At 71.6% G+C, this 56,436-nt stretch carries 53 protein-coding genes (2 of these 53 running past the window's edge); 20 read left to right on the top strand and 33 right to left on the bottom strand.

Annotation, left to right across the window (positions count from 1 at the left end):
• A protein-coding gene (locus tag B0I32_RS44030; protein ID WP_106249817.1) for an MFS transporter crosses the window boundary here: on the top strand, positions 1-723 show its 3' portion. 627 nt of this gene lie to the left of the window's left edge; the window shows 723 of its 1,350 coding nt (coding positions 628-1,350); the start codon falls outside the window, past its left edge; it ends in the stop codon at positions 721-723.
• On the opposite strand, the gene B0I32_RS44025 is transcribed toward B0I32_RS44030, so the two are convergent.
• Positions 686-1,060, bottom strand: coding sequence for a nitroreductase family deazaflavin-dependent oxidoreductase (locus tag B0I32_RS44025; RefSeq protein WP_106249815.1), 375 nt, complete (start codon positions 1,058-1,060; stop codon positions 686-688). The two genes, B0I32_RS44030 and B0I32_RS44025, sit on opposite strands and share 38 nt — an antisense overlap.
• A 122-nt stretch (positions 1,061-1,182) precedes the next feature.
• On the opposite strand from B0I32_RS44025, the gene B0I32_RS44020 reads away from it, so the two are divergent.
• On the top strand, positions 1,183-1,830 hold the full coding sequence (locus tag B0I32_RS44020) for a TetR/AcrR family transcriptional regulator (protein WP_106249814.1): 648 nt from the start codon (positions 1,183-1,185) through the stop codon (positions 1,828-1,830).
• Positions 1,831-1,840: 10 nt separating this feature from the next.
• Here B0I32_RS44020 and B0I32_RS44015 read toward each other — a convergent pair whose 3' ends face one another.
• The 3 genes from B0I32_RS44015 to B0I32_RS44005 all read right to left on the bottom strand — a co-directional run bounded on the left by B0I32_RS44015 (position 1,841) and on the right by B0I32_RS44005 (position 3,582).
• Positions 1,841-2,347, bottom strand: coding sequence for an STAS domain-containing protein (locus B0I32_RS44015; RefSeq protein WP_146178528.1), 507 nt, complete (start codon positions 2,345-2,347; stop codon positions 1,841-1,843).
• A gap of 223 nt (positions 2,348-2,570) precedes the next feature.
• Entirely contained in the window at positions 2,571-2,867 is a 297-nt protein-coding gene (locus B0I32_RS44010) for a hypothetical protein (protein WP_106249811.1), read from the bottom strand.
• 127 nt (positions 2,868-2,994) lie between these two features.
• A complete protein-coding gene (locus B0I32_RS44005; RefSeq protein ID WP_245956424.1) occupies positions 2,995-3,582 on the bottom strand; it encodes a GNAT family N-acetyltransferase in 588 nt (195 codons plus the stop codon).
• Between the two features lie 236 nt (positions 3,583-3,818).
• On the opposite strand from B0I32_RS44005, the gene B0I32_RS44000 reads away from it, so the two are divergent.
• From B0I32_RS44000 to B0I32_RS43975, 6 genes are all read left to right on the top strand, one after another.
• Positions 3,819-4,451, top strand: a complete 633-nt coding sequence (locus tag B0I32_RS44000; protein WP_106249809.1) for a cysteine hydrolase family protein — start codon at positions 3,819-3,821, stop codon at positions 4,449-4,451.
• 188 nt (positions 4,452-4,639) lie between these two features.
• Complete coding sequence (locus B0I32_RS43995) at positions 4,640-6,439, top strand: ABC transporter ATP-binding protein (protein ID WP_245956429.1); 1,800 nt, start codon at positions 4,640-4,642, stop codon at positions 6,437-6,439.
• Between the two features lie 103 nt (positions 6,440-6,542).
• Positions 6,543-7,004 carry a hypothetical protein gene (locus B0I32_RS43990; RefSeq protein WP_219912316.1) on the top strand — a complete coding sequence of 154 codons (462 nt, stop codon included), beginning with the start codon at positions 6,543-6,545 and terminating at the stop codon, positions 7,002-7,004.
• Positions 7,005-7,075: 71 nt separating this feature from the next.
• Positions 7,076-7,540, top strand: a complete 465-nt coding sequence (locus B0I32_RS43985) for a MarR family winged helix-turn-helix transcriptional regulator (protein ID WP_106249806.1) — start codon at positions 7,076-7,078, stop codon at positions 7,538-7,540.
• 96 nt (positions 7,541-7,636) lie between these two features.
• Positions 7,637-8,542, top strand: coding sequence for an LLM class flavin-dependent oxidoreductase (locus B0I32_RS43980; protein WP_106249805.1), 906 nt, complete (start codon positions 7,637-7,639; stop codon positions 8,540-8,542).
• A 133-nt stretch (positions 8,543-8,675) separates the two neighbouring features.
• Positions 8,676-8,939, top strand: a complete 264-nt coding sequence (locus B0I32_RS43975; protein ID WP_106249803.1) for a hypothetical protein — start codon at positions 8,676-8,678, stop codon at positions 8,937-8,939.
• Positions 8,940-9,292: 353 nt separating this feature from the next.
• Here B0I32_RS43975 and B0I32_RS43970 read toward each other — a convergent pair whose 3' ends face one another.
• The 6 genes from B0I32_RS43970 to B0I32_RS43945 all read right to left on the bottom strand — a co-directional run bounded on the left by B0I32_RS43970 (position 9,293) and on the right by B0I32_RS43945 (position 18,877).
• Complete coding sequence (locus B0I32_RS43970; RefSeq protein WP_245956422.1) at positions 9,293-11,788, bottom strand: beta-galactosidase; 2,496 nt, start codon at positions 11,786-11,788, stop codon at positions 9,293-9,295.
• 51 nt (positions 11,789-11,839) lie between these two features.
• Complete coding sequence (locus B0I32_RS43965) at positions 11,840-13,135, bottom strand: MFS transporter (RefSeq protein WP_106249800.1); 1,296 nt, start codon at positions 13,133-13,135, stop codon at positions 11,840-11,842.
• 424 nt (positions 13,136-13,559) lie between these two features.
• Positions 13,560-15,758 carry a serine/threonine-protein kinase gene (locus B0I32_RS43960; RefSeq protein WP_106249798.1) on the bottom strand — a complete coding sequence of 733 codons (2,199 nt, stop codon included), beginning with the start codon at positions 15,756-15,758 and terminating at the stop codon, positions 13,560-13,562.
• Between the two features lie 91 nt (positions 15,759-15,849).
• The gene (locus B0I32_RS43955; protein ID WP_106249797.1) at positions 15,850-17,247 is read right to left on the bottom strand and encodes an MDR family MFS transporter; all 1,398 of its coding nucleotides are present in this window, start codon (positions 17,245-17,247) and stop codon (positions 15,850-15,852) included.
• A 4-nt stretch (positions 17,248-17,251) separates the two neighbouring features.
• Positions 17,252-18,271, bottom strand: coding sequence for an NAD(P)/FAD-dependent oxidoreductase (locus B0I32_RS43950; RefSeq protein WP_106249867.1), 1,020 nt, complete (start codon positions 18,269-18,271; stop codon positions 17,252-17,254).
• Positions 18,272-18,370: 99 nt separating this feature from the next.
• Positions 18,371-18,877, bottom strand: coding sequence for a peptidase inhibitor family I36 protein (locus B0I32_RS43945; RefSeq protein WP_106249795.1), 507 nt, complete (start codon positions 18,875-18,877; stop codon positions 18,371-18,373).
• A gap of 197 nt (positions 18,878-19,074) precedes the next feature.
• Here B0I32_RS43945 and B0I32_RS43940 point away from each other — a divergent pair, with 197 nt between their 5' ends.
• Entirely contained in the window at positions 19,075-19,551 is a 477-nt protein-coding gene (locus tag B0I32_RS43940) for a hypothetical protein (RefSeq protein WP_106249793.1), read from the top strand.
• A 9-nt stretch (positions 19,552-19,560) separates the two neighbouring features.
• On the opposite strand, the gene B0I32_RS43935 is transcribed toward B0I32_RS43940, so the two are convergent.
• From B0I32_RS43935 to B0I32_RS43885, 12 genes are all read right to left on the bottom strand, one after another.
• On the bottom strand, positions 19,561-21,345 hold the full coding sequence (locus B0I32_RS43935; RefSeq protein WP_106249792.1) for a hypothetical protein: 1,785 nt from the start codon (positions 21,343-21,345) through the stop codon (positions 19,561-19,563).
• Between the two features lie 194 nt (positions 21,346-21,539).
• Entirely contained in the window at positions 21,540-21,851 is a 312-nt protein-coding gene (locus B0I32_RS43930) for a hypothetical protein (RefSeq protein WP_106249790.1), read from the bottom strand.
• A gap of 164 nt (positions 21,852-22,015) precedes the next feature.
• Positions 22,016-23,218 (bottom strand): erythromycin esterase family protein, encoded by a 1,203-nt coding sequence (locus tag B0I32_RS43925; RefSeq protein WP_106249789.1) that lies wholly within the window; start codon positions 23,216-23,218, stop codon positions 22,016-22,018.
• A gap of 84 nt (positions 23,219-23,302) precedes the next feature.
• The gene (locus B0I32_RS43920; protein ID WP_245956420.1) at positions 23,303-25,228 is read right to left on the bottom strand and encodes an APC family permease; all 1,926 of its coding nucleotides are present in this window, start codon (positions 25,226-25,228) and stop codon (positions 23,303-23,305) included.
• A gap of 658 nt (positions 25,229-25,886) precedes the next feature.
• Positions 25,887-26,225: a hypothetical protein gene (locus B0I32_RS60465; RefSeq protein ID WP_245956414.1), complete on the bottom strand. Its 339-nt coding sequence runs from the start codon at positions 26,223-26,225 to the stop codon at positions 25,887-25,889.
• A 42-nt stretch (positions 26,226-26,267) separates the two neighbouring features.
• Positions 26,268-26,411, bottom strand: a complete 144-nt coding sequence (locus tag B0I32_RS60460; protein ID WP_245956413.1) for a DUF1707 SHOCT-like domain-containing protein — start codon at positions 26,409-26,411, stop codon at positions 26,268-26,270.
• Positions 26,408-27,211 (bottom strand): ABC transporter permease, encoded by an 804-nt coding sequence (locus B0I32_RS43910; RefSeq protein ID WP_106249787.1) that lies wholly within the window; start codon positions 27,209-27,211, stop codon positions 26,408-26,410. The genes B0I32_RS60460 and B0I32_RS43910 overlap by 4 nt, the downstream gene beginning before the upstream one ends.
• Positions 27,211-28,173, bottom strand: a complete 963-nt coding sequence (locus B0I32_RS43905; protein ID WP_106249785.1) for an ATP-binding cassette domain-containing protein — start codon at positions 28,171-28,173, stop codon at positions 27,211-27,213. The genes B0I32_RS43910 and B0I32_RS43905 overlap by 1 nt, the downstream gene beginning before the upstream one ends.
• Positions 28,174-28,190: 17 nt before the next feature.
• Complete coding sequence (locus B0I32_RS43900) at positions 28,191-29,132, bottom strand: DUF4097 family beta strand repeat-containing protein (protein ID WP_106249784.1); 942 nt, start codon at positions 29,130-29,132, stop codon at positions 28,191-28,193.
• Positions 29,132-29,671, bottom strand: a complete 540-nt coding sequence (locus B0I32_RS43895; RefSeq protein WP_106249782.1) for a toxin-antitoxin system HicB family antitoxin — start codon at positions 29,669-29,671, stop codon at positions 29,132-29,134. Before B0I32_RS43895 ends, B0I32_RS43900 begins: the two co-directional genes overlap by 1 nt.
• 123 nt (positions 29,672-29,794) lie before the next feature.
• Positions 29,795-30,940, bottom strand: a complete 1,146-nt coding sequence (locus B0I32_RS43890; RefSeq protein WP_181308416.1) for an indoleamine 2,3-dioxygenase — start codon at positions 30,938-30,940, stop codon at positions 29,795-29,797.
• A 280-nt stretch (positions 30,941-31,220) separates the two neighbouring features.
• Complete coding sequence (locus B0I32_RS43885; RefSeq protein WP_106249778.1) at positions 31,221-32,132, bottom strand: diacylglycerol/lipid kinase family protein; 912 nt, start codon at positions 32,130-32,132, stop codon at positions 31,221-31,223.
• Between the two features lie 408 nt (positions 32,133-32,540).
• Between B0I32_RS43885 and B0I32_RS43880 the strand changes: the two genes are divergently transcribed.
• Complete coding sequence (locus B0I32_RS43880) at positions 32,541-33,476, top strand: DUF2332 domain-containing protein (protein ID WP_106249776.1); 936 nt, start codon at positions 32,541-32,543, stop codon at positions 33,474-33,476.
• A gap of 161 nt (positions 33,477-33,637) precedes the next feature.
• Positions 33,638-35,467 (top strand): hypothetical protein, encoded by a 1,830-nt coding sequence (locus B0I32_RS43875; RefSeq protein WP_106249774.1) that lies wholly within the window; start codon positions 33,638-33,640, stop codon positions 35,465-35,467.
• A gap of 139 nt (positions 35,468-35,606) precedes the next feature.
• Here B0I32_RS43875 and B0I32_RS43870 read toward each other — a convergent pair whose 3' ends face one another.
• Positions 35,607-36,413 carry an SGNH/GDSL hydrolase family protein gene (locus B0I32_RS43870; RefSeq protein ID WP_181308414.1) on the bottom strand — a complete coding sequence of 269 codons (807 nt, stop codon included), beginning with the start codon at positions 36,411-36,413 and terminating at the stop codon, positions 35,607-35,609.
• A 303-nt stretch (positions 36,414-36,716) separates the two neighbouring features.
• On the opposite strand from B0I32_RS43870, the gene kdpF reads away from it, so the two are divergent.
• From kdpF to B0I32_RS43840, 5 genes are read left to right on the top strand one after another with little or no spacing between them, the layout of a single operon-like run.
• Positions 36,717-36,809: a K(+)-transporting ATPase subunit F gene (kdpF, locus tag B0I32_RS43860; protein ID WP_106249767.1), complete on the top strand. Its 93-nt coding sequence runs from the start codon at positions 36,717-36,719 to the stop codon at positions 36,807-36,809.
• Positions 36,806-38,467, top strand: a complete 1,662-nt coding sequence (gene kdpA / locus B0I32_RS43855; RefSeq protein ID WP_106249765.1) for a potassium-transporting ATPase subunit KdpA — start codon at positions 36,806-36,808, stop codon at positions 38,465-38,467. The genes kdpF and kdpA overlap by 4 nt, the downstream gene beginning before the upstream one ends.
• Position 38,468: 1 nt before the next feature.
• Positions 38,469-40,565: a potassium-transporting ATPase subunit KdpB gene (gene kdpB / locus B0I32_RS43850; protein ID WP_106249764.1), complete on the top strand. Its 2,097-nt coding sequence runs from the start codon at positions 38,469-38,471 to the stop codon at positions 40,563-40,565.
• On the top strand, positions 40,566-41,393 hold the full coding sequence (locus B0I32_RS43845; protein WP_106249762.1) for a potassium-transporting ATPase subunit C: 828 nt from the start codon (positions 40,566-40,568) through the stop codon (positions 41,391-41,393). It abuts the gene before it with no gap.
• Complete coding sequence (locus B0I32_RS43840) at positions 41,390-43,924, top strand: sensor histidine kinase (protein WP_106249760.1); 2,535 nt, start codon at positions 41,390-41,392, stop codon at positions 43,922-43,924. The genes B0I32_RS43845 and B0I32_RS43840 overlap by 4 nt, the downstream gene beginning before the upstream one ends.
• A gap of 259 nt (positions 43,925-44,183) precedes the next feature.
• Here B0I32_RS43840 and B0I32_RS43835 read toward each other — a convergent pair whose 3' ends face one another.
• The 3 genes from B0I32_RS43835 to B0I32_RS43825 all read right to left on the bottom strand — a co-directional run bounded on the left by B0I32_RS43835 (position 44,184) and on the right by B0I32_RS43825 (position 45,892).
• Positions 44,184-44,603, bottom strand: coding sequence for a VOC family protein (locus B0I32_RS43835; RefSeq protein ID WP_245956412.1), 420 nt, complete (start codon positions 44,601-44,603; stop codon positions 44,184-44,186).
• Positions 44,604-44,666: 63 nt separating this feature from the next.
• Complete coding sequence (locus B0I32_RS43830; RefSeq protein ID WP_106249759.1) at positions 44,667-45,533, bottom strand: M56 family metallopeptidase; 867 nt, start codon at positions 45,531-45,533, stop codon at positions 44,667-44,669.
• Positions 45,530-45,892 carry a BlaI/MecI/CopY family transcriptional regulator gene (locus B0I32_RS43825; protein ID WP_106249757.1) on the bottom strand — a complete coding sequence of 121 codons (363 nt, stop codon included), beginning with the start codon at positions 45,890-45,892 and terminating at the stop codon, positions 45,530-45,532. Before B0I32_RS43825 ends, B0I32_RS43830 begins: the two co-directional genes overlap by 4 nt.
• A 222-nt stretch (positions 45,893-46,114) precedes the next feature.
• On the opposite strand from B0I32_RS43825, the gene B0I32_RS43820 reads away from it, so the two are divergent.
• Positions 46,115-46,768, top strand: coding sequence for a class I SAM-dependent methyltransferase (locus B0I32_RS43820; RefSeq protein WP_106249756.1), 654 nt, complete (start codon positions 46,115-46,117; stop codon positions 46,766-46,768).
• Here B0I32_RS43820 and B0I32_RS58290 read toward each other — a convergent pair.
• Together B0I32_RS58290 and B0I32_RS43815 are read right to left on the bottom strand one after the other, a co-directional pair.
• Positions 46,752-46,910, bottom strand: a complete 159-nt coding sequence (locus B0I32_RS58290) for a hypothetical protein (protein WP_181308413.1) — start codon at positions 46,908-46,910, stop codon at positions 46,752-46,754. The genes B0I32_RS43820 and B0I32_RS58290 overlap by 17 nt on opposite strands.
• 9 nt (positions 46,911-46,919) lie before the next feature.
• A complete protein-coding gene (locus B0I32_RS43815) occupies positions 46,920-48,140 on the bottom strand; it encodes an acyltransferase family protein (RefSeq protein WP_106249754.1) in 1,221 nt (406 codons plus the stop codon).
• 341 nt (positions 48,141-48,481) lie between these two features.
• Here B0I32_RS43815 and B0I32_RS43810 point away from each other — a divergent pair, with 341 nt between their 5' ends.
• From B0I32_RS43810 to mltG, 3 genes are all read left to right on the top strand, one after another.
• On the top strand, positions 48,482-50,119 hold the full coding sequence (locus B0I32_RS43810) for an ABC-F family ATP-binding cassette domain-containing protein (protein WP_106249753.1): 1,638 nt from the start codon (positions 48,482-48,484) through the stop codon (positions 50,117-50,119).
• A gap of 75 nt (positions 50,120-50,194) precedes the next feature.
• Positions 50,195-50,707 carry a SigE family RNA polymerase sigma factor gene (locus B0I32_RS43805; protein ID WP_106249751.1) on the top strand — a complete coding sequence of 171 codons (513 nt, stop codon included), beginning with the start codon at positions 50,195-50,197 and terminating at the stop codon, positions 50,705-50,707.
• Entirely contained in the window at positions 50,704-51,606 is a 903-nt protein-coding gene (gene mltG / locus B0I32_RS43800; protein ID WP_106249750.1) for an endolytic transglycosylase MltG, read from the top strand. The genes B0I32_RS43805 and mltG overlap by 4 nt, the downstream gene beginning before the upstream one ends.
• A 33-nt stretch (positions 51,607-51,639) precedes the next feature.
• On the opposite strand, the gene B0I32_RS43795 is transcribed toward mltG, so the two are convergent.
• From B0I32_RS43795 to argG, 5 genes are all read right to left on the bottom strand, one after another.
• Positions 51,640-52,809 carry a glycosyltransferase family 4 protein gene (locus tag B0I32_RS43795; RefSeq protein WP_106249748.1) on the bottom strand — a complete coding sequence of 390 codons (1,170 nt, stop codon included), beginning with the start codon at positions 52,807-52,809 and terminating at the stop codon, positions 51,640-51,642.
• Positions 52,806-53,681, bottom strand: a complete 876-nt coding sequence (locus B0I32_RS43790; RefSeq protein ID WP_106249746.1) for a sulfotransferase family protein — start codon at positions 53,679-53,681, stop codon at positions 52,806-52,808. The genes B0I32_RS43795 and B0I32_RS43790 overlap by 4 nt, the downstream gene beginning before the upstream one ends.
• Positions 53,682-53,841: 160 nt before the next feature.
• Positions 53,842-54,252, bottom strand: coding sequence for an ATP-binding protein (locus tag B0I32_RS43785; protein WP_181308412.1), 411 nt, complete (start codon positions 54,250-54,252; stop codon positions 53,842-53,844).
• A 109-nt stretch (positions 54,253-54,361) separates the two neighbouring features.
• Positions 54,362-55,171, bottom strand: a complete 810-nt coding sequence (locus tag B0I32_RS43780; protein WP_245956411.1) for an SAM-dependent methyltransferase — start codon at positions 55,169-55,171, stop codon at positions 54,362-54,364.
• Positions 55,172-55,744: 573 nt separating this feature from the next.
• On the bottom strand, positions 55,745-56,436 hold the 3' end of the coding sequence (argG, locus tag B0I32_RS43775; RefSeq protein ID WP_106249741.1) for an argininosuccinate synthase. The gene runs 775 nt beyond the window's last position; 692 of the gene's 1,467 nt are visible here — the last part of the coding sequence; its start codon lies off the right edge, out of view; the stop codon is at positions 55,745-55,747.

Here is a 56,436-nt window from a genome sequence, read left to right as displayed (position 1 = left end):
GAGTTCGAGCGCGAGGTCGCCACCGACACCGTGGCGAAGATGCCGCTGGCCGTGCTCTTCCGCGAGCAGTGGCGGGACGTGCTGCGCGTCGTCGTCGCCGCGGTGATCGCCTCCGTGAGCACGATCTTCACCGTGCACGCCCTGTCGTACGCGGTCAACACCATGGGCCTGGAACGCACGCCGATGTTGTGGGTGGGAGTGCTGGCCAACATCGCCGCGCTGATCTCCATCCCGCTGTGGGGCAGGCTGTCGGACCGGGTGGGCCGCAAGCCGGTCCTCATCGGCGGCTCGCTGGGCAGCGCGGTGCTGATGTTCGGCTACCTGTGGTCGATCTACACCGGCGACTTCCTGCTCATCTTCGCCGTGGGCATCGCGCTGTTCGGCATCGTCTACAGCGCCGTCAACGCGGTCTGGCCGTCGTTCTACGGGGAGATGTTCACCACCCGGGTACGCCTGTCGGGCATGGCGATCGGTACCCAGATCGGCTTCGCCATCGCCGGGTTCGGGCCCACCGTGGCCACCGCCGTGGCGGGCACCGGCCCCGAGAGCTGGCTCGGCGTGTCGATCATCACGGCGGTGCTGTGCCTGGTCAACGTGGCCGCGGTCGCGACCGGGCGGGAGACGTACCGGGTGCCGACCGCCCGGCTCGGGCTGCCGCCGGAGGTCGCGGCCGGGCGGCGGGACGTCAGCCGGCGGCCAGGTCCATCCGCAGGAACTCCGTGATGCGCAGCACCCGCACCGGGCGGCGGGACTTGGTGGGCAGCGCCTCGAACGCCTCGTCCCTGCCGATGACGCGGGGAGCGGTGAGCTCCACCTCCTTGCCGTCGACCAGGAGCCGGGCGCTGCCTGCCGCCAGGATGTTGCGCACCCAGTCGGAGCGCGAGCCGTACACGAGGATGAACAGGTAGCCGCCCGTGACGGGAAAGGCGTCGAGCGGCGTGTGGAAGGTGCGGCCGGAGGCGCGGCCGACGTGCGTCAGCACGGGCGACTTCCCCTGGGCGAGCGTGAGCGGGTTGAACACCCGCTTGTTGATCTGGCCCCACCATAACGGCATCGGCATCGCGGACCCCTCTCCTCTGGCGTGCCGTGGCACGGAGGCTTACGCTTGTAAGGTGACTTACTACCGTAAGGCTCGCTTACACTTGTAAGGTTGTCAACCCGTCATCAGCTCCGGAGTTCTCCGTGTCACCAGCCCGGCCGCTCAGCAGGGACCTCGTCCTGGAGGCCGCGGTCCAGGTCGCCGATCGCGGCGGCATCGAGGCCGTGACCATGCGGCGGGTGGCGCAGGAGCTGGGCGTGGAGGCGATGTCGCTCTACCACCACGTGCCGAACAAGGACGCCATCCTCGACGGCGTCGTGGACGTGGTCTTCACCGAGATCGAGCTGCCCGCCGCCGGGTGCGCCGACTGGCGCGACGCGATCCGCGCCCGCGCCGGCTCGGCGCGCGCGGTCCTGGCGCGGCACACCTGGGCGCTCGGCCTCATGGACTCGCGGCGCAACCCGGGCCTGGCGACGCTGCGGCATCACAACGCCGTGCTCGGAGTCCTGCGCGAAGCGGGGTTCAGCCTGCCGATGGCCGCGCACGCCATCTCGCTCGTCGACAGCTACGTGGCCGGATACGTGCTGCAGGAGGCCAACCTGCCGCTGAGCACGCCCGACGAGGTCCAGGACGTGGCCGGCGACATCCTCGCCGAGCTGCCGGTGGAAGAGCTGCCGTACCTCGCGGAGATGATCGTCGATCACGCCCTGCGGCCCGGCTACGACTACGGCGACGAGTTCGGCTGGGGCCTGGACCTGATCCTCGACGGGCTCGAAGCCCGCAGGAAGTGAGCCGCGGGGCTCACGGCTCCTGTTCGGGGGGCCGGGGGGCCGACGGCCACGTTCGCGGACCTCGCGGAAGGATGATGCCGGCGGGCCTCGCCGCGGGTGCCGCGCGGTCCTTCCTGCGGTGCAGCACGCTGAGCCGGTAGTCGCGGTCGCGGGCGGCCAGCTCGGCCAGGGCCTGCTCGATGGTGGCGGCCCTGGCGAGGGCGGGAGCCCAGGCGAGCCGCTCCTTGTCGCAGACCGCGATCATCCGGCCGCTCGCCTCCTTGGCGTGCCGTTCGGCGAGCAGCAGCATGAGACAGCCGCACAGGGTCAGCTCGGTGAGCCGGCGCAGATCCAGGACGAGGTACGGCGGCAGGCGCGCGACCAGCGCCTGAACCAGCACCGGGTACACCTGCCCCACGGCCGGCCGGTCGAAGGAGCCGATCATGCTCACGACCGTCACCGGCCCGCACAACCACCGTTCGAAACGGAACGCGGCTGGTCCCGGCGAGGCCGGAGAGGTCTCGGACGATTGGCTCATGGCATCCCTGCCTCAGCGCGTGGCCATGCCGACACGCGCAGCGCGGGCGATCGAGCCGAACGCTGCCCTGACCGGCTCTCCGGCCGCTGTGGTCGACCGCTGGAGCGGTGGATCTGCTCAAGCCCGACGGTAGCAGACGCTTGCTCTGTGCAAGAAAGAATGGTGACAAGAGAGTGTTGTGACGACTCTCGATCTCAGGATCGCCGGTAGCGCCCGGCCGGAGTCACGCCGCCTTCGCCGGGTGCCGCCGCTGGTGCGGGTGGCGGCGATGCGGGCAGGACGGCGCCGCGCCGGTACGGCCGCGGGTCTTGGGGGCCTCGGCCGCGAGGACGACCGGCTGCGCGGCCGGTCGGGGCTGCTCGCCGGGTACGGCGAGCGCCGGCTCGATCCGGAGCTCGACGGGCTCCGGAGCGGGTACGTGCGGCTGGGACGGGGCCGCGGGCAGCAGCACCTCCTCCAGTCGCTGCATGAGCATCAGTCCGGCCAGGATGAGCAAGGGGAGAGCCAGGACGGCCAGCATTCCAATGAACCTTCCAACGTCACTGTGGGCCAAGTCGCTTGTTGCCGACACTGCCCGGGACTTCGTCCGCTATGCGTGCGATCGCCGATCGGGCGTGTGTGGCGGGGATGCGCGTCATCCCGCCAGTTCAGCCCTGGTGGAGCCAGGTGCGCAGCGGGTCGCGCGCGCCCGCCCGGCTGATGGGCGGTTCCTGGGTGAGCACGAAGCCGGCGGAGCGGGCCACCGCCGCGCTGGCGGCGTTGTCCTCGGCGATGCGCAGGAGCACGCGGGTGGCGGCCAGCGGGTCGTAGGCGTAGCCGGTGATCAGCTGGATGGACCGGCGGGCCAGCCCCTGCCTGCGGTGCGCGGCGCCGATGGCGTAGGCCAGCTCCACCTCGCCGGCGCCGCCGGTGGCGAACAGCAGGATCTCGCCGAGCGGCCGCAGGCCGTCGACGGTGACGGCGAGCTGGAGCGACGTCCCGGCGGCGCGACGGCGGCGGGCCTGGTCGAGGTACGTCCGGGCGGCCGCCTGGTCGAAGGGCGCGCTGAGCGGCGTCCAGCGGGCGACGTCCGGCTCGTCGAACAGCTCGGCCATCGCGGGCACGTCGTCGTCGTCCCATTCGCGCAGGACGAGTCCGAGGTCGGTCAGCTGGACGGCGCCGGGAAGGGCGAGACTGCCGGGAACGGGCATGTCAGGACGGTCGGCGTCGGGACGGTCGGCGTGGGGAGTGGTCACAGACCTGGCTTTCGTCATGCGGGGACGGGATCGTCAGCGCCGGATGGTGCGCGTGCCGCATCTGGAGTGATTATCCCATAACTCACAGAAAGGGCGCGCCGCCGCGTCCGGCCGCGCCTCTCCTGATCGCCCGTTTCGCCAGGTCATGAGGGGTGAAGGTGGGTATATCGGCAGCAGGAGCGGATCCCGTACGGGCGGATCTTCCGCTTCGTCACCCGGACCTGAGGGAGAACGTCATGACCCGCGCCTACGGCCCAGGCAGCACGGCGGTGCTGCTGGTCGACCCCTACAACGACTTCATCTCCGAGGGCGGCAAGCTCTGGCCCCGGCTGCGGCCCGTGGCGGAGGCGGTCGGGCTGGTGGACCACCTCCGCGCCGTGGTCGCCACCGCGCGCGGCGCCGGTATGCGGGTGCTGTACGTCCCGCACCGCCGCTGGCGGCCGGGCGACTACGACACCTGGGACCATCCGAACCCGACCCAGCGCGGCATCCAGGAACGGCACTCCTTCGCGTACGGCACCTGGGGCGGGGAGTTCCACCAGGACCTGCAGCCGCACCCGGAGGACATCGTCATCCACGAGCACTGGGCGCAGAGCGGCTTCGCCAACACCGACCTGGACTTCCAGCTCAAGCAGCACCACGTCACGCACGTGGTGCTCATCGGCGTGCTGGCCAACACCTGCCTGGAGTCCACCGGCCGCTTCGCCATGGAGCTCGGCTACCACGTGACGCTGGTCCGCGACGCCACCGCCGCGTTCCAGCCCGAGATGATGCACGCCGCGCACCACCTGAACGGCCCCACCTTCGCGCACGCCATCCTCACCACCGGGGAGCTCGTCACCGCGTTCGCGGGCGACACCGCCGGCTGAGCCCGCCCGCCGCCCGGCCGCTCGGGGCCTGCCGCCCGCGTGTGCGCGCGGCGGAAAATCATTGGCTGTCCGGGCACTCGCTGCGGCAGCATGGCCACGGTGGGTCGCGGCGTTCGGGAGGGCCGATGTCTCAGCTCGAATCAGGGGAGGGCGCGAAAGACGGCCCGTCCGTAAGGAAATCAGCGGTGATGCTGGTCCTGCGCCACTACGGCGGGGAGCTCCGGCGTCAGTGGCGCGTCTCGGTGCCCGCGCTGGCGCTGCCGGCGCTGGGCAACGTCTGCCTCGCCTATCTGGCGCCGCTCGCGGTGGCCGGGCTCATCGGGCATCTGGCCGCCGGCGGCGACGGCTCGATCGGGGCGCTGCTGCCGTACGTGCTCGGCTTCGGCGGCCTGCTGCTGGCCGGCGAGGTGCTGTGGCGGGTGGGCCTGCACTTCCTCAACCGCACCGACGCCCGCGGCATCGAGCGGCTCGGCGTGATCGGCATGGACGAGCTGCTGGTCAAGGACACCGCTTTCTTCCACGACAACTTCGCCGGCTCGCTGACGAAACGGGTGCTCGGCTACTCCAGCAGGTTCGAGGACTTCGTCGACACGCTGACGTTCTCGATCATGGCCAAGCTGGTGCCGCTGATCTTCGCCTCGGTGGTGCTGTGGCGGTACCACCCGCTGCTGGTCGTCGTGCTCCTCGGCCTCATCCTGCTCACCGCCTTCCTCGTCGCCCCGCTCATCCGCCGCCGCCAGGCGCTGGTGGATCAGCGCGAGGCCGCCAAGGTCCGCGTGTCGGGCCACGTCGCCGACGTGCTGTCCAACATGGACACCGTGCGCGCGTTCGCCGCCGAGGGCCGCGAGGCGAGCGAGCACCGGGAGCGGATCGCCGAGCAGCGCCGGCTGTCGCTGCGCTCATGGGACTACGGCAACCTGCGGGTCGACACCGTCGTGGCCCCGCTGGCGGTCCTCACCAGCGCCGTCGGCCTGCTGCTCGCCGTGGCGCTCCGGGGTGGCCTGGGCGTGGAGGCCATCGTGGTGACGTTCACGTACTACACGAACACGATCAACATCATGTTCGAGTTCAACCAGATCTACCGGCGGCTGGAGAGCACGCTCACCGAGGCGGCCCAGTTCACCGAGCTGCTGCTGGAGCCGCCGACCGTGGTCGACCCCGCCGACCCGCAGCCGCTGCGCCCGGCCGACGCGGCCATCCGCTTCGAGCGGGTGCGATTCGGCTACGGCGACGGCCCGCCGCTCTTCGACGGTCTCGACCTCGACATCCCCAGCGGCACCAAGATCGGGCTGGTCGGCCAGTCGGGCGGCGGCAAGAGCACCCTGACCCGGCTGCTGCTGCGCCTGATGGACATCGACGGAGGCCGGATCCTGATCGGCGGCCAGGACATCGCCCGCCTGCGTCAGGCCGACCTGCGCAGCCTGATCGCGTACGTGCCGCAGGAGCCGGCCATGTTCCACCGGTCGATCCGCGACAACATCGGCTTCGCCCGGCCGGAGGCCACCGAGGCCGAGATCCTGCGGGCGGCGCGGGCGGCGCACGTCACCGAGTTCGCCGAGTCCCTGCCCGACGGCTTCGACACCCTGGTCGGCGAGCGCGGCGTCAAGCTCTCCGGCGGCCAGCGGCAACGACTCGCCCTCGCCCGGGCCATCCTGCGCGAGGCGCCGGTCCTGCTGCTGGACGAGGCGACCAGCGCGCTCGACTCCGAGAGCGAGGTTCTGGTCCAGGAGGCGCTGTGGCACCTCATGCGCGACCGGACCGCGCTCGTCGTCGCCCACCGGCTGAGCACCGTCGTCCGGATGGACCGGCTGATCGTGCTCAACCGGGGGCGGGTCGTGGAGCAGGGCACGCACAGTGAGCTGCTGGAGGCCGACGGTCCCTACGCCCGGCTCTGGCGGCACCAGTCGGGTGGCTTCCTGATCGACGACGAGCTCGACGACCGCGCCATCACGGATGCGGCCGACACCGCCGACGCCGTGCGCGGCTGACCGGGAGTGGGTCCAGCCCCACCCGCCCGTACGTACAGGCCCATACCGGGCCGTCCGTCTCCTCCGTAGCGTCGGCAGCACCGACGAGACGGAGGAGACGGACATGAGGAACATCGGTGAGGTCACCGCGCCCGGCCTGGACGATTCCCGCACCCGGGAGGCGTTCGAGCCGGCCCGCAAGTGTGTCGTGATCTACGGGGTGATAAGCGCCGTCACCCTCGCGACGGTCGCCGCGCTGTCGGCCGGCGGGGCGGAGGTGACCGCGTTCATGTGGGTGCGGGCGGTCATCCTGCTCGCCCTCGCCCCTGTGCTGCACCGGCTGATCGTCCGTGCCGCGCGGGGCGATAGGCGCGGCTTCGAGCGGGTGCGCGCGGTGAGCGTCATCATGCCGATCGCGATCGTCGGCGTCGACCTGATCCCGGGTCTCTGCCCGGTCTGGTACGCGGTGATGCAGGGCCTGAGCGCCCTGGCCCTGGTCGCCGTCGCCTTCGTCGTCCGTGGTGCGGGAGTGCGCGCCGCCTTTCCGAGCGCTCCTGGAGCCTCGCGCCGTACGGCGGAGCGCTGACATCACGGCACCGGCCGATCCGCATTCTGCGGTGATGATAGTTCGTGCCGCGAATTCGCTATTCTGGGCCGGTGGACGAGAACGAGGGTGGCCCGATCGGGCCGGTGAGCGCGCTGGTGCGGGCCACGTTCCTGGTGAACGCCGTGTACGCGGCCTCCGCCCGTGAATACGGCCTCACTTCCCAGCAGGGGCAGCTGCTGTGCGTCCTGATGGCGCAGCCGTACGGGATGAGCGAGCTCGGCGCGGTGCTCGGCCTGGCGAAGTCGAGCCTGACCGGACTGGTCGACCGCAGCGAACGCAACGGCCTGGTCCAGCGCAGACCGGACCCGCAGGACTCCCGCGCGGTGCGGGTGGCGCTCACCCGGCGGGGCGTCAAGGTGGCCGACGGCTTCCACGCCGAGACCTGCCGCCGGGTCGAGGAGCTGATCTCTGAGTTCGGACCGGCGGAGCGCGACACGCTCGCCGCTCTGCTCGGCCGGGTCGTGGCGGAGAACAAGGTGCCCACGGTCTTCCTGGAGCCGGATCGGGCCGGCTGACTTGCAGTTCGTATCACGAATCAATATGGTTCGTGATACGAACTCAAAGTGTCGCCAGTGATCGATGGTCTACGGTCGCGCACGGGGGAGAGAACATTGTCCGCACATGACGTCGTCTTCGGTTTCGGTACGCACCCCGGCATCGACGACATACCCGGGCTGCTGCGCACGGTCCAGCAGGGCGACCGGGACGGGCTCGACCACTTCAGCCTGTCCGACCACCCCTACCTCGGCGGGCGCCTCGACGCCTACGCCACGCTCGGCTTCGTCCTCGGGAGCACGCGGCACATCGCCGGCCTCGTCAACGTCACCAACGTGCCGACCCGGCCGCCGGCCATGCTGGCCAGGACGGTGACCTCGCTGTCGGCGCTGTCGGGCGGCCGCGTCGTGCTGGGCGTGGGCGCGGGCGGGCTGTGGGACCGCATCGCCGACATGGGTGTGCCCCGGCTCTCGCCCGGTGCCGCCGTGGACGCGTTCGAGGAGGCGATCACCCTGGTCAGGCTGCTGTCGGGCGGCGGCCCGCCGGTCACCTTCGAAGGCGCCCACTACCAGGTGCGCCAGATCGAGCCCGCCCCCGTCGCCGCTCCGCCCGTGTGGACCGGGTCCGTCGGCCCCAAGTCGCTGGCCGCCACCGGCCGGGTGGCCGACGGCTGGATCCCCGGTCATGCGGCCGACTGGCTCAGCGAGCGTTACCGCACCTCCCGGCCGATCATCGACGAGGCCGCGGCGTCGGCCGGCCGCGATCCGGGCGAGATCCGTACGATCTACAACCTTCCCGGCCGCATCACCGACCGGCCGCTGCCCGCCACCCGCGACGACGACGGCCGCTGGCTCGGCGGCTCGGCCGCCCAGTGGATCGAGGAATTGACCGGAGCGGTGCTGGAGCACGGCGCGTCGGGCTTCACGCTCTTCTCCGCCGACCACGGCGCCGCCGACGACACCGTGCTGGCCCGCTGGGCCCAGGAGATCGCTCCAGCCGTACGCGAGGCGGTCACTAGTTAGAACGCCATTTTCCGGTTCGATTTGTAGATCGATGATATTCAGCCGGAAATCGATGCGCCGAGCGCGTACAAGTACATGGAGCGGAATTAACCGGCTTCCTATCGTGAGCATCAATCCACGAAAGGAAGAGGTCATGCGAAAGATCCTCGCGGGCGGCGTCCTCGCCGCTTCTTTGGCACTCTCCGGTCTTGCCACCGCAGCCCCCGCCCAGGCGAGCACCACCACCACGGCCGGGGTCACCACTGCCAGTGACAGCGCCGGCTGCAAGCACGGCTACTACTGGCACAAGCACTACTACAAGAAGTGGTACAAGAAGGGCCACTGGTGGAAGGGCCACTACCACAAGAAGGGCCACTACCACACGTACTACAAGTGGCACTGCCACAAGAAGGGCTGAAAACCGCGAATGAAAGGGCCCGCCGGCGTCTGCCGGTGGGCCCTTTTCGCTGACTCAGCGTCTCGCATGTGGTCCGATAATCCCCGCTCAGCGGCGGCGGCGCCTGCGACGCGCACTCCTGCTGGTGTCGGATTCTCCGCTGCCGCCACCCGGAATCGGGTAGGGCCGGCGTGACTGCTGCACGCTTGTCAATCCCAGATAATGTAGCAACGACATGACATTCCCCCGAATGGATCATGTGCCGATCCCTCTTACGAACCGGTACTGCTTCGTTGTCGACACCTGTGCCAACCAGCCCCCTATGACGATGCTTCCCCCCGCGGTCCCCTCCAGGCGAATTCTCGCCCAGCCTTTTACCAGCCGCGTACCTGCCCGGGGGGCGACATGGGCGGGAGCAGGGCTCGCGACAGGCGAACCAGGGTGACGGAGCGCAGGTCAAGCACGCTGCCGCCCGGGTAGGACGTGGGGCGTGCCTGGGGCGAGACGTACACGGGCGCGTCCGCGCGCAGCGGCAGCAGCCGCAGCTCCAGGCCGCCGTGCTTCCTGAGCAGGTCGCGGAACCTGCGCAGGCCGATCTCCCAGACGGGGCCGTACCAGAACTGATCGGCCACGAGGCGGCCGCCGATGTAGGCCCGGCCGACGTCGCCGACCCAGTCCAGCCGCAGCAGCACCTCGTCCGCGTCGCCGGAGTCCGCTGGGACGTTCCGCGCGAACAGCTCCTCGGGGATGGTGATCCGGTAGACGGCGGCCTGGTCGAAGTCGGCGTCGGTGGGCGCGGAAGCCCGCCCGGAGGCGGCGTCGACGACCGGCCGCCGGGCCGGGCCCGCCGGTGCGACCAGCTCCACCCCCGCCTGCGGCGTCGGCCCGGGCGGGGGAGCGGGCAGCGGCAGGAGCCCGAACACGCCGTCGGTGCTGGTGGCGAACTCGGGCGCGGGGAAGATCCGGATCAGGTCGGTCCCGCCGTAGCAGGTCAGGCGTCCGTCGTCGATGACGGCCGGCCCGTCGCTCAGCACGAGCCGATCGGCGTCCCAGAGGCGGCCACGGGTCGCGGTGAGGGCGCTCGCGGCGTCCAGCACGAGAACGGCCGCCCGGCCTCCGGAGGCGTCGCTCACCCGAACCAGGCATCCGGGCCCCGGCCGCAGCCCCGTGACCACGACCCGGTCACCTTCCCGGCGCACGGTCACAGAGCCCTCGTCACCGGTCCCGGTCCCGGTCCCGGATCCGGATCCGGTCCTGGTCGCGGTCGCGGTCGCGGGATTCTCGTCCCCGGTCATCGCCGTGGGACCCTCGATCGCGGTCACCGTCGTGGCGTCGAAGACCAGCTCGACCGGGATCCCGGCCGTCTGCGTGAACACGTGCACCGGGTCCTCGGCGTCGATCACGCACATGGGCTGCGCGGTGGCCGTCAGCAGCAGGCTCCGTCCGACCGGGCGGGCGAGCGGCCAGGCGAAGTACGCACCTGACGGCACCGTCACCGGCTCGCTCGGGACGACGAGCTCGCGGCCGTCCAGCTCGACGGCGAACCGGACGCCGTCATGAGCGGGCAGCGTCTCGACGGGCTGATGGTTGTTGACGAACAGGAAGCCCGAACGACCGTCGGAGCGCACGCACCAGCGCAGCGTCTCCCGGTCGGCGGTGTCGGCCGGCGCGCCGGGCGGCATGGTGAGCGTCATCATCGCCAGGTCGGGGCCGTCCGCAGCCAGCCACAGGTGCTGCAGCCGCAGGTGGCGGTAGGACTCGCGGAACTGGCCGTACTCGCCGAGCGGCGCCTGGAAGTCGTAGTTGATCACCGGGCAGTCGTTGGGGTAGCCGGTGGCGTGCGACTCCTGGAGGGTGGACAGCTCGCCGATCTGCTGCGAGGCGCCGTGGTACATGTAGTAGCCCTGCCACACCGACCCGCTGCCCAGCTTTACCAGCGCGAGCGCGGCGATGTCGGCCGCCGTCACGACGGGACGGCGGTGGTAGGAGGTGTACATGCCGCCGCCCAGCTCGCAGGTGGCGAACGGGTAGCGCGCCAGGTGGCTCTCGTCCGAGCCGGCCGCCTCGGTGGTGCGCAGGTCCGCGCCGATGGAGTCGTCATCGCGGCCGGGGCCGAAGAAGTAGTGGGCCCGGCTCTGGCGCGGCCAGCCGTCGTGGGCGGTGTCCCAGGCGGCCTCGGGATAGCCGCCGAACAGCGGGATCAGCTCGTCCGCGGGAAGCCGCGCGTGCCCCCAGCCGGTGGCCGTCCACAGCGGCGCGTCGATGCCCGCCGCCCTGGCCAGGCGTTTGAGCGTGAGGAGGTGCCCGGGCTGGTCGTGCAGCTCGTTCTCGATCTGCACCGCCACCACCGGGCCCCCGTCCGCCCGGGTCAGCCCGGAGAGTTGCGCGCCGATCTGCTCGAACAACGGCCGCACCAGCGCGAGGTAGCGAGGATCGTCGGTACGTGGCACGCAGTCCGCCGCGAGCACCCAGTCGGGGAAACCGCCGTTGCGCGACTCCCCGTGCCCCCACGGCCCGATCCGCACCACCATGTCGAGGCCCAGCTCGGCGCAGGTGGTCACGAAGCGCCGCAGGTGGCGGTCGCCGCTCCAGTCGAAGACGCCGCGGCGCTCCTCGTGCAGGTTCCAGAAGACGTACGCGGCGACCACGCCCACGCCGCCGGCCCGTACCTTCAGCAGCTCCTCGCGCCACTCAGCGGCGGGATAGCGGCCGTAGTGGAACTCGCCCATCACGGGGAACCACGGCCGGCCCGCCCGGCTCAGATGGCGCGAGTTCACCGTGATCGCGTCAGGCCGATCGGGCGGATCGCCGAGCCGCAGCCGCCCTTCCAGGGGCGGAGGTACGTGCCCCGGCACACTCAGACGCCGCACGGGCGCACCTCTCCTCATTCGGCAGCGAACAGGCGGAAATACTACTGAAGCTCACAGCGCGGGCTGGCGACCGAGCCGCTCGCGCCCTCCCTGGTCGCCGTCGAGGTCCGAGCCGCGCTCCCGGCCGTGGTCGCCGTCGAGGTTCGAGCCGTGTCGCCGGTCGCGCAGGGCGATGGCCGCCACCAGGGCGAACGCGCCGACGCCGGTCAGTGCGGCCGTCGCGCCCGCCGGGCCCAGGTCGAAGAGCTGGCCGATCACCAGTTCGCCGGCGAAGGAGAACATGCCGGCGCAGAACGCCAGCACCCCGTAGTACGAGCCGAACCGCTCGGCCGGGGCGTGCCGGGTGACGCGCTGGAAGATCGACGGCTGGATGAGCCCGTTCGCCACGCCGTTCAGCACTGCGGCGATCATGAGCGGCCCCGGCTGCGTACCGTCCAGCGTGGCCAGCACGAAGAACGCCGCCGCCGCGCAGCACAGACCGGCGCGCAGCACCCACGGACGTTCGCCCCGCCGGCCCGCCGCCACGAACGGCTGCGCCGCGGCGGCCACGGCGGCCAGGACGCAGAAGCAGAGCGTCGCCGCGCCGGGCGCGAAGCCGAGCAGCGGCACGGCGGTCATGATGTGGTTGGCCAGCAGCGTCGTGGGCGCGGTCAGCAGCGCGAAGAGCAGGAACGAGCGGTCGCCGAGCACCGCCCGCACCCCGGCGGCCACCCCGCTGAACGGAGCCGGTGCGGGTTCGCGCCGGCCCTTGGGCAGCAGCAGGAACAGCCCGCAGGAGATCGTCCACATGGCGGCGGCGGCCCCGGCCAGCAGCGCGAACCCGGGTCCCGCGGCGAGCAGCAGCAGCCCGACGGGCGGGCCCGCGACCGTCGCGACGTGCTGCGCGGTGACGTACGCGGCGAAGCCCCCGGCCCGGTGCGCCGGCCCGGCGCCGGCCAGCAGCGTCTGGGCCGCCGGGTTGTAGAGCGCACCGCCCACCGCGATCACGACGGCCGCGCACAGCAACGTGCTCACCTCGCCCGCCGTACCGAGCAGCGCGAAGCCCAGCGCACGCAGCAGGCACGCGATCACCCCGGTACGGCGCGCCCCGAGCCGGTCGGTGAGCACCCCGATCGGCAGCAGGAGCGCGAACTGCAGGCCGGTACGCACCCCGAGCACCAGCCCCACCGTGCCGGCCAGCAGGCCGAGATCGTGCCGGAGGTGCGCGACGAGGTGCGCCATCACCGAGAAGAAGCCCAGGCAGGAGGAGAGCTGGATCACCACCACCGTGACGACCACCCGGCGGCCGGAGACGTCCTGGACGGGCGGGGGAGAGGTGGGAGCGGTGACGGTCACGGGAGTGAGCACACCAGAGAAGGATCCGGCCGGTCCAATATCGGTACGCGCCACGACCGATACCCGAAACCGTATAGGCCGCCCATCCCCGCAGGCCGCACCCCTCTGACAGCCCCACCCGTTCCCCACCGCAGCGCCAGATGCCGGCCGCCAGCCACCGGCCGCCGGGCACCGGATGCTGAGAGCCGGACACGGGCATCAGACGCCAGACCCCCGCGCCAGACGCCGTGCGCCAGAGGCCGGGCACCGTGCGCCGGGCACCGTGCGCCGGACACCGGATGCTGTGCGCCGGATACGGGCATCAGACGCCAGCCACAGGGCGCCATGCGCCAGACGCCGGGCACCGGGTGCCGGATGTCGTGCGCCGGGAAAACCGTGTCGCCTATTTGGCGTCGTTTCGTCCCGATGGCGGGAGCGTGCCTGCCGGCGCAGCTGGTCAGGGCGTCGAGTCGGTCCAGGTGTGCGTGTCGATGGTCACGTTCGCGTCCGCGTGGCTGATCCGGTACGGCTGGGTGAAGTCGACCGGGGCCGTCTTCAGCTGGGCGCGGTCGAAGGCGACGGAGATGCTGGCCCCCGAGATCACCGGCTTGGCCGCGACCGGGCCGGTCGCCGGCGTCCATGCGGCGCTCCACGCGCCGTCGCGGCCGGTGAACGACAGCACGAAGGTCCTGCCGTCCTGCTCGATGGAGACCGCCCACCGGCTCTGGCTCTTCCCGGACGGAGCCTTCCCCGGGATGGGACCGCCGGTGACGAACGCCAGCGTGACGCCGCCCTGGCCGCCGTTCGCCGCCGCCACCAGCAGGTCCGCGTACGGGGGTGTCTCACCCGAATCCGGCCCGCCCTTCACGTCCCCGGGTACGTCCTTCACCGCCGCGCTGCGGAAGCCCGGCTCGGGGATCGAGCACGTGAGGTCGGCCCGCGTGGTCCGGTCCGGCGTGACCCGGGCCGTCGTCGAACACGTCCTGCCGGCTACGGCCGTCTGGAGCCGGTAACCGCCCCGGGGCAGCGAGAACCGGAACCCGCGGCGGTCCGCGCGCCGGCTCGCCACCCGTTTGCCCTTGCCGGTGAAGACGTCGACCTGTCCGGGCTGGTATCCGTCCTGCTCCGGGTCGCCGGAGGACGGCCCGCCGCTGTGCACGATGCCGCCGACCAGCACCCCCTCGGCCGGAGGCGGGGGAGAGGGGTCCTCGGAGGGGCCGGTCTCCGGGGTGGTCTCGACGGGAGCGGGGGTCGTCGGCCGCTCGCGGGGCTCGTCGTCGTCGTCCCGTGTGTGGGTGAGGAGGTCGGGCGACGGGTCGGTGGCGATCGGCGGGGTCGGTCCTGCCTGCGCCTGGGACGCCGGCGACTCCGGGTGGTCGGTGCCCAGCAGGTTCCAGGCCGCCGTGGCCGCGATGGCCGTGGCGACGAACCCGGCTCCCACGCTCAGCGCCCACCGCCGTACCCGCCGCCCACCGGCCGGCGCGGGGAGGGTGGCGCGGTCCGTACCCGTCCCAGAGACCGCCGCACCACCAGCCGTGGCACGCCCGCCGACCGGCGCCCGCTCACCCGAGCCGGACCGCCCCGCCATCGGCGAAGAGCCGGTCGCCGAGCGGTCCCGTCGGTCGGAAGGGGGCGTAAGGTCCTGGTGATCCCCGACGTCCGAACGGTCCGACAAATCGGGCACGTCGTCGAATGGCGGACCCGAGGCTGATCGGTCCGCGAGTGACGGACCCGAGGCCGTTCGGTCCGCGAGCCACGGGCCGACGCCCGCGCGGTCCGCGAGCGACGGGCCGGGGGCCGCGCGATCTGCGAGCGACGGGCCTGGGGCCGCGCGATCCGTGAGAGCGCGGGCCGCCGCGGCCAGGGCACCGGCGCTGGGCCAGCGATCCGCCGGATCCTTGGCCAGAGCCCGCATGACCACCTCGCCCACCGCCGCCGGCACGTGCGCGGGCAGCGGCGCCGGCGCCTCGTTCACGTGCTTGAGCGCGATCGCGACCGCGTTCTCGCCCTGGAACGGCACCTGCCCCGTCAGGCACTCGTAGGCGACCACGCCCAGCGCGTACACGTCCATCGCCGTGCTGGGCGCGGCGCCCTCGGCCTGTTCGGGAGCGCAGTAGACGACGGTGCCGAGCACGATGCCGGTGGCGGTCAGCTTGCCGTCGCCCGCCGACCGGGCGATGCCGAAGTCGGTCAGCACGACGCTGCCGTCCGGCCGGATCACCAGGTTGCCCGGTTTGACGTCCCGGTGCACCACGCCGGCGTCGTGCGCGGCCTGCAACGCCTCGGCGGTCTGCGCGACCAGGTCCATCGCCGCGCCGGCCGGGATCCGCCCGCCGCGGGACAGCAGCAGATGCAGCGGCTCCCCGTCCAGATACTGCATGACCAGGTACGGGGTGCGCCGGCCGGACAACTCGGCGATGCCGAAGTCGAACACGGCCACCACGCCGGGATGGTCGATCGTGGCCATGGACCGCGCCTCGGCATGGAACCGGGCCGCGAACTCGGGATCGTCGGCCAGCCCCGCGCGGATGGTCTTCACCGCGACGACCCGGTCGAGCAGGAGGTCGTGCGCCCGCCACACCTCGCCGTGACCGCCGCCGCCGAGCCGTGACACGAGGCGGTAGCGATTCGCCAGCACGGTATCCGGACTGATCATGTTGCTGAGCCCCCGCCCTTCGCTCTGACACAAAGTGCCCGTTCATAGAAGACGGCTCATGCGGGTCAACGGTTCGAAGATCGGCCGATTTCTACGACGGAGCGTTCGCGGCGCGGACGGCCCGCGGCAGCAGGGCGACCAGCCCGAGCAGCACGACGGCGGCCGGAACGCCCCAGGCCAGCACGTCGGGGATGGCCGCCGCGGTCGCCGCCGGGCCGGGCGCGCGCCCCTGGAGTTCGCGGGTGAGCAGGCTGCCGAAGACCGCCACGCCGAGCGACAGCCCGAGCCCGCGTACGGACACCACGGCCGAGGTGGTGGCGGCCAGGTCGGCGGGAGGGGCCGCGTTCTGCGCGACGACGACCAGGTTCTGCATGAGCAGCCCGAACCCGACGCCCAGCACCGCGATCCCCGCCGCGAACAGCGGGTAAGGGGCGCCGGGAGCGAGCCGGCCCAGCACCGCGAACCCCAGCGCCGCGATGGCCGCACCGGCCATCAGGTAGGGCCGGAACCGCCCGCTCGCGCCGATGCGGGCCCCGGCCAGGGAGGAGACCGCCATGAACGGCAGCACGTACGGGTTCAGCGCCAGCCCCGCCTGCGTCGCCCCCATGCCGTACCCGGCCTGCAGATACGTGGGCAGGTAGACGATCGAGCCGCCGAGCAGCGCGCCCAGCAGCGCGGTGGCGGGCAGGGCGGCCCGCAGGGCGGGGTGGGCGAACAGCCGGAGCGGCAGCAGCGGGTCGGCCGCCCGCCGCTCCCGCCGGACGAACAGCACCGCCAGCAGCACCAGCGCGCCCACCAGCCCGAGGATCGTGCCGGATGTCCAGGCGTAGGTGCGTCCGCCCCACTCGGTCACCAGCAGGAGGCTCACCATGGCGCCCGCGAGCAGCGCGGCCCCGGCCAGGTCGGCCCGGCCGTGCGCGCCGGGGGTGGGCAGCCGCAGCGCGTACGCGGTCAGGGCCACGGCGAGCAGGGCGAGCGGCAGATTGACGTAGAAGATCCAGCGCCAGCCCCAGGCGTCGGTGATGGCGCCACCGGCGAGCGGGCCGCCCACGCTGGCCAGCGCGAACACGCCACCGGTGAACCCCTGCACCCGGCTGCGCAGCCGTGGCGGGTACAGCTCCGACAACGCGATCGTAGGCAGCACGAACAGCCCGCCGGCGCCGACGCCCTGCAGCGTCCTGGCGGCGATCAACTCCGGCATCGACTGCGCCAGGCCGCACAGCGCCGAGCCCGCGGCGAACACGGCGACCGCCGTGATGAACACGGTGCGCCGCCCGAACCTGTCGCTGACCCGGCCGTAGAGCGCGCCGGTCGCGGTCGAGGCCAGCACGTACGAGGTGACGACCCAGCCGATCGCGTCCATGCCGCCCAGGTCGGCGGCGATGTCGGGCAGCGCGATGGCCACCACCGTCTGGTCGAGCACCGACAGCAGCATGCCGATCAGCAGCCCTGCGGTGGCGAGGGGGACGTTGCCGTTCCGGGAGGACACGGTCTCAGCCCTCCCGCCGCGCGAACGGGTCGGGCAGGCCGAAGTCCTCGCCGAGCAGGTCCTGGTCGATGGCCCCGCCGGCCAGGGTGCCGCTCGCCGCTGCGGCGATCACCGCGGCCAGCGGCACGGGAACGGTGCGCCGCCGGGCCATGTCGCCGGCCGCGTACACGCCGGGCACGCTCGTCCGGCCGAACTCGTCGATCTCCACGCACCCGTCGGCGAAGGCCGCGCAGCCCAGGCGGGCGGCCAGATCGGAGCGTTGCCGCGGCACGTTCGCGACGAACACCGCCGCCCGTTCCAGCGGCGGGCCGCCCTCGAACACGATCCGTTCCAGCCGTCCGTCCGTGCCCTCCAGCCGGGTGACGGGTTCGCACCGCACCGCCACGCCGTACGCGCTCAGGGTCTCCCGCGCGCCCTGGGCGAGCGGCTCGCCGCCGGTGCAGAGCACGACGCTCGCGGCGAACCGGCTCAGCTGCAGCGCCAGCCGTACGCGGGCGGGCCCGGCGCCGAGCACCGCGACCGGCAGGCCGGTGCACTCGTAGCCGTGGCAGTAGGGGCAGTGGAAGGCCGAACGCCCCCACAGCTCGGCCACTCCACGCGGCCCGGACAGCTCGTCCGCCAGCCCGGTGGCCAGCAGCACCCGCCGCCCCTCGACCGCCCCACCCCCGGACAACTCCACCCGAAACCCACCGCCTGCCGCGCCGGCGGCCGGAACGGCCTCCACCTCGTCAGCGGTGACCGTCCCCACGGCCTCCGAGCCGGAACCGCTCCCCACCGCCTCCACCGTGGCGACCGTCTCCGCCAGCGTCCGGATTGCCGGATATCCGGCCAGCTCCCGCCGGCCGAGCGCACGCAGCTCGTCCGGCGGGATCCCATCCCTGGTCAGAAAGTTGTGCACGGTCTCGGCCCGGGCATTTCGCCCCTCCCCGGCGTCGACCAGCAGCACGGTGCGGTGCACCCGTCCCAGCATGAGCGCCGCGGCCAGACCGGCCGGACCTCCGCCGGCGATGACGACGTCGTACATCGTTGCCTCCATGAGTTCGCACGTCCTGAACGGAGGCAAGTCTGCAAGTTAAGGTCAACATGAAGTCAAGCGACCGCACGCGGACCTATGAACGGGCGATCAGCTGGTGTAGCCGCGTGCCGCGTAGTCGTAGGCGTCGTTGTACCGGACGTACGCCTTCTTGCCCTCGAAGGGCTGGAACTGGTCGGGCTGCCACTTCTTCTTGTTCTTGAGGAAGTAGTTGTCGGACGGACACTTACCGCGAGCCCAGAACGAGGAGATCTTGTCACGCCACCATTTGGTGAACTCGTACTTCTTGCACTTGGACGCGGACGCCTTCCACTGGGCCATCGCGCCGCGCCAGTTCGAGTCCGTGTAGACGCAGTAGTACCCGGCCTTGCAGTCCTTCGCCGTGGCCGAAAGCAGCACGCTGACCGCGCCGCTCTCATAGGAGATCTCGTTGTTGCTCACCTTGGTCCCGTTCGGGAAGGCCGCCATGTACGCCTCGACCGCGGCGGAACTGCCGACGGCGGCCTGGGCCGGAATCGCGCTGGAGGCGACGACCCCGGCGGCGACGGCGACCCCGGCGATCTTCAGCGTTCTGACGAGAAGCGGATGCTGGCTCATTTCGTCTCCCTCTCCGTGTGGTCGCCCCGAAGATAGACACGCCGATGTTGAGCCCCCGTTGAGTCCCCGTTGACTCCGCCCTCGCCGGGCCGCCAGGCCATACCTCCAGGGCATGAAGGGGCGAACGGCTGGCGCCCACACCTGGGCTGGGTCAGGATTGCATCATCTGTCGGCACGGCCGTTCACGGAGGTATGGCATGCGCGCCCGATGCGTGGCCGTGGTGGCGTGCGTACTGGTCTCGGCGTCCTGCTCCGCCGGGCCCTCACTCGGCGACGCCGTGGCCGAACTGCGGAAGGACACCCGCACTCTGGAGACGGACGACGTCTTCAAGAATCCGCTCAAGAAACTGACCATCCTCGAACGCCCGGACAAGGACGTCCCTTGCGGCGAGGGACGGTTCAAACGGGTGATGCGCGCCACGGCCGACTACGAACGCGCCGCCGGTCAGACCACGGACGCTTACCTGAACCTGGCCCAGAGCCTCATGGAGGACACCCTCGCCCTGCCGCGATTCGGATACACGGTGACGTCCGACCCCGGTCAGCGGGACAAGCCGGCGGCCCGGGTCATCCGGGGGGTGAAGGACGAGGCGGGGGTGACGATGACCGTGGACGTACGGCCCGACCCCCCGACGTGGTCCATCCGCGCGGAGACCGGCTGCTTCGCCTCCTGACCATCGTCGTCAGCTCCAGATGTCGATGACGTCCCGGGACAGGGTGCTCGTGCCCAGCCGGGCGGAGTCCTCCATCTTCGCGTCGAACCTGGGATTGTCGTCCATCCACCGTTCGTACCTCGCGAGTTTGTCCCTCAGGGTCTTCTCGCGGTCGCCGTTCCAGGCCTCCCTGGTGGCCTCCGCGACGATCTCGTCGTAGGTCTTGAGCCGGCCGGTCGTGCCGCTGATCAGTTCGGGAGGTGGCGCGCTCGCCGGGAATCCCGCTTCGTACAGCATGCCCGCCAGGTCGTAGCGGTGCCGTACGACGTAGTCCAGCTGCTTGGCCTCCAGTTTCTCGGCCCGGGTCTCGAAGCTGTCGGCCCATCCGTCCAGCGCGGTGCTGATCCCGTACGCCTTGGCGACGTCCCATGCCGCGTTGACGACCCTCTCCCTGACGACGGCACCGCCCAGGCCGGCCAGCTCGCCCACCGGAAGCTTGTCGATGCCCAAGGAGAAGGTGTTCTTGACGATGTCGCGCAGGAGCTCGTCCTGCGCGTCCATCTCGCCCCGCACCTCGCTGATCGCCTTGTACTCGATCCCGCCGAAGTCGCCGAACACCTTGCTCACCGTCTCGAACTGACCGGTGTCCTGACCTCTGTCCATGCGGGCGGCGGAGACCATGGTGTCGTGGTAGAACGTGGCCATCGCGGCATCGAAATCACCGGTGGCCCGTTCGTCGGCGGCGAACGTGCGCAGGAAACGGTAGGTGTCGCCCGGGCTCAGATGGAAGGACGGCGTGACTCCGGCCACGTCGGTCCATCCCTCCGGCGCGCCGATCGTCGACGAGCGGTAGAGCGCCCGGTCGATCCGCGTCCCCGTGACCATCTCGTGGGCGTACGACTTGGCGATCGCACTCATCGAGTCGGCGGCGGTGAGCGGCAGATCCTCGCCGAAGGAGCCCATGGCGGCGATGGTGTCGAACGCGAAGGCGGCGGCTTCGGGGGAGTGCCGGCCGGGCCGCTCGTCCACGGCCTCGGACCCGTCGGCCAGCACGCGGCCGAGAGAGTCCGCGACCCGGTCGCCGTAGCCGTGCCCTTTCGCGTACTGGACGAAGAGCTTCATCTTGTCGGTCTGTGAGAGCCGCACGTCGTCGCCGCCCATGCGGGCGAACGTGTCGCGGATGACGGCTCCGTCGCCTTCGAGCAACGACAAGGCCATGGCCACGGTGTCCGGGGGAAAGCCGTAGGCGCTGACGTCGGTGACGGTCCCGGCGCGGAAATCCCCACGCGGGCCGGCCACGAACTCGTCGAGCGCCAGGGCGCGGGCGGCGGACGCGCGATAGGAGGCCGGAGCGCCGGATCCTTTGAGCAGGGCGAGGCGGTTCCAGGCGACGTCCCGTCCGGCGGGCTTGAGCAACTGGCTCCTGACTTTCGCGAAACCCGGGATGACGGTGGGTGCCGCGAGAGCCGCGCCGAGGGCCCGGCTGAACGCCGTCAGGTCCTCATTGGCGGTCGAACTGCCGGTCGCGGCGATGATCTGAGGCAGGTCGTCGCGGATGTGGGGCGGCAAGGAGGCGTAGAAGGCGGCGGCGGCCTGGGGATCCTTCTTCAGAGCCGCGATGTCGTCGGCGTACGCGTGGATCTCCGCGGCCTGATCGCGTTGCTCGTCCTTCGTCCTGGTGCTGAAGACGCCGGCCACATTCTTGGCGAGGCGGCGGGCCCGTTCGAGGTCGTCCAGGTCGTCGGGCAGCAGCAGGAAACCGGCGCTCGCGCCGTCGCCCAGCTCCTCGATCGTCTCGACGCGATAGGCCAGCATGGAAAGCTGACTCTTCCCCCAATCGGCGATGTCGCGTATTTCGCGGAATATCGTAGTGCCCATGTCGTGCCGGCGAAAGCCGGCCTCGAACTCCGCGCAGAAAGCGGTGAGTGTGTCGATTCCACTTTCCAGCGAGCGCGACATTCGTTCCATTCTCCGCGGATCAACACCGCAGAACTCGTTTACCGGAGTCGTCATGGGATCCTGCCCGCCATCTCGCGCCGGATGTTGTTCGCCTCCGCAGCGGTCACCTGGGACGGATGACGGCCCAGCTCCTCCTCCAGGGTGTTGACCACCTGCTCGGCCAGCCGGGTCAACCGGTGATGGCGAAACTCCAGGTCATGCGTCCACTTTCTGGCTGTGGGCCCCGTCCATACCTGATGGGAGTACATGTCGGCGACTGGGGCGTGGTAGGCCGTCCGTACGCGGGCGGCCTGGTCGCGAGCGCGCGTGAGAAGCTCGCGGAGCACCACGTGCCTGGGATTGGGCACCAGCGGCTCGGCCATGACGGTCTCCCTGGGCCTGACTCCAGAAAATGGTCAACGTGAACCGTAGACCGGCTAATTGCCGGCGGCAAGCGATAAGCCCGCTTGGCTATGGGAATGGCGGACGTCGCCGGTCGGCGCAATTGCGCGACCGGCACCTTCTGGCGCCGGTCGCGGGCGGTGGGTCAGGACGCCGGCAGGTCCTTGATGTAGAGGAGGCCGTCGTACGTGGGCAGGTGGGTGGGGTTCAGGGGGATGTAGCCGTAGTACGGGGATTCGCGGGGGGCCGGGGTGGCGGGGAGGGTGGTGGTGAGGTGGCGGGTGTCGATGAGGTGGCGGTCGCCGGGGAGCTGGTGGAGGAGGCCCTGCAAGGTGTCGGGAGGTGGGGCGGGGACGTCGTGGTGGCTGATGGTGCCGACATCGGTGGCCAGGAAGGCGTAGTCGTCGCCGAGGCGGGGGCTCACCAGCGCGCCGGCGCCCCACCAGTCGAACGGCTGGTCGTTCATGGTCAGCGTGCCCTTGTCGCGCTGGAGGTGGGTGTTGTGGGCGTAGACCAGGGTCGGGCCTCGTTCGGCCAGGGCGAGGAGGTTCTCGGCCATCATCGTGTCGCGCACGCTCGCCAGCCGGGCCCAGCGGGCCGGTGACGTGTCGGCCATCCCGTAGTGGTAACGCAGCAGGCCGGTGGCGGTGCGGCCGTACAGGCGGGCCCGTTCGAGCTCTTCAGGGGTTGAGGTCGCGATCAGGTGCGGCAGGGACGCGTCGAACAGCGCCACCAGGTCGTCGGCGAGCAGCCGCAGCTGCTTGGCGTCGTCGGAACGGCCTACGGACCGGGACGGTTCCCAGGCGGCGGCGGGGTCGGTCCAGCGTTCGTCGGCGCCGATCAGCTGGTCGAGGGTGCCGGACGTGCAGGGGAGCAGGGCCGGCTCGACGCGGGCGGCGAGGTAGCCGTGCAGGGCGGTGAGGACCTGCCGGGGGCTCGCGGCGGCCTCGATCTCCAGCGGGCCGTCGAAGCCGGCGAAACGCAGCTGCTCGGAGGCGGGCCTGCCGTCGTTGTACGCGCGCATCCAGCGCACGAGCTCGCGGTTGCCCGGGGACGCGCCCCATCCGTGGCTGATGCCGCGCGCCACGACCTCGTCGAGCGTGCCTGTGCCCGAGGTGACGTAGTCGTCCACGGCCAGGCCCGTCAGGCAGTCGCTCTCAAGGGCGATGATCCGGTACCCGTCCTGCTCGACGAGCTGCCGGAAGAGGTCGTTGCGTACGTCGAGCAGGAGCTCCTCTCGGTGGGTGGGTTCGCCGAGGGCGAGCAGGCGCGGCCGGGCCGGCAGGAGTCTGGCGACGGTGGCGGCTTCGACGGCATGGGCGGATTCTTCGATCAGGCCGATATCCATACCTTCAACGGTATCGTTGAACTTTCGGTGTGAACTTTGGCCGATGCTCCCGTGGTCGCGGCGTTGAAAGCTTCAAACAGGTGGTCAGCCGACGTGGACGAGCGGGCGGCGGGCGGGGTCCGGCTCGGCCTGGCGGAGCACCTCGCGGGTCAGGGGCGGCACGTCGCCGCCGCCGAAGACCAGGTAGCGCAGCAGGGCCCCGATGGGGTTGCCTTCGACGGCCCAGTGGAAGTAGACGTGCGGCGTCTTGCCGTACCTGTCGCGCAGGTGCAGCAGCAGGGCGGCGATGGAGTTGGCCACGGTGGTGCTCTGCAGGCGCAGGACGCGGAAGCCGTGCCGCTCCTCGCCGACCACGCGCAGCTCGCCGGCGAACTCCGAGGCGTCCGGGATGGTCACCTCCAGGAACAGCAGGCCCTCACTGGTACGCAGGCGATGCAGCTCCCACGCCTCGCGGGCCTTGTCCACGTACTCCTTGGCGTCGCGGGTGTGCGGCTCGTTGGCGATCAGGTAGATCTCGCCGGCCTCGTTGATGAAGCGGCGGGCGCAGTCGTCCAGGCTGATGGTGGTGACGCGCAGTTCGGTGGAACGGGTGGCGCGGGAGACGAGCGAGATGACCACGATCGCCAGGACGAACAGCAGGGCGATGACCAGGCCGTCGGGCCGTTCGATGATGTTGGCGACGGTGGCGTAGGCGAAGATCAGGCTGATGAGCCCGAAGAAGGCGGCGGCCTTGAGCCGGCGCCCGGTCCAGGCGGCCAGGGTGACGGCGACGCCGGCCGACAGGATCAGGGCCAGCACCCCGGTGGCGTACGCGCCGCCCTGGGCCTCCACCTCGGCGCCGAAGACCAGCGTGATGAGGAACGCGATGCCGGTGAAGACCAGCACCATGGGCCGGGTGGCGCGGGTCCAGTCGGGGGCCATGCCGTAGCGGGGCAGGTAACGCGGGACGATGTTGAGCAGCCCGGCCAGGGCGGAGGCCCCCGCGAACCACAGGATCGCGATGGTGGACAGGTCGTACGCGGTGCCGAACCAGTCGCCCAGGTAGAGGTGGGCCAGGTAGGCCAGGGCGCGGCCGTTGGCCGAACCGCCCTCCGCGAACTCCGCCGCCGGGATGAGCACGGTGGTGGCGACGCTGGAGGTGATCAGGAAGACGCTCATGATGACGGCGGCGGTGGTCAGCAACTTGCGCGCTCCCCTGATCCGTTCCGCGAGCTCGCCCTTGACCAGGGGCATGACCGCCACGCCCGTCTCGAACCCGGACAGGCCGAGGGCCAGCTTCGGCATCACGTACAGGGCGACGGCCACCATGGCGATCGGGCTGGAGTAGTCGGAGGCGAGCACGTCCCGCCAGCCGGCCACCTGCTCGGGCCGGGTCAGCACCCGCTGGACGGCGGTGCCCACGACGACCAGGTTGAGCAGCAGGTAGACGGCGACGAGGACGACCGCGATGGAGATGGCCTCGCTGAAGCCGGTCAGGAACACCCCGCCGAGCGCGGCGATCAGGGCCAGGGTGACCGGCACCTGCCAGCCCGCCCAGGAGTGCGGGACGAAGGGATTGTGCAGGATGTGCGCGGTCGCGTCCGCCGCCGACAGCGTGATGGTGATGACGAACGCGGTCGCCACGAACCCGAGCAGGAACAGCACCAGCAACTTGCCGCGCCAGCCGGGCAGCAGCCGTTCCAGCATCGACAGCGAGCCCAGCCCGTTGGGGCTGTCGGCGGCCACCTTCCGGTAGACCGGCAGCGCGCCCAGCAGCGTCAACGCCACCAGCAGCAGCGTCGCCACGGGGCTGAGCGCGCCGGCGGCCAGCGCGGCGATGCCCGGCTGGTAGCCGAGGGTGGAGAAGTAGTCGACGCCGGTCAGGCACATCACCTGCCACCACCGGTGCCGGTGCCCGGCGGGCTCCTCTGCGGGACGGTTCACCGGGGTCTCGGGGGTGGGCAGGCCCTTGAGCAGCCACCGCCGCAGCGGCGTGTCGGGCACGGCCGCACGCTGGTCCACCTCGGTCACCTGGGTCCTTCCGTCGTCAAGGAGACGTCCGGACGAAGACACTAGTGAGGCAAGTGCGGGTATCAGCGTGATCGTGCCGTCAATAAAACGTCAATATTCGGGCGGTGGCTGAGCCTGGATCGCGGGTGGGTCGGTTGTGAGGGTCGTGCCTGTGGGTGGGGCGGCGGTGGGGGTCGTGCCCGCGAGATGGTCGGCTGTTGGGGAGCTCACGTGTGGGTTGAGGACCTGCGGGGTGTGAGGTTGCGCCCGTGGGAGAACTGGCCGTAGGGATCGCACCCGTGGGAATTGCGCCCGTGGCCGGGTCGATTGTGGAGACGCGCCCGTAAGACGGTCGGCTATAGGGAGCTCGTCTGCGGGCGCGCGGGCTTGAGCCCCGTGGGAAGGGCCGGTCGTGGGGCGCACGTCCGTGAGCGGGTCAGCCGTGGGAATTGCGCCGGTCAGGTCGGTTGTGGGGGTCGTGCCGCGAGACGGTCGGCTGTAGAGGAGCTTGCTTACGGACGCGCGGGGCCCGCGAGATGGTCGGCTGTAGGGAAGCTCGTCTCCGGGTCTCCGGGTCTCCGGGTCTGCAGGTCTCCAGGTCTCCGGGCCCTTGCGGGTTGCGCCCGTGGGAGAAGGGCCGTGGGGGGGCGCGGCCGTGGGTAGTTCGGTTGTCCGTACGTCAGGTGCGGGCGGGGCGGATGAGGAGGCGGCCGTAGGGGAGTTCGCCGGTTACCTGGACGTGGAGTTCGCCGGGGCGGCGGCGGCCGGGTGCCTTGCAGGACACTCGGCCCCAGGCGGACTGTACGCCGTCGGTGTTCGCGCTCGCGCCGGCGGGCACGATGATCGTGGCGTGGCCGTAGGCGAGGTAGAGCGCGATGTCCACCTGCGTGTGCCGGATGACGGCCCGCGACAGGTCCAGCCGCACCCTGCCGTACGCGGACTCGATGTGCAGCCGGCGGGGGACGTTCCAGTCGCCCGACCGCTTGAGGCCGCCGCCGATCGACTGGAGTTTGACCACCTCGTCGTGGTGTGGCAGGTCGGCGGTGACGAGGTCGAGCTCCTAGAGCGAGACGGAGGTGAGCGCGCGTTCGAGCCGCCGCTCCAGCTCCTCCTGGTCGAGCCGCCCGTCGGCGTACGCCTGCTGCACCAGCTCCACCACCCTGTCGCGGTCCCCGTCGGAGACCCGTGCCGTCGCGGGGTTCACCGGCTGACGGCTCTCTTGTACAGCCGCGTGGCCAGCGGTACGAACACGGCCAGGAGCACCACCGACCACGCCAGCGACACCGGCACCGCGTGCTGGAGCGGCCACGCGGCGGGCGTGGGCAGGGCCGGGCTGGTGTTGCCGAACAGTTCGCGTGCGGCCTGGACGAGCGTGGAGACGGGGTTCCATTCGGCGATCGGCTTGAGCGGGCCCGGCAGGCGGGCGCTGTCGACGAAGGCGTTGGACAGGAACACCATCGGGAACGACAGGATCGTGGCCACGTTGTTGAACACCTCGGGCGTGCGCAGGGCCAGCGCGACCGTCGCCGTCACCCAGGAGAAGGCGTACGAGAACAGCAGCAGCATCAGGAAGCCGAGCGCGGCCTGCGGCGGCGAGGAGTTGATCCGCCATCCGACGAGCAGCCCGACCACGGCCATGGTGACCATGCTGGTCAGGTTCATGATCACGTCGGCGATGGTCTGACCGGTCAGCACCGCCGACGGGGACATCGGCAGCGTGCGGAACCGGTCGAAGATGCCCCGCTGCAGGTCCTGCGTCAGGGTGTAGCCGGTGATCTGCGCGCTGGTGACGATGGTGAGGACGAAGATCCCGGGGAGCAGGTATTCGCCGTACGACATGCCGGGCAGGCTGATCATGCTGCCGAAGACGTAGGTGAACAGCAGCACGAACACGATCGGCAGCATGACCACGCCGCCCAGCAGGTCGGGGGCGCGGCGGATCTTCAGCGCGTTGCGTTTGGCGATCGTCATGCCGTCGGCGACGGCCAGGTTGAGGGCGTTCATCACACGGTCTCCTTGACCTTCTCGTCGGCCTCGTGTCCCGTGAGGGTGAGGAACACGTCGTCCAGGGTCGGCCGGCGCAGCCCGGCGTCGCGTACGGTGACCCGTTCGGCGGCCAGGCGGCCGAGCGCGGCGGTCAGCGCGGTCACGCCGCCGCTGACCGGGACCGTCACCCGCAGGATGTGCGGATCACGCTGCGGCTCTCCCACGGCCAGTGGCGCGAGAGCCCGCTCCGCGGCCTCCAGGTCCGCCGCGCTCGTCAGCCACACCTCGACCCGGTCGCCGCCGACCTGCCTCTTGAGCTCGTCGGAGGTGCCGAGCGCGATCACGCGCCCGTGGTCGACCACCGCGATGCGGTCGGCCAGCCGGTCGGCCTCCTCCATGTATTGAGTGGTGAGCAGGACCGTGGTGCCCTCCGCGACCAGCTCGGAGATGACGTCCCACAGGCTCGCCCTGGCCCGCGGGTCCAGGCCGGTGGTGGGCTCGTCGAGGAACAGCACCGGCGGGTTGGCGACCAGCGCCCCGGCCAGGTCGAGCCGCCGCCGCATGCCGCCCGAGTAGCCCTGCACCGGCCGGTCGGCGGCCTGCGTGAGCTCGAAGCGCTCCAGCAGCTCGCGAGCGCGCTGCCGGCTGCGCTGCACGCCCAGGTGGTAGAGGCGGCCGACCATCTCCAGGTTCTCGGCGCCGGTGAGGTGGTCGTCCACGGCCGCGTACTGGCCGGAGGCGCCGATGTGGGCGCGCAGAGCTCGTGCGTCGCGGACGACGTCGAACCCGGCCACCGTGGCGTGCCCGGCGTCCGGGCGCAGTAACGTCGTCAGGATGCGGACGGTGGTGGTCTTGCCGGCGCCGTTCGGGCCGAGCAGCCCGAACACCGTGCCCTCGGGGACGGCCAGGTCCATCCCGTCGAGGGCGGTCACGTCGCCGTATCTCTTGACCAGCCCCTCGGCCATGATCGCATCAGGCATGGATGTCTCCTTGTTCGTCAGGATCGGTGGATGGAGATGTCGCCGTGCGCGGTGTGCGCGCTCACTTCGACGACGTCGTCGGTATGACCGGGGCCGTCGCTGGACTCCAGCTCGACGTCCACGGTGCCGTACGTGGAACTGAGGTCCAGCCAGGCCGCGCTGCCCTCGCGGATGCCGAGGTCGAGGCCGCCGCCGGTGGTCTCCATGACGATCGAGCCGGACACCACCTCGCCGATGCGGGCGCTGCCGTAGGAGGTCTTGATGGCGACGCCGGACAGGGCGCGGTCGACGGTGATGTCACCGTGGGAGGTCTGCAGCCGCAGCTCGCCGGTGATCTCGCCGAGGCGCAGGTCTCCGTGGGAGTTCTTCAGCGCCGCCGTGCCGTCGATCGTGCCGATCCGGATGTCGCCGTGGGTCGTGGTGACCTCGGCGTGGCCGGACGAGCGGGTGACCGAGATGTCGCCGTAGGTGGTCTTCAGCCGCAGCCGGCCGGCCTCCTCCACGCTGACGTCGCCGTAGGAGGTGGTGAACGCCACCTCGCCGAGCGGCCCCCGGCAGTGCAGGCCCGTCGCCGCCTTGGCGTCCACGCGGGAGCCCGTGGGCAGGTCGATCGTCACCTCGATCGAGCCGCTGTGGCCGAGCAGCAGCGAGCGCGCCCAGGACGTGGGCGACTCGACCAGTTTGTCGAACGACAGGCCCCAGCCGAGCGACGTGGCGGGCCCGGAGCCCTCCACCCGGAGCAGCAACCTGCCGTCGGCGAGGTCGACCTGCGCCTGCCGGGCGGCCTCGACGTCGGATTCGTTGAACTCGTCGCTCGGGCGCACCTCCACGACGGTGTCGGCGCGCTCGCTCGCGTTGATCCTTAAGGTGGCCGTCGGCAGGTCGATGATGACGAGGACGGGCTCGGGAGTCTCGAAGGTCGGCATGGCGATCCAGTCGTCGCGGGTTGACGTGGTCATCAGCGCACCCAGCCGCTGTAGCGGTTGCCGGACTGCCGCGGCGCGCCCTTGCCGGAACGCCGGGCGTCCTGGCCGGGGTCGAGAGCGGCGGAGACGGCGCGTACCAGCCAGGCGTTCACGGACAGGCCGTCGCGGGCGGCGGCCTCCTCGATGCGCGGCTTGAGGTGCTCGGGGACGCGCAGCGAGATCCGGGACGTGCCGCCGTCGTCGGCGTCCGGCGGCAGGGGTGGGGGCGGCGGCGGTGGCGGAGCGGGCGGGCCGTGCCGCCCGCTCTCCTCCTCGAACGAGGCGGGGACCAGCGGTGGCGTCACCACGAAACCGGGATCGCGGCCACGCAGCCGGACCTCGACCGAGCCGGGGGCGAGGTCGCGGGTGATCTCGTCCGCGGCGGCGGACAGGGCCTCCAGCAGGGCGAGCCGGGTGGCGGACTCGAGCGTCGCGGCCAGGCGCTCGGCCAGCGCCCGTGCCTCCTCGCCGCCCGCCGCGGCGGCGATGGCGAGCTCACGCCTGAGGTTGTCAACGTACGGAGCCAGGTCCATGACGTCACTATGGCATCATGATGACGTCATGGCAAGTTCGGTTGGTCCTAGTGATGGTGTCATGGTGGCGTCATGCGTGGCAAAGTGACGTCACCGTGCATGGAGGCTGTCGGTGATGCGGGTTCAGGGCAGCAGGTGGCCCACGGTCTCCTCGCGGGCGCGGCGGAGGAAACCGGAGTAGTCGCTGCCGCCGGTGCCCTTGGCGGTGCCGTCGCGTTCGAAGCGCTGGATGTAGCGGCCGGTGATGCCGATGTGCTGGGCCCTGAGCCGGGCCAGCGCGTCCACGGCCCCGTTGTACGCCTCCACCAGCCCTGGCCGGTCGGCGCGCCGGTTCGACACGTAGTCGCGTACCGAGGGGCCGGTCTCCAGATCGGCGAGGAAGCGGCGGTGCGGGACCGGCATGTACGCGCGCATACCGGTGAGGAACGCGGCGGTCATCTCGTCGTCATGGCGGACGCCGAGCCCGGCGTCGAACGACTGGATCAGGGAGCTCTGTGCGGCGCTGCCGCCGGCCAGCACGACTGGTCCGCGATCCACTCCCTCGAAGATCAGCCCGGGTTCGGGCCAGCCCGTGAGGAACGGTCTGATCCGGTGGTAGAAGACGTGCGGGTCGCACCAGCGTTCGATGTCGAGCAGCGCCTCCACCGTGCGGCCGAGCACCTTCCGCACGCCGACCAACGCCTTCGTGAGCCGGTCGGGGTCGTCGCCGGCCACGGCGTCATGGGTGCGTACGAGCAGCGGCAACCCGGGCGCTCCGGCCAGTTCGACGCCCAGGGTGGCGAGGTAGAACCACTTCTCGTCCACGCCGCCGAGGAACGTCACCTGGGTGTCGATGTTGGACGTGCTCAGCGGCTCCGTCCTGTCGATGCGCCGCCAGTTGTTCAGGACGATGGAGGCGTGGGCGATGATCGGCGGCCGGTCCAGTTGGCGGGCCAGATCGTCGAGAGGGCGGGCGACAGGGGCGGGGAGGGTGCGGGCGGGGGTTTCTGATCCCCATACGTACGCGTTCGCCAGGCAGGTCAGCAGCAGCATGGCGCGTTCCCGCTCCCCGGGCGAGCTCAGCTTGGCGGGCGTGAGCACGGGCAGCGACGCGATGGCGTCGCGCAGGCGACCCGTCATGATCAGGGCTGATATGTCGCGTGCGGTCCGTTCCCAGGGGCGGTAGTACGGCGGCAGCGCGTTCACGGGGTCGTCGCCGGGAACGAATCCCCGGACCGGGTCGATGGCATAGTCGTTCAGATCGGCCATCCGTCCCGCCCCAGGCGTCATCGGCTCCTCCAGCCCGGACACCCGCGCCGCCCCAGACCCTGGCCCCGACGCCGGTGCCACGCCGGCCTCTGGTTTCGGCATGCGTGCCGTTCCCGGCTTCTGCAGGTCGGACGCCGGTGCCGCGCCGGCTTCTGGTTCGGGCACCTGTGCCGTTCCCGGCTCCTACAAGCCGCGCGCCGGGGCCGCCCTAGTTTCTGGTTCGAGCATCCGTACCGTCCCAGGCTCCTCCAGCCGGTCGCCAGTACCGGCCCGGGCTTCTCCGGGTCGGCCGTTTCCGTGGTCATCGGTCCTGCTCCGGTGCACCGTTAGCGGGGGCGAGGATGCGCCAGGCCGCGGGATGCACTGTCCAGGTGTAGGAAGAGCTGGCCTGGCAGAGTTCGCCGTCGGCGTTGGCCGGGACCGGCTCGCCGTCGATGGCGATGGCGCGCGCTCTGAGGGTCACGACGTCGTTATGCCGGCGCTGCCTGCCGAGCCGCAGCAGCAGCCCGAAGGTCAGCCGGGCCAGGGGCGACACGGCGAAGGAGACGACCACGTCCGCCAGGCCGTCGTCCGGCCGGGCCTGCGGGGTGAGCGGGGTGCCGCCGCCGATCGAGGTGCCGTTGCCGATGCCCACCATGAGGATCCGCCGCCGGCCGTCGGCGACGGTCCTGCCGTCCGCGCGCACCCGCAGGTGCCAGCCCTTCGCGCGCACGCCGGCCATCAGCGCGCCCGCCGCGTAGGCGACCCGGCTCAGCCACGGCTTGAGCGGCGTCGCCTCCTCGGCGGCCAGCGCGCCGACGCCGACGTGCACGGCGTTCACCACGATCGCGCCGTCGCCGGCCACGAGCAGGTCCATCGGACGCTCCCGGCCCCGCAGCACCACCTCGGCGGCCTCGCGTGGGTCGAGCGGGATGCCCAGCGAACGCGCAAGGTCGTTGCCGGTGCCCATCGGGATCAGCCCCACCGGCCGCTCGGCCAGCTCGCCACGGGCCAGCAGCTCCGCCACGAGCGTGTGCAGGCTGCCGTCGCCGCCGAGGACGACCGGCATCCGATCGGCGTGCTCGGCCAGCGCCCGGCCGATGTCCTCCGGCCGTTCCGTCACCCGCTCCACGACGTCGGCCCCGCCGCCCAGGACGTCCAGCACCGCCTTGCGCCGCTCCTCGCCGGCTCCGCCCGCGGCCGGATTGCCCATCACCAGCAACCTGCGAGCCATCGCGCCTGCCCTCCCCGATCCCTGCCCTGTCAGTGTCCTGCCCTCCTGGAGCCTTGCCTTCCCGGTGTCTTGCCCTCCCGGAGTCCTGGGCGCTCGATGCCCATGATTCGCCCCGCGAAACCGGGCCGGGGAGCCGGTGACCCTAGGTCCGGCATCTACGGACCGGCGACACCGATGGCGTGCAGGCACGGAGGGTACCGACGACGTGGAGGGCGTGTATGGCGTGGAAGACGCAGGTGGTGCAGATGATGCGAGAAGACGGTGTGAATAGCGCGGATGGTGCTGGAGATGCCGGAGGCCCGGATGGCCGAGCTGGAGCGCCTTCTTAGAGGTCCTAACAAAAGGATCCAGGACCGCGCCCAGCCTGTGGATGCGAGTGCGGAAGGAGTTCACTGCGATCATCGGCATATGACGATCGCTGCGATCTACGCCGAGTTCGCCGCGCGCGAGGCGCGTGGCGTGTCGCCCGCGTACGAGCGCTTGGCATCTGCGGTGACGCGGGATCGCGAGCTCCTGGCCTTGCTCGCCGCGCTTCCGCCGGCCAAGCGGCAGCCGAACCTGCTGTTCGGTGTTGTTCGGTTGCTCGGCGGGCCGGTCGAGGATCCGGCCGCGTTCCATGATTACGTGGTGGCGAACTGGCCGGTCATCGAGGCGGAGATGCGCACACGGGCCACGCAGACGAACGAGGCCGGACGGTGTGCCGTCCTGCTACCGGTACTCACCGCACTGCCACAGCCGCTCGCGCTGTTGGAGGTCGGCGCGTCCGCCGGGCTGTGCCTCTATCCCGACCGGTACACCTACCGCTACGGCGATCACCTGGTCGGCTCCGGTGACCCGGTCCTTGCCTGCACGGCCACCAATATGGCGCCGCCGATCGGCCTGCCCCAGGTGGTGTGGCGGGCCGGCCTGGACCTGAACCCGCTCGATGTGACCGACCCCGTCGATCTCGCCTGGCTCGACGCCCTCATCTGGCCGGAACACATGCATCGCCGCGCCCGGCTGCGGGCGGCGGCGGCCGTCGTCGCAACCGACCCGCCGCTGCTCGTACGGGGCGACCTGGTAGACGACCTGCCGGCACTGGCTGCGCAGGCCCCGCCCGACGCGACGCTGGTGGTGTTCCACAGCTCGGTGCTGTACCACGTGCCGACGCCACGACGGGTAACGTTCGCCGAGGTGGTACGCGGGCTACCCGGACATTGGATCGCGAACGAGGCCCCGGACGTGTTGCCCTACGACACGCTCCCGATGCCGCCGAGCGAGGCTCGGCACAACGTGCTCGCGCTGGACGAGACGCCGCTCGCCTGGACCCGATCGCACGGACAGGCGATCATCTGGTTCGCATAGTGCGTTTGAGCGACCGACACCGAGATCAATGATCTCGCCTGTGACGGGGCAACATTGGATCATTTTGTTAGGACTACTTAGCCGGTCGCCGCACATCGGCGGACAATGGATGGAGCGTTCCGGTCGACGAGAGGAGACCCGTGGCGGCCGAAGATCGGGACATGACGCTGGAACCCGCCGCCGGGGAGATGTGGCGGTTGCTGGACCTGATCGCCCCCGACGTGCGCGCGGTCGCCGAGGCGGAGCTGCGGGCGGAGGGCATCGGCCCGGACGAGCCGGAGGGGCCGTCCGCGCCTGACAGGCCTGATGGGCCGGGCTTGTCGGACGGGGCCTCTGGGCGGGCCAGGCTGTTCGGGCAGGCTGGACGGTCCGAGTCTGACGGGTCTGGCGGGTCGGACTTGTCGGACGGGGCCTCTGGGTGGACCAGGCTGTTCGGGCGGGTTGGACAGGCCAGGGGTGGAGAGTCCGGCGGGCTGGACCTGTCGGACGGGCCGTCCGGGCGGGCCGAGTCGTGGACCGGCGACGTCGCGGCGCGGCTGCGGGCCGCCGCCACCGTGACCGCCTGCGAGGCCGTCCTGACCGCAACCCCCGACTGGGACCTGCTCGCGGACGAGCACCGGCGCGAACCCTTCGGCCGGGCGCAGCGGCGCGTCCTGGTCGCCCGGCAGGACTGCCCCGACACCCTGGTCCGCGACCTGCTCACCCCATGGGACTCCCTCGTGGCGGGCCGGTTGCGGCTGGCGCACCGGCCGGTGCCCGACTGGATGCGGCCCGTCCTGCTCAGCCATATCGGCGACGTCCACGCCGAGCTGGTACGTCGGCTGGTGACGCTGGACACCGTGGAGGACGTGATCGCCGGTGTCGCAAGCCTCGACCTGCTCGTACGGGCCATGGACGGCAGCGGCGGCACCGGCCGGACCTGGCTGTTCTGGCAGGCCGCCGGCCACCTGCTCTGGCGTCACTCGAACGCCGACATCGGGGCCTGGCTGGCGGCGGCCGCCAGGTTCCCCGCCCACCCGGGCACGCTCGCCTCCCTGCTGCGCCGGGTCCGCCGCGATCCGGTGCCGCCACCGGTCCAGGCCGTCGACCTGCGGCTGCTCGCGCACGCCCCCGACCAGCCGCTCGCCGAGCTGATCGACGCCCTGCCCGACGACGTCCTGGCACAGATGGGGGAGCGCGACCTGACGGGGTCGTGGCACCGGACGTACGCGCGCGACGAGGTACTCGACCGGTTCGCCATGGCGGGCGTCGCTGCTAGGGCGGTGTTCGCCCGCTGGATGTTCCGGTGCGAGCCCAGGACGCGGGCGTGGGCGTACGGGCTGGACCCAGATCAGGACGAGCGGACCCGGCATCTCTCCCGGCAGGACACGGAGCTGCGCCGGCTGATCGCCGCACCGGTCCCCTTACCGGTGCGTGACCCCGTGGCCGCGTTACGGGCGGCGCGCGATCCGTTCGAGAGCGAGGCCGTGCTGGTCGCGCTGACCGGCGACGGCGACGCGCTGCCCTGGCCCGAGCTGGTGGCGGCCCATCGGGAACGGCCCTGGCCCGACCACGTCCTGTGCGTCCTCACCGACCGCAAGGACCTGCCCGGCCCGCTGGCCGGAGCTCTCGCGGACGATCTTCTCGAACGGGCCGCGGCGACGAGCCCGGCGGCGGCGCGTCTCGTCCTGCCCGCGCTCGGCCTACAACGCGACCCGAGCGGGACGCTGCGGCGGATCCACCGCGGGGAGGTGCTGGGCGACGAGGAGATCCTGTCGGAATGCCGTCCCGCCGGCCGGCTCATCCGCTATCTGACCTGGTACTCATGTGAGCTCACCGGGCGCCGGGCCCGGCTGCGCGAGCTGGTCGTGCGCGAGGTCGAGACCGCCGCGCGCGCCGCTCCCGCCGGCTTCTGGACGGTCCTGCTCAGACTCCTGGACGGCTTCGAGGGCACCCTCCCCGAACTCCTCACCACCACGACCGCCCAGACCCGCCTCCCACCGACCTCCTGACCGCGCGTCCGGCCCGCCACCTTCGGACCGCGCGTCCGGCCCGCCGACCTCGTCCCGCGCGTCCGGCCCACCAGGTCCGGCGGTCCGGCGGTCCGGCGAGGGAGGCTCGGCGCGGGATCACGCGGGCGTCCGGCGGGGGTCAGGCGCGCGGCCGGTGCTCCGTCAGGCGTTCCACGAGCGCCCGTACGATGGCCATCTGCCCGTCCAGGGACGGATGCACCCCATCCTCCCCTTGCAGGTCAGACCGGGCCGGAACGCCGAAGGCGGCGGTGAGGTCCACGGCCGGCTCGGGGAAGCCCAGCACCTCCCCGGCCAGCGCCACGATGTCGGCGTTGCGCCAGCCGACCTGGCTGAAGCCGAACGCGGGAGTGGCGCCGACCCGTTCCTCGCGCACCGGCACGGGAGTCAGCCACACCCACGTCTCCACCGCGCCGCCAATGCGCCGCAGCTCCCGCAGGTTGGCCACGCTCTCGGACAGGCTGACCTGGGGCTTGGCCGCCTCGGGGCCGATGCGGGTGACGTCGTTGCCGCCGAGCGCGCAGATCACCCAATCGGGACGGACCGCGGCCAGCGTGGCCGGCCAGCGCCGCAGCAGCATGGCGGTCGTGTGCGCGGACAGGCCGCCGTTCACCACGCGCACGCCGCGCGGGCGGAGCAGATGGCGCAGGATCTCGGCCCAGGACTGCAGGTCGTCGGTGATGCTGTCGCCGATCGCCAGGATCGTCCGCCCGGCGGGTACGGGCAGCGCGGCCAGGCGGGCGGCGAACTCCCCGTCGGCGAGCAGGGCCTCGGCCGCCTCACCGGCGCGGGCGTCGTACTCGGCGATGACCTCGGCGTACTCGTCGCGGCTCAGCCCGAAGATCGTCGGCAGCGCCTCGGCCATGCCGGGCAGGTAGCCGTACAGCTTGTCGAGATGAGTGTGCTGGAGCCAGTTTTTGCCTGTCATGGCCGTCCATGGTCGCCTCCGGCGGCGGGCGGGGACAGGAACGCAGGCGGGCATTCACCGGACATTCAGCCGGTGAAGCCTTGTGCGGATGGCGTCAAGAATCCCCACACAACCGTATGAAACCCGTCAAGGAATGTGAAACAGGGCTATTTCCCGGCTTTGCTGGATTTCTGGCCCGCTCGTCCGAGCGGAGACCACCTGTTCCCAGAACCGAGGAGTGGAGATGGCCGACGTCATCTTCGTCGCTCTGACGATCGCGATCTTCGTGATCTTCGGGCTCGTCGTGAAGGCGGTGGAGCGCCTGTGAGCGCGGTCAACGCCACCGGCCTGGTGATCGTCGTCGCCCTGACGGCGTTCATGGTCGCGGCCCTGCTGTTCCCCGAGCGGTTCCGATGAGCGCCACGGCCGCGGGGGCGCTCTTCGTCGCCTCCCTCGTCATCGCCGTGGCCCTGCTGCACAGACCGCTCGGCGACCACCTGTACCGGGTTTACACGAGCGCCAGGCACAACGCCGCCGAGCGCGGCCTCTACCGGCTGCTCGCCGTGCGGGCCGACACCGAGCAGAGCTGGCCGGTCTACGCGCGCGGCCTGCTCGCGTTCTCGGTGATTTCCGTCCTGGCCGTGTACGGACTCCAGCGCCTCCAGGACCGGCTCCCGCTGAGCGCGGGCATGCCCCCGGTCACCGGCCACATCGCCTGGAACACCGCCGTCAGCTTCGTCACCAACACCAACTGGCAGTCCTACTCCGGCGAGTCCACGATGGGCCACCTGACCCAGATGGCCGCCCTGGCCGTGCAGAACTTCGTCTCGGCCGCGGTCGGCATGGCGGTGGCGATCGCGCTGGTGCGCGGCTTCGCCCGCAGCCGGTCGGGCGCGATCGGCAACTTCTGGGTGGACCTGGTCCGCGGCACGGTCCGGGTGCTGCTGCCGATGGCGTTCATCGGCGCGCTGGTGCTGGTCGCGGGCGGGGTGATCCAGAACCTGTCGGGCACGCACGAGGTCGGCACCCTGACCGGCGGCACGCAGGCGATCACCGGCGGCCCGGTCGCCTCCCAGGAGGTCATCAAGCTGCTGGGCACCAACGGCGGCGGCTTCTACAACGCCAACTCCGCCCACCCGTTCGAGAATCCGGCCACCTGGACGAACTGGTTCGAGCTGCTGCTGATCCTGGCGATCCCGTTCGCGCTGCCGCGGACGTTCGGCCGGATGGTCGGGCAGGTCCGTCAGGGGCACGCCATCCTCGCCGTGATGGGCGTGCTGGCGCTGGCCTCCGTGCTGCTCACCAACGCCTTCGAACTCGGCGGCCACGCGACCGTGCCGCGGGCCGTCGGCGCGGCCATGGAGGGCAAGGAGGTCCGCTTCGGTGTCTCCGACTCCGCCACCTTCGGCGCGGTGACCACGCTCACCAGCACCGGCGCCGTGAACAGCTTCCACGACTCCTACACGCCGTTCGGCGGCATGATGACCATGGCGAACATGATGCTCGGCGAGATCGCCCCGGGCGGCGTCGGCGCGGGCCTGTACGGCATGCTCGTCCTGGCCGTCATCACGGTCTTCGTGGCCGGGCTGATGGTCGGGCGCACCCCCGAGTACCTGGGCAAGAAGATCGGCCCCCGCCAGATCAAGCTGGCCTCGCTCTACTTCCTGACCACCCCGGCGCTGGTGCTGATCGGCACGGCGTTCGCGATGGGCTCGCCGGAGCGGCGCGCGAGCATGCTCAACTCGGGCCCGCACGGCCTGTCCGAGATCCTGTACGCCTTCACCAGCGCCGCCAACAACAACGGCTCAGCTTTCGCCGGCCTCACGGTCAACACCCCGTGGTACGACGTGGCGCTCGGCCTGTGCATGGTCTTCGGCCGGTTTCTGCCGATCATCCTGGTCCTGGCGCTGGCCGGCTCGCTGGCCCGCCAGTCGCCCGTCCCCGAGGGCGCGGGCACGCTGCCCACGCACCGGCCGCAGTTCGTCGGCCTGGTCGTCGGCGTCACCGTCGTCCTCGTCGCCCTGACCTTCCTGCCGGCGCTCGCGCTCGGCCCGATCGCGGAAGGACTGTCCTGACATGTCAGCCCCCGTACTGGAGAAACCCCTGGCGCGGACCGGCCGGGCAGGCGGCCTGCTCGACCCCCGGCACCTGCTCGTGGCGCTGCCCGACGCGCTGAAGAAGCTCAATCCCGCCACGCTGTGGCGCAACCCGGTCATGTTCGTCGTGGAGATCGGCGCGGCGTTCACCACTGTCCTGGCCGTCCTGCGGCCGTCGTTCTTCGCCTGGGCCGTCGTGGTGTGGCTGTGGCTTACCGCGATCTTCGCGAACCTGGCCGAGGCCGTCGCCGAGGGACGCGGCAAAGCGCAGGCGGCCACGTTGCGACGGGCCAGGACCGGCACCAGAGCCAGACGTCTGAGGAGCGGGGATGCGGCGGAGTGGGACGAGATCGGCGCGTCCGAGCTCAGACCGGGCGACCTCGTGGTCGTCGAGGCGGGAGAGATCATCCCGGGCGACGGCGACGTGGTGCGGGGCATCGCCTCAGTGGACGAATCGGCCATCACCGGCGAGTCCGCCCCCGTCATCCGCGAGTCCGGCGGCGACCGCAGCGCCGTGACCGGAGGCACCAGGGTGCTGTCGGACCGGATCGTCGTCCGCGTCACGCAGCAGCCGGGCGAGAGCTTCGTCGACCGCATGATCGCCCTGGTCGAGGGCGCGAACCGGCAGAAGACGCCGAACGAGATCGCGCTCAACATCCTGCTCGCCGCGCTGACGATCGTCTTCCTGGTCGCCACCGCGACCATGCAGCCGCTGGCCGTCTACTCCAAGCTGGTCAACCCGGGCGTGCCCGACTCCCCGGCCCTGGACGCGAACGGCGTCACCGGCGTCGTGCTGGTGTCCCTGCTGGTCTGCCTGATCCCCACCACCATCGGCGCGCTGCTGTCGGCCATCGGCATCGCCGGCATGGACCGCCTGGTGCAGCGCAACGTCCTGGCGATGTCGGGGCGCGCCGTCGAGGCGGCGGGTGACGTGTCCACGCTGCTGCTGGACAAGACCGGCACGATCACTCTGGGCAACCGGCAGGCGTCGGAGTTCGTCCCGGTGGCCGGGGTCGGCGAAGGCGAACTCGCCGCCGCGGCGCAGCTGTCCAGCCTGGCCGACGAGACGCCCGAGGGCCGCTCGATCGTCGTCCACGCCAAGGAACGCTACGGCCTGCGCGAACGGGACCTCCACGGCGCCGAATGGGTGCACTTCACGGCACAGACCCGCATGTCGGGAGTGAACATCGAGGGCAGGCAGATCCGCAAGGGGGCCGCGTCCGCAGTGCTGGCGTGGGTCCGCGAGGCCGGCGGCCGGCCTGCCGATGAGGTCGGCCGGCTCGTGGACGGCATCTCGGCCTCCGGCGGCACCCCGCTGGTCGTGGCCGAGCGGAACCGGGTGCTCGGCGTGATCCACCTCAAGGACGTGGTCAAGCGGGGCATGCGGGAACGGTTCGACGAGATGCGCCGGATGGGTATCCGTACCGTCATGATCACCGGCGACAACCCGCTCACCGCCAAGGCCATCGCCGACGAGGCCGGCGTGGACGACTTCCTGGCCGAGGCCACCCCCGAGGACAAGCTCGCGCTCATCAGGAAGGAGCAGGAGGGCGGCCGGCTGGTCGCGATGACCGGCGACGGCACCAACGACGCGCCCGCCCTGGCGCAGTCGGACGTCGGCGTGGCCATGAACACGGGCACGAGCGCCGCCAAGGAGGCCGGGAACATGGTGGACCTCGACTCCGACCCGACCAAGCTGATCGAGATCGTGGAGATCGGCAAGCAACTGCTCATCACGCGCGGCGCGCTGACCACGTTCTCGATCGCGAACGACGTCGCGAAATACTTCGCGATCATCCCGGCCATGTTCGCGGCCGTCTATCCGGGCCTGGACGCGCTCAACATCATGCGCCTGTCCAGCCCGCAGTCCGCGATCCTGGCCGCGGTCGTCTTCAACGCGCTGGTCATCGTCGCGTTGATCCCCCTGGCGCTGCGCGGCGTCCGTTACCGGCCGGCCAGCGCGTCCCGGCTGCTCAGCCGCAACCTGTACGTCTACGGCCTCGGCGGCATCGTCGCGCCGTTCGCCGGCATCAAGATCATCGACCTTCTGGTCCAGTTCCTTCCGGGGATGAGCTGAATGCAACGTCTGCCTGCCTGGCTGCGCCCGCACCTCGCCGCGATCCGCGCGGTGGCCGTACTGACGGTGCTGCTCGGCCTGATCTATCCACTGACCGTCACCGGCCTGGCCCAGGTGCTGTTCCACGGCTCCGCCAACGGCTCACTCGTCGGCGGGGACGCCGGCAGCGCCCTCATCGGCCAGTCCTTCACCGACGCCCGCGGCGTGCCGGTCGGGAAGTATTTCCAGTCCCGTCCCTCGGCCGCCGGCGACGGCTACGACCCGACCGCCACCGGCGCCTCCAATCTCGGTCCAGAGGACGTCGTGGACATCCTGCCCGGGCCGGGGGAGCCGGGCAGGCAGTCGCTGCTCACCCGGGTCTGCGCCCGCTCCAAGGCGGCCGGGGAGCTGGAGGGCGTCAGCGGCGCCCGTCCGTACTGCACGCCCGGCGGGGCCGGCGCGGTGCTGAAGGTCTTCCCCGGCCACGCGGTCAGCGTCAACCAGCCCTGTCCCACCGTCCCCTTCGTCGCCACCTACCAGGGGCTGCGGGTCGAGTGCGGCCGACCAGGCGTGGACTACGCGGCCGGCCGGACCGTCCCCGTGCGCGGCGACGCCGGCGCGCCCGCCGTCCCCGCCGACGCGGTGACGGCGAGCGGCTCGGGCCTGGACCCGCACATCTCCGTGGCCTACGCCGACCTCCAGGCGCCCCGCGTGGCCAGGGAACGCGGCATCGCCCTCGAACGGGTGCGGACGCTGGTCGCCGAGCACACCGCGGGCCGCGTGCTCGGGTTCATCGGCGAGCCCGCCGTCAACGTGCTCGAACTCAACCTGGCGCTCGACCGGTCATGAGCCGGGGCCGCCTGCGCGTCTACCTCGGGGCGGCCCCGGGGGTCGGCAAGACGTACGCGATGCTCGGCGAGGGCCGCAGAGCCGTCGAACGAGGCCGGGACGTGGTCGTGGGGCTCGTCGAGACTCACGGCCGCCCCCGTACCGCCGCCCTGCTGGATGGCCTGGAGGTGATCCCGCGCCGGACGGTGACGCACCGGGGCGTGGCGTTCACCGAACTGGACGCCGAGGCGGTGATCGCTCGCAGGCCCCGGGTGGCGCTGATCGACGAGCTGGCCCACACCAACGTGCCCGGCTCGAAGAACGCCAAGCGCTGGCAGGACGTCGAGGAGATCCTCGATGCCGGCATCGACGTCGTCTCCACGGTCAACATCCAGCACCTGGAGTCGGTCAACGACGTCGTCGAGCAGATCACGGGCGTGCCGCAGCGCGAGACCGTGCCGGACGAGGTGGTGCGCGGGGCCGACCAGGTCGAGCTGGTGGACATGTCGCCTAAAGCGCTGCGCCGCCGCATGGCGCACGGGAACGTGTACGCCTCCGCGAAGGTGGACGCCGCCCTGGCGAACTACTTCCGCGTCGGCAACCTGACCGCGCTGCGCGAGCTGGCCCTGCTGTGGGTCGCCGGCGAGGTGGACGACCAGCTCGACCGCTACCGCGCCGACCACGGCATCGCCACAACCTGGGAGACCCGCGAGCGCGTGGTGGTCGCCCTGGCCGGCGGGCCCGAGGGCGACACCCTGGTCCGCAGGGCCGCCCGCATCGCGGCCCGGACCAAGGGGGCCGACCTGCTGGCCGTCCACGTCACCAGCGCCGACGGGCTCGCCGGGGCCGACCCGGCCAGCCTGGCCCGCCAGCGCACCCTGGTGGAGAACCTGGGCGGCAGCTACCACCAGGTCGTCGGCGACGACGTCCCCCGGGCGCTGCTCGACTTCGCCCGCGGCGTCAACGCCACCCAGCTCGTCCTCGGCGCCTCCCGCAGGGGCCGCTTCGCGCAGATCCTCTCACGCGGCGTCGGGGTGGAGACCACCGCCCGTTCCGGCTCCATCGACGTCCACCTGATCAGCCACAAGGAGGCCAGGCAGGGGCGGCGCCGGCGGGCCGGCTCACGGGCCGCGCTCACCCGCACGCGGCGGCTGTGCGGCTGGGTGCTTGCGGTGGCCGGGATGCCGCTGCTGACGCTGGCGTTGTCGCCGTTTCGCGACGTGCTGTCGCTGCCCAGCGAGATCCTGCTCTTCCTCTGCCTGACCATCGGGGTCGCGCTGGCCGGCGGCATGTGGCCGGCCATCACCGCGGCCGTGGGCGGGTCGCTGCTGCTCAACTGGTACTTCACCCCGCCGCTCGGGGAGTTCACGATCAGCGACCCGGAGAGCCTGTTCGCGCTGGTCGTGTTCGTCGCGGTGGCGGCGGCGGTGAGCACGATCGTGGACCTCGCCGCCCGCCGCACCCGCCAGGCGGCCCGCGCCGGGGCCGACGCCGAGTTGCTGTCCACCCTGGCCGGGCACGTGCTGCGCGGCCAGGCCGCCGTGCCGTCCCTGCTGGCGCGCATGCGTGAGACGTTCGGTCTGGACTCGGTCACGCTGCTGGAACGCCGGCCGGAGGCCGCCCGCACGCCGGACGTCCGGGCCGACCCCGGCGCCTGGCGGATCGTGGCCACCTCCGGTGGCGAGCCCGCGACCTGTCCCGGCCGGTCCGACATCGACGTGGTCATCGACGACGATATGATCATGGCCGCCAAGGGCGGGCCGCTGGAGGCCGCCGACCGTACGGTGCTGGAGGCATTCGCCGCCGAGGCCGCCGTCGCCCTGCGCCAGGAACGCCTGCGGGAGGAGGCGGAACGAGCCCGCCCACTGGCCGAGGCCGACCGGATGCGCACCGCGCTGCTCGCCGCCGTCAGCCACGACCTGCGCACCCCGCTCGCCTCGGCCAAGGCCGCCGTCGAGAGCCTGAGCGGCACCGAGATCGCCTGGTCGCCGCAGGACCGCGCCGAACTGCTCGCCACCGCCGCCGAATCCCTGGACAAACTCGACCGCCTTGTCACGAACCTGCTCGACATGAGCCGCCTGCAGGCCGGCGTGCTCGGTGTCGCGTCCGAACCCGTCGCCCTGGACGAGATCATCCCACGCGCCGCCGACGACCTGGGTCCCGTGCGCGACCGCGTCGAGTGGGACGTCCCCGCCGGGCTGCCCGACATCCTGGCCGACCCGGTGCTGCTGGAGCGGGTCCTGGTCAACCTCATGTCCAACGCCGTCCGCTACAGCCCGCCGCGGGAGAGGGTGAGCGTCACGGCCGGGCGGCACGGGGCGCGGGTCGAGGTACGCGTCGCCGATCGCGGGCCCGGTCTGCCACCCGAGGCGTACGACCGGGTCTTCCAGCCGTTCCAGCGGCTCGGGGACCGGGACAACCATGCGGGGGTGGGGCTCGGCCTGGCCCTGTCGCGCGGGCTCACGGAGGCGATGGGCGGCGCCCTCGTCCCCGAGGAGACGCCAGGAGGAGGGCTCACCATGACCCTCAGCCTGCCCGTCGCCGCCGGTTGACCGGGCGGGTTGATCCGGCGGGGGCGGCGGGCGGAGGGGTCTGCGGAGGGGATCCCGGCGCTGGGCGTGCCGAGCCTGCGGATCGACGTCCAAGCGCTCGCGGGGCAGGGCCGGCATGCCGAGGCGCTCGCGTGACTCGACGAGGTGGTGGAGTTCGCGCCTGGGCCTGGACCCGAGTCCGGCCTTGATCACGCTCTACGAGGAGATCCTGCGAGGCGAGTGGCAGGGCGCGGCCTGAGCGCCGTCAACGCGGGTGATGTCAGGAAGGTGTGAGGCAGAAGGGGTGGCCGGCCGGGTCCAGGAGGACGCGCCAGCGTCCGTCGCCGGGCTGATGGTCCGGTTTGGTCGCGCCGAGTTCCAGCGCGCGCTTTTCCATCGCGTCAAGGTCGTCGGCGCGGAAGTCCAGGTGGAACTGTTGCGGCACGTCCTGGCCAGGCCATTGCGGCGCCCGGTATCCCTCGACCTTCTGAAACCCCAGATCACAGCCGGAGCCGCTGGTCAGGGCGACGAACTCGTCCGCGGCGAAGAGTTCCCGCATCCCGGTCAGCGCACCGTAGAAGCCCGCCAGCGTCCGCGGGTCGGCACAGTCGAGAGTCACGCCTCGCAGCACAGCGCCTGGCACCATGGGCTCCTTCGCGTCCGTCTCCGTGAGCCGTCGCCGCACGCGATCAGCGGCCACAGCGACACCGTACTCGCCACCTCCACCGTTGAGACAGCGGTTTTCCGACCAGGAGCGGAGGCGTCACAGCAGCACCAGGACGAGGTTGACGTGATGGGTGACGGTGGGGGAGATGGCGCTGCCGGCGGCCATCCACGCGCCGCCGAACAGCACGGGCCCAGCGATGCGGCTGTCGGGCGGGGTGCGTCCGAGCAGCGCGGTGACCCTGCGCGTGACATGGGAGCCGGTGAGGGCGAGCCGGCCCGGGGCGGCGGGAGGCTGGGCCAGGGCGACCCGGGCGATGGTCCGCGCGGTCAGGACGCGGTCGCCGACCGCGACGGCGGCCTCCTCGTCGGCCCAGCGTTCGAGTGCGTAGCGCAGCGCCCGGTACGGATAGGCCAGGCAGGGGAAGACGCGGGTGAAGACGGAGCCGGCCATGAGGTAGAGGTGGTGGCGGTGCTCAAGGTGGGCGGCCTCGTGGCGGAACACGACCTCGAGCTCGCGCCGGGACAGCATCCCGACCAGGCCGCTGGAGAGGATCACCCCGCCGTCGTGCCCCGGCACGGCCACCGCGTACGGCCGTTCGTCGGCGACGACGCCCGTGCCCACGGCCCTGGCCTCGCGCAGCTCCCGCCGCCAGCGCAGCGCGGAGCAGGTCACGGCCACGGCGATGAGGACCAGCAGCGCCCCCGCCGCCACCCCCACGGGCAGGGGCACCCGGCCGTTGTCGGCCAGCAGGCCGCCCGCCAGCGCGGCCTTGGCCGGAGTCCAGACGCCGGTGGCCATCACGACGAGGAAGGCCAGCAGGCCGAGCACGGCCAGCGCGGAGCCGCCGATGAACAGGATCAGGATCCGCGCCGTCCAGGCGGGATGCATGCGGGGCTGCCGCCACGCGACGACCAGGGTGCCCAGCGCCAGCAGCGCGGTGGGCAGGTAGATCTCCAGGTTCACCGCTGCCCTTCCGTCTCGTCGAGCAGCGCGCGCAGGGCCTCCTCCTCCTTGGGGTTGAGGCCGTGGACGAACTGGCTGAGCACCGCCGACGGGTTGTGCGCCAGCCGCAGGTGGCCGAACATCCGCTCGGCGGCCAGGCCGGGCTCGTCGGCGGTCAGCCGGTAGACGTAGGCCCGCCCCCGCTTCTCGCGGTCGACCATGTTCTTGTCCAGCAGGCGGAACAGGATCGTGTTCACCGTCGTGTACGCGGCCCCGCCGGCCAGCCGGTCACCGATGTCGTTGGGCGACAGGAACCCGTCCGCCCCGGCCAGCACGGCGAGCACCTCGGCCTCCAGCTGCCCGAGCTTGCGCCGCGACATCGAACCGCACCTCCATCGCCATCGCCGGCCCCTCTGCCGGAACCGTATCCCATCCTCCATCGGGTGGCAGGCCGGTGGCGGGCCGGTGGCAGGCCGTGGGCGTCTCCAGGAAGTCACGCGACAGGCCGTGCGCATCTTCAGACAGTCGCACACCAGGCCGCGCGCAGCTACGACATTTGTCGTAGAAGAAAAGGAGTGCCCCAAAGCGACCCAAGGAGTGACATGGCCAAGGCGGGCGACGCCCTTCACCGCGCATTCTTCGGCCTGCTGTCCCGCCTGCCCGCCGCGGGCGCGCAGAAGTCGGTACGCCGCTACTTCGACTGGTGGCACCGCAGGCCCGACCCCTGGCGCTACACCAGCGACAGCTACGAGCTGGACCGGCACGCGGCGCTGCTGGGCTGCCTGCCCCGGCGCGACTACGCCCGCATCCTCGACGTCGGCTGCAGCGAGGGCGTCTTCACGGACCTGCTGTCCAAGGCCCACCCGGCGGCGGAGACGCTGGGCGTGGACATCTCGGCGCAGGCCGTCCGCAGCGCCGAGGGCCGGGCCGCGTCGGCCGCCCGGTTCGCTTGCCTGGACATCCGCAGGCACGCCCCGCAGGGCGCGTTCGACCTGGTGGTCTGCACCGAGATGCTCTACTACGTGGGCGGCTCACGCAGCCTGCGCCTGGTCTCGGGGCGGCTGGCGGGCCTGCTGGAGCCCGGCGGCGTGCTGGTGGCCTCCCACCCGTTCCCCGAGTCCAGGCGGCTGCACCGCCACTTCGCAGCGGCGGGGCCGCTGCGCCCGATCGAGGAGCTGGTCGTACGCGGGAACGGCCGTCCCTACGGGATCTCGGTGTACGGTCGCGCCCCGGCCCCGTTCACCGCACCCCTCTGATGGACAGCAGGAACGAGGCGGCCCCCATCGCGACCGACAGCAGCACCAGCAGCACCGCGCCCACGACCAGCAGCACGCGGCGCCCCAGCGTGGGCCGCGTGGCCCGCCCCGAGCACTCGTCGTCGGGCGGAGGGACAACCATAGGCGGACGCTAACATCCGGGCCCCGCTGCGACCGGCGCGGACGCGCGGACGACCGGTTCCCGGCTGCTCAGCAGCGCGCGGCCCAGCCGCTGCGCGGGCACCTCGACGAGCCGGTAGGTGGCCCAGCTGACGGCCAGCACGGCCCCGGTGACGAGCACCGTGGCGATCGCCTGGACGGGCAGGGAGGCGGCGCGCAGGTCGCCGGCCACCGCGATGAGCACCTTCAGCAGGGGGACGTGCGTCAGGTAGAGCGAGTAGCTGACGAGCCCCAGCCACGCCAGCGCCCGCGGCACCCGTCGGTCCCGCAGCGCCATGCCGGCGGCGAAGGTGAGCGCCGTGAGCGTGAGCGTGGTGATCCACACGCTGGGCCGCACCCACCACCATCCGGCCTGCGGCGCCCACACCGGCGCCACCGCGACCAGGACGGCGGCGGGCACGACGGGCCAGAGCCGTCCCGTGCCGCGTTCCCACCGGTTGACCGCGTTCCCGATGAACATGACCGCCAGCATGGCCGCGCCGAACCAGGGCGTGCGCCCGCTGACGAACAGCAGCACGACCGCCCCCGCGCCCAGCGCGCAGGTCGCGGCCATCGCGGCCCGCCGCGCGAGCACGCAGGCCAGGCCGGCGGCGAAGCCGGCGCTCGACACCCACACGGGCCAGTCGCCGGCCATCGGCGGGCCCGACAGCACCAGCCCCGCCACCATCGCGCCGGCGGCGAACAGCAGCGCGGCCACCCCGCCGCGCGCGTGCACGCCGGCCGCGTACATGGCGGCGGCCACGAGGTAGAACACCATCTCGTACGACAGCGTCCACATCGGATCGACCACCGCGGCCACGCCCACCACATCGGTCAGCATGGTGAGATGCGCGGCCACGGCCGTCAGATCACGGGGGACGGCCTCCCGCACCGGGATCCACCACGACAGCGCGAGGGTCAGGACGATGACCGCCAGATAGAGCGGATACAGGCGGAAGGCGCGGGATATCCAGAACGCCCGCAGATCACCCCGCCGCTCCAGCGAGAACGGAATGATGTACCCGCTGACCAGGAAGAACACCAGCACGCCGTAGATGCCCAGATTGCACCAGTAGGGGCGCAGCGAGGGCATGACGGCCTGTAACAGATGCTCGGCGAGCACCGCGAGCGCCGCGATCCCCCGCAGGGCGTCCAGCCAGGCCAGGCGCGGGCGGGCAGACGCGAGTGAGGAATCGTGCGCGGCGGGGGTCACCCCGGCAATTTACCGAACCTTTAAGGTCCTGCCATCCCGTTAACGGGAGGGGTGGGGCGAATGCGGCTGCTATGGTGGTATGCGCTTTTGATCGAGTGCCGTTGCCGCGCTTGCGCACGTCTCGATCGAGCGCCTCTGATCACGTACACGGGAGAGCCGACATGGCAGGTGACGACGACATCTCCGGGTGATACCGGAAGATGACCGGCCCCGGCGGGCGCATCCATGCCGCCGCCGCGCGGGCCATGCCGTCGTTCCACCGTCCCCGCCCCCGCTCATCGGGGTTCCGTCACCGGGCGATCGCCGTAGCGCGCCCGCGTACCCGTACGAGGTCTCTCGCCATGTCCGATGCCTTCATCGTCTGTTCCGGTCTGTCCTTCTCCTGGCCCGGCGACGTGCCGGTCTTCCAGAACCTGTCCTTCACCGTCGGCGCCGGCCGCACGGGGCTCGTGGCCCCCAACGGCGCGGGCAAGAGCACGCTGCTCAAGCTGATCGCCGGCGAGTACCGGCCGGCCGCCGGTTCGGTGTCCGTCCAGGGCACGCTCGGCTACCTGCCGCAGACCCTGCCCTTCTCGGCCGGGCCGGGCTCCGGCGGGCTCACCGTGGCCGAGGTGCTGGGCATCGCGCCCGTGATCGCGGCGCTGGACGCCATCGAGGCCGGCGACGCGAGCGAGGAGCACTTCACCACGGTCGGCAACGACTGGGACATCGAGGAGCGCACCAGGGCCCAGCTCGACCGCCTCGGCCTCGGCGAGCTCGGCTTCGGCCGCACCCTCGACACGCTCAGCGGCGGCCAGGCCATCTCGCTCGGCCTGGCCGCGCAGCTGCTCAGGCGTCCCGACGTGCTGCTGCTCGACGAGCCGACCAACAACCTCGACCTCGACGCCCGGCAGCGCCTGTACGGCGTGCTGGAGACGTGGAACGGCTGCCTGCTGCTGGTCAGCCACGACCGGGCGCTGCTCGACCGGATGGACCGCATCGCCGAGCTGCACGAGGGCGAGCTGCGTTCGTACGGGGGGAACTTCACCGCGTACGAGGAGGCCGTGCGCGCCGAGCAGGAGGCCGCCGAGAAGAACGTGCGCAACGCCGAGCAGGAGCTCAAGCGCGAGAAGCGGGAGATGCAGCAGGCCAGGGAGCGGGCCGAGCGCCGCGCCAGCAACGCCGCACGCAACCTCAAGAACGCCGGCCTGCCCCGCATCTTCGCCGGGAACATGAAACGCGGCGCCCAGGAGGCGGCGGGCAAGGCGGGCCAGACCCACGCCGCGCGGGTCGGCGACGCCAAGGCCAGGCTCGACGAGGCGGAGCGCGCCGTACGCGACGACCAGAAGCTGGTGCTGGAGCTGCCGGGAACGCGCGTCCCGGCCGGCCGCACGCTCTTCCACGGCGAACGGCTGCGGGCGGGACACGACGGACGGTCGCTCTACGCCGGCGAGGGGCTGGACCTGACCGTGCGCGGGCCCGAGCGCATCGCGCTGACCGGCCCCAACGGCGCCGGCAAGTCCACTCTGCTGCGCCTGGTCGAGGGCGGCCTCGATCCGGAGAGCGGCCTGATCAGGCGGGCGGACGGCCGGATCGCCTACCTGTCGCAGCGGCTCGACCTGCTCGACGTCGACCGCACCGTGGCGGAGAACTTCGCCGCGTCCGCCCCCGAGCTGCCCCAGGCCGACCGGATGAACCTGCTGGCCCGCTTCCTGTTCCGGGGCGCCAAGGCGCACCTGCCCGTGGGGGTGCTCTCGGGCGGCGAACGGCTGCGCGCCACCCTGGCCTGCGTCCTGTGCGCCGAGCCCGCGCCCCAGCTCCTGCTGCTCGACGAGCCCACCAACAACCTCGACCTGGTCAGCGTCGGGCAGCTGGAGAGCGCGCTCAACGCGTACGAGGGGGCGTTCATCGTGGTCAGCCACGACGAGCGGTTCCTGGCCGGGATCGGGGTCGAGCGGCGGCTGCGGTTGTCGGAGGGCCGGTTGACCGAGCTCGCGTGAGCGGACATATCCCGCAGGAGGCATAGTTTCGCCGTCCAGCCGCGTCCTTGCCGGTGACATCGTGAGGAGGACCGGGTGGATCCAGGATTTGCGGCGCACTTCCGGCAGTTCATCATCGACAGGTCGGGGGCGCTGTTCCGCACCGCGTACCTGCTGACCGGAGACCGGCACGCCGCCGAGGACCTGGTGCAGTCGGCTCTGGCCAGGACGGCCGCGCGCTGGCGCGGCCTGCGGGACCCGGCGGCCATCGAGGGTTACGTCCGGCGCGCCATGTACCACGAACAAGTGAGCCGGTGGCGGCGCCGCGCCAAGATCGTCGAGCTGAGCACCGCCGAGCAGCCCGACGTGCCGCGCGACGGGCACGCCGACAGCGCCGACCTGCGCCTGACCATGCGGGCGGCGCTGGCCAGGCTGACACCGCGGCAGCGGACCATGCTCGTGCTGCGCTACTTCGAGGACATGTCGGAGACCGAGATCGCCCGCCTGCTGGGTGTGCGGGTGGGCTCGGTCCGCAGCCAGATCTACCGCTCGCTGGAGCGGCTGAAGCAGTCCGCCCCCGAGCTGAACACTGTCAGGGAGTTGCGATGAACGTCGAGGACCTGCTCCGCGAGACCCTCGCCGAACTGGCGGACGAGGAGCGGCCACCGCACCCCGAGCGGTTCCTGCGCACGCTGCCCCCGCCCCGCGCGCACCGGCGGGGTGTCGCCCTGGCCGCCGCGGCCGCCGTCGTGGTGCTGGCGGCGGGCGGCACCGTCGCGGTCCGGACCCTGTCGGAGCCGGACCGGCCGGCCCCGCCGGCGGCCGGGCAGCCGCGACCGCGGCCGGACCGGTTCACCGTCCAGGAGGGGATCCGTCTCGCCGACCTGCTCGGCCGGCTCGCCCGGGTGACCGGCAGACCGCGCGAGTCCTTCGAACGGGCCGCGCGGGACGGCCGGGCGCTGGGCCTGCCCCTCTACGCCGAGGGCCGGCTGGAGGGCTTCGCCCATCCGGGCACGTACGAGTACACCGACGCCACCACCCCCGAGCAGCTCCTCGCCGCGATGGTGGCCCGCTTCCGCACGGAGTCCGCCAGGCTCGGCCTGGACGCCCGGCCCGCGCCCCTCGACCTCGTCGTCATCGCCAGCATCGTGCAGGCGGAGTCGCCCACCGAGGCCGACATGCCCAAGGTGGCGCGCGTCATCCGCAACCGCCTGGATCGCGGCATGTATCTGCAGATCGACAGCCCGCTCCTGTACGGGCTCGGCGAGTACGGCACCCGGGCGACCCTGAAGGACGTCAAGCAGCGGACGCCGTACAACACCTACCGGCATCGCGGCCTGCCTCCCGGTCCGATCCTGTCTCCCGGGACGGCGGCGCTCAAAGCGGCCCTGCACCCCGCCCAGGGGCCCTGGCTGTACTTCGTCGCCGTCGATCCGAAGACCGGCGCCCTGAAGTACGCCACCTCCGAGGCGGAGTACGCGGACCTCGTCGAACGCGCCGAGCGCTGAACCGGCCGGCTGAACCGGCCGGTTCAGCCGAGGTCAGCCCGCCTTCGAGCCGTTCGCGCGCCCGTGCTCCAGCGACGCGAACAGCTCCTCCCAGAGCGGCATCACGACCTGCGGGGTGTAGGAGAAGGCCGTCTCCGCGGCGGCGGCCCCCATCCGCACCCGCAGGTCACGGTCGGCGATCACGTCGCCGAGCGCGGCGGCCAGGGCGTCGGTGTCGCGCGGCGGCACCAGCACCCCGTCCTTGCCAGGCGTCAGCACGTCGGCGGGCCCGGTCGGGCAGTCGAAAGCGACGATCGGCAGGGCGTGACCCATGGCCTCGATCATCGCCATCGGCAGCCCCTCGATCCGCGAGCTGAGCGCGTAGACGGACGCCTTGGCCAGCTCGTCGTGGATGCGGTTGCTGCGGCCCATCAGCCGGACGCGTTTCCCCAGCCCGGCCTCGTCGATGCGGGCCTGCAACCGCTCCTTCGACGGGCCGGTGCCGAAGATGCGCAGCTTCCACCCGGGATGTTCGCGGGCGACCGTCTCGAAGGCGGTGATCAGCATGTCGAAGCCCTTCTGGGGCACCAACCTGCCGACGGCGATCACGACGGGGTTCTGCTGCCGGCTGTGCTCGCGGTCGTCCATGTGCACCGCGTTCGGGATGCGCACCACCGGCGTTCCGGGGAGGAGGCCGGTGTACTCCTTGCGGCTGGTCTCGGTCAGCACGGCGATGGTGTCGAAGCGGCCGTAGTGGCGGGCGATCTGCTCGCGTACGGCCTCGTGGTAGGAGGCCAGGTTCATGTGCTCCTGGGCGACCCGGATCACGCTCGCCGGCGTGCGGCGGGCCGAGATCAGGTTGAGCGCCGGGCGCGTGGTGACGAGGACGCCGTCGCCGAGGGAGGAGACGTAGTCGATGACCGCACCCTCCACGCGCTCGGTGAAGTACTCGGCGGCGAACTCGCCGTACGGGACGATCTTGCCGCGGGCGCGCCGCCACACCTTCCTGGCCAGCGAGTCCTGGACGACGCCGTCGCGCTGGTCCACCAGCGCCGACAGCCGGACCCGCGGGTCGATGGCGAACTGCGGCTCGTCGCGGCGGCGGACCACGCTGACGATCTCCACGTCGTGGCCCGCCTCGGCCATGGCATGCGCCTGGTTGACCACGGTGCGGATGGTGCCGCCCATCCCGTACGCGTGCAGCAGCATGTAGCGGATCTTCACGAGAGGTACTCCCAGGTCCGGCACATGGCCTTGAGCCCGTCGGGGATCTCCTCCGCCCGGGGCAGGTCGCGGCCCCGTTGCACGGTGCCCGACTGGATCTTGTCCTTCCAGTCGCCCAGGCCCTTGGTCACCACCTCGGGTCTGCCGTAGGACAGCAGCTCGGGAGCCCAGGGCAGGCCGAGGAAGTCGCAGATGCCGCGGGAGATCCGCTCCGGTTCCGCGGTCAGCTCCTCGTAGCGCACGGTCAGGCCGGGCAGCGCGGTGCGGGCCCGCTGCACGGCCTTCATGTAACGCAGCGCGTCCGCCGCGGCCTCCTCTGGAGTGCGCTTGTCGGGGCTGGCCTCGTGCCAGGAGGTCGCGATCGAGGCGGGGTGACGCAGCAGGAAGACGAACCGGGCGTCCGGCCAGCAGGCGGACAGGCGTTCGTAGGCGAACGCGTTGGCCGGGGTCTTCTCGACGATGAAACGTTTGCCGCTGCGTACGAGCTCGCGGTGGAGCACCCGATCCCAGAGCAGATGCTCCAGATCGGCCTTGGTGTGTCCGAGGGCGGACATCGCCCTCTCGGCCAGCGAGGTATCGAATTCCACCCGCAACCGGCGCACGTGCAGCTCATGGGGAGCGTGCAGGTCGGGGTGCGCGTTGAGCATCGCCCGCAGCAGCGTGGAGCCTGACCGGACCGGGGAGATGATGAACACCGGTGCCCGCAGCAGGCGGTCGGTCTCGGGATCCGCCGGCGGACGGAACGGCGTCTCCGGCCGCTTGGCCGGGACCTTCGCCGGGGTTGCCGCCGCTTGCCCTGCTTTACCTACTCGGTTGACCTGGAATCCTGTGTACCTGGCCAGCGCGCCGTTTATTGTGCGCTGCCACTTCATGCCGAGGGAGATTACCCGGCTTACCTGGAGATTGCCTGTGGGATGTACCAGGTCGGAGGGGTCGTGCGGACGGAATGACGCAGAGGTGGCGGTTTCGGCGCACTTGTGACGTCAGGAGGGGTGAGAGCGCGTCAAGGGGCGGACGCGGCTTGAGACGGTGTCAGGCGGCGCAGTCCACCGAGAACCAGACGACCTTGCCGTCGTTGGCCGCGGTGACCCCCCACTCGTCGGCGATCGCGGCGACGATCTGCAGCCCCCGGCCCGAGAGCGAGTCCACGCCGGGGGAGCGCTGGGCGGGGATGCCCTCGCCGGGGTCGAAGACCTCGCCGTAGAGCCGGCCCGCACGGGTCTCCAGGCGCAGGGCGTAGGCGGAGCCGCCGTGGCGGACGGCGTTGGTGACCAGCTCGCTCACGATGAGCAGACAGTCGTCGATGATGTGCGTGAGGCCCCAATGGGTCAGGTCGGAGCGGACGAGGGAGCGGGCCTCGCCCACACCCGCGGGCACGGACGGCAGCAGGTATTCCACCGTGCGGACCGGCGGGGCGGACAGGGACCCTGGCTGGAGGGCCATACGCATCACATCTCTCGGCTTTTGGGAGCGCTCCCAATTCCACGATAATCGCTCACCTTCGCTCTTGTGAATGCGTGAGGGGAAGATTCTCGGGGAAGGGGGCGGATTCTCAGGGGATGCGGGCCACGGCGCCGAAGTTGCCGGACGAGCTGGGCTCGTCGCGGCAGGCGAGGTCGCCGTCGCCTGGACGCCACTCGGGCACCCACACCAGACCGGGCTCCACCAGGTCGAGCCCCTCCAGCAGAGCCGCCACCTCCTCGCGGGAACGGATGGCGAGATGGGGCAGCGTCATCGTGAGCATGTCGCGGATGGCGGGCAGCAGCTCCGGCGGGATGCCGTCGAACGTGGTGTGCAGCAGGCCGAGGAAGCTGTCGGCGGGAGCGGTGTGCCGCAGGCGCTTGATCACGTAGTGGGCGTGCTCGTCGTCGTCGAGGCTGTAGGCCGACAGCAGCAGCACGGCCATGGGGCGGTCCCAGTCGAGGAAGGTCTGCACCACGTGGTCGCGCAGCACGTCGTCGATCTCCCTGGCGTCGCCCTCCACCACGCGCACCAGATCGGTGAACGGTTCGATGGTGGCCTGAGCCATGGCGACGACCATCGGATTGTTCTCGACGTACAGGACGCGCGGATCCGAGACGGCGGTACGGCGGGCCAGATCATGTAACCGATTTCCAGCCGGAAGGCCACTGGGGATGCCACTGCCGACGATCATGAATTGGTCGATGCCCTCGACGGTGGCAAGATGGCGAATCATCCGGGACAGAAACTCGAGCACCGCGCGGGCCGCGTTCGTCAGGGCGGGGGTGGCTTGATCGAAATGGCGCACCGTGTCCTTGTCGGCCAGGAAGTTGTTCTTCCCGCCGGCCGCCGCGTCGAAAAGGCGGGTGATCCTGGCCTGCGTGGTTTCGAGCTTGGCCAAGTTTCGGACAGCACGCTGATGCATGAGCGTTGCCCCTTTCCCCTCGCCGCTACCCTTTTTCCGGTATGCGATCTATGGACCTCACTCGATGACTCGAACCATATGTTCCAACAATTCCAGTGAATGACAACACGATAGACCGGTTATCTTGGGAAATGTTTGTTACCAGAATCATCGTGGGAAGGATCCGCGTCTGGGGCCATCTGTCCGGCGTTGATCGAATTCGCCGGTGAACGACAGCTTACTGCCGGTCTCGTACCAGGTCAGAAGGGTTGTTCGGTGGCAGAATGGTGATCTCTGATCACGGCCCGGCGGCCTTTTCCGGCCGGTTGAAGATCGTTCCAAGGATCGAGCGGGACGGAAGCCGTTCCGCGCGCCGAAGATCGTCACCGCTCCGCGTGGCGGCGGAATCCGGTCATCGCGCCGCCGGTCGCCTCGGTCCCGCACGGCGCCGAAACCCCCGCCCTCCCGGCGGACGATCGCCGCGGCCTCGCGGCGGTGCGCGGGCGTCGGGATGAGAAGAACCGCGCCCCGGGGCGGCCGGGGCGCGGTTCCAGGAAGGCGGTGGTGGGCTCAGTCGGTGCCGAGCTCCATCGCGGCCTGGTCGAGCAGTTCCTCGTCGTCGGGCAGGTCGCCGGGCGACGGCACCTCGCCACGGGCGGCGATGGCCTCGGCGCCGCCCTCGGGCATCGCGCCGATCAGGTCGGTCGCGGCCACCTGCGTGGCGCCCAGCAGCGTCTCGTGCGGGCTGCCGACCATGCCGACCACGGCGTACTGCTCCAGCTTGGCGCGCGAGTCGGCGATGTCGAGGTTGCGCATGGTCAGCTGACCGATGCGGTCGAGCGGCCCGAACGCGGCGTCCTCGGTGCGCTCCATGGACAGCTTGTCGGGGTGGTAGCTGAACGCGGGGCCGGAGGTCTCCAGGACGGAGTAGTCCTCGCCGCGCCGCAGCCGCAGTGTCACCTCGCCGGTGACCGCCGTGCCGACCCAGCGCTGCAGCGACTCGCGCAGCATCAGCGACTGCGGGTCCAGCCAGCGGCCCTCGTAGAGCAGCCGGCCCAGCTTGCGGCCCTCGCTGTGGTAGCTGGCCAGGGTGTCCTCGTTGTGGATGGCGTTGACCAGCCGCTCGTAGGCGGCGTGCAGCAGCGCCATGCCGGGAGCCTCGTAGATGCCCCGGCTCTTGGCCTCGATCACCCGGTTCTCGATCTGGTCGGACATGCCCAGCCCATGCCGGCCGCCGATGGCGTTGGCCTCCAGCACCAGGT

The sequence above is a fragment of the Nonomuraea fuscirosea genome, assembly GCF_003001935.1.
Classification (GTDB): domain Bacteria; phylum Actinomycetota; class Actinomycetes; order Streptosporangiales; family Streptosporangiaceae; genus Nonomuraea; species Nonomuraea fuscirosea.
This window is presented reverse-complemented; position numbering and strand designations above follow the sequence as displayed.

Excerpts from the sequence above, each read along its gene's own strand:
- B0I32_RS44025 (WP_106249815.1), bottom strand. The coding sequence starts at position 1,060 with ATGCCGATGCCGTTATGGTGGGGCCAGATCAACAAGCGGGTGTTCAAC.
- B0I32_RS44015 (WP_146178528.1), bottom strand. The coding sequence starts at position 2,347 with ATGAGCCAATCGTCCGAGACCTCTCCGGCCTCGCCGGGACCAGCCGCG.
- B0I32_RS44010 (WP_106249811.1), bottom strand. The coding sequence starts at position 2,867 with ATGCTGGCCGTCCTGGCTCTCCCCTTGCTCATCCTGGCCGGACTGATG.
- B0I32_RS44000 (WP_106249809.1), top strand. The coding sequence starts at position 3,819 with ATGACCCGCGCCTACGGCCCAGGCAGCACGGCGGTGCTGCTGGTCGAC.
- B0I32_RS43995 (WP_245956429.1), top strand. The coding sequence starts at position 4,640 with ATGCTGGTCCTGCGCCACTACGGCGGGGAGCTCCGGCGTCAGTGGCGC.
- B0I32_RS43990 (WP_219912316.1), top strand. The coding sequence starts at position 6,543 with ATGAGGAACATCGGTGAGGTCACCGCGCCCGGCCTGGACGATTCCCGC.
- B0I32_RS43975 (WP_106249803.1), top strand. The coding sequence starts at position 8,676 with ATGCGAAAGATCCTCGCGGGCGGCGTCCTCGCCGCTTCTTTGGCACTC.
- B0I32_RS43960 (WP_106249798.1), bottom strand. The coding sequence starts at position 15,758 with ATGATCAGTCCGGATACCGTGCTGGCGAATCGCTACCGCCTCGTGTCA.
- B0I32_RS43950 (WP_106249867.1), bottom strand. The coding sequence starts at position 18,271 with ATGTACGACGTCGTCATCGCCGGCGGAGGTCCGGCCGGTCTGGCCGCG.
- B0I32_RS43945 (WP_106249795.1), bottom strand. The coding sequence starts at position 18,877 with ATGAGCCAGCATCCGCTTCTCGTCAGAACGCTGAAGATCGCCGGGGTC.
- B0I32_RS43940 (WP_106249793.1), top strand. The coding sequence starts at position 19,075 with ATGCGCGCCCGATGCGTGGCCGTGGTGGCGTGCGTACTGGTCTCGGCG.
- B0I32_RS43935 (WP_106249792.1), bottom strand. The coding sequence starts at position 21,345 with ATGCTGGCCTATCGCGTCGAGACGATCGAGGAGCTGGGCGACGGCGCG.
- B0I32_RS43930 (WP_106249790.1), bottom strand. The coding sequence starts at position 21,851 with ATGGCCGAGCCGCTGGTGCCCAATCCCAGGCACGTGGTGCTCCGCGAG.
- B0I32_RS43925 (WP_106249789.1), bottom strand. The coding sequence starts at position 23,218 with ATGGATATCGGCCTGATCGAAGAATCCGCCCATGCCGTCGAAGCCGCC.
- B0I32_RS43910 (WP_106249787.1), bottom strand. The coding sequence starts at position 27,211 with ATGAACGCCCTCAACCTGGCCGTCGCCGACGGCATGACGATCGCCAAA.
- B0I32_RS43905 (WP_106249785.1), bottom strand. The coding sequence starts at position 28,173 with ATGCCTGATGCGATCATGGCCGAGGGGCTGGTCAAGAGATACGGCGAC.
- B0I32_RS43900 (WP_106249784.1), bottom strand. The coding sequence starts at position 29,132 with ATGACCACGTCAACCCGCGACGACTGGATCGCCATGCCGACCTTCGAG.
- B0I32_RS43895 (WP_106249782.1), bottom strand. The coding sequence starts at position 29,671 with ATGGACCTGGCTCCGTACGTTGACAACCTCAGGCGTGAGCTCGCCATC.
- B0I32_RS43890 (WP_181308416.1), bottom strand. The coding sequence starts at position 30,940 with ATGACGCCTGGGGCGGGACGGATGGCCGATCTGAACGACTATGCCATC.
- B0I32_RS43885 (WP_106249778.1), bottom strand. The coding sequence starts at position 32,132 with ATGGCTCGCAGGTTGCTGGTGATGGGCAATCCGGCCGCGGGCGGAGCC.
- B0I32_RS43880 (WP_106249776.1), top strand. The coding sequence starts at position 32,541 with ATGACGATCGCTGCGATCTACGCCGAGTTCGCCGCGCGCGAGGCGCGT.
- B0I32_RS43875 (WP_106249774.1), top strand. The coding sequence starts at position 33,638 with ATGACGCTGGAACCCGCCGCCGGGGAGATGTGGCGGTTGCTGGACCTG.
- B0I32_RS43870 (WP_181308414.1), bottom strand. The coding sequence starts at position 36,413 with ATGACAGGCAAAAACTGGCTCCAGCACACTCATCTCGACAAGCTGTAC.
- kdpA (WP_106249765.1), top strand. The coding sequence starts at position 36,806 with ATGAGCGCCACGGCCGCGGGGGCGCTCTTCGTCGCCTCCCTCGTCATC.
- kdpB (WP_106249764.1), top strand. The coding sequence starts at position 38,469 with ATGTCAGCCCCCGTACTGGAGAAACCCCTGGCGCGGACCGGCCGGGCA.
- B0I32_RS43845 (WP_106249762.1), top strand. The coding sequence starts at position 40,566 with ATGCAACGTCTGCCTGCCTGGCTGCGCCCGCACCTCGCCGCGATCCGC.
- B0I32_RS43840 (WP_106249760.1), top strand. The coding sequence starts at position 41,390 with ATGAGCCGGGGCCGCCTGCGCGTCTACCTCGGGGCGGCCCCGGGGGTC.
- B0I32_RS43825 (WP_106249757.1), bottom strand. The coding sequence starts at position 45,892 with ATGTCGCGGCGCAAGCTCGGGCAGCTGGAGGCCGAGGTGCTCGCCGTG.
- B0I32_RS43820 (WP_106249756.1), top strand. The coding sequence starts at position 46,115 with ATGGCCAAGGCGGGCGACGCCCTTCACCGCGCATTCTTCGGCCTGCTG.
- B0I32_RS58290 (WP_181308413.1), bottom strand. The coding sequence starts at position 46,910 with ATGGTTGTCCCTCCGCCCGACGACGAGTGCTCGGGGCGGGCCACGCGG.
- B0I32_RS43810 (WP_106249753.1), top strand. The coding sequence starts at position 48,482 with ATGTCCGATGCCTTCATCGTCTGTTCCGGTCTGTCCTTCTCCTGGCCC.
- mltG (WP_106249750.1), top strand. The coding sequence starts at position 50,704 with ATGAACGTCGAGGACCTGCTCCGCGAGACCCTCGCCGAACTGGCGGAC.
- B0I32_RS43790 (WP_106249746.1), bottom strand. The coding sequence starts at position 53,681 with ATGAAGTGGCAGCGCACAATAAACGGCGCGCTGGCCAGGTACACAGGA.
- B0I32_RS43785 (WP_181308412.1), bottom strand. The coding sequence starts at position 54,252 with ATGGCCCTCCAGCCAGGGTCCCTGTCCGCCCCGCCGGTCCGCACGGTG.